General features: G+C 38.4%; 61 protein-coding genes, 6 pseudogenes and 1 riboswitch (1 of these 68 running past the window's edge). Of the genes and pseudogenes, 3 read left to right on the top strand and 64 right to left on the bottom strand.

Annotated elements, in window-relative coordinates; translation table 11 throughout:
• From ACWODM_RS11180 to ACWODM_RS11075, 22 genes and pseudogenes are all read right to left on the bottom strand, one after another.
• Positions 1–1,102, bottom strand: the 5' portion of a protein-coding gene (locus tag ACWODM_RS11180) for an endonuclease MutS2 (RefSeq protein WP_455321454.1). The gene continues 788 nt to the left of window position 1, outside the view; the window shows 1,102 of its 1,890 coding nt (coding positions 1–1,102); the start codon lies at positions 1,100–1,102; its stop codon lies beyond the left edge, outside the window.
• Between the two features lie 406 nt (positions 1,103–1,508).
• Positions 1,509–2,126 carry a hypothetical protein gene (locus ACWODM_RS11175; protein ID WP_455321453.1) on the bottom strand — a complete coding sequence of 206 codons (618 nt, stop codon included), beginning with the start codon at positions 2,124–2,126 and terminating at the stop codon, positions 1,509–1,511.
• A 53-nt stretch (positions 2,127–2,179) separates the two neighbouring features.
• Positions 2,180–3,040, bottom strand: a complete 861-nt coding sequence (locus ACWODM_RS11170; RefSeq protein WP_455321452.1) for an OmpA family protein — start codon at positions 3,038–3,040, stop codon at positions 2,180–2,182.
• Between the two features lie 436 nt (positions 3,041–3,476).
• Entirely contained in the window at positions 3,477–5,159 is a 1,683-nt protein-coding gene (locus ACWODM_RS11165; protein WP_455321451.1) for an ammonium transporter, read from the bottom strand.
• 206 nt (positions 5,160–5,365) lie between these two features.
• The gene (locus tag ACWODM_RS11160) at positions 5,366–6,724 is read right to left on the bottom strand and encodes a TrkH family potassium uptake protein (RefSeq protein ID WP_455321450.1); all 1,359 of its coding nucleotides are present in this window, start codon (positions 6,722–6,724) and stop codon (positions 5,366–5,368) included.
• A 16-nt stretch (positions 6,725–6,740) separates the two neighbouring features.
• Positions 6,741–7,373, bottom strand: coding sequence for a V-type ATP synthase subunit D (locus ACWODM_RS11155; protein WP_455321449.1), 633 nt, complete (start codon positions 7,371–7,373; stop codon positions 6,741–6,743).
• 6 nt (positions 7,374–7,379) lie between these two features.
• Positions 7,380–8,756 (bottom strand): V-type ATP synthase subunit B, encoded by a 1,377-nt coding sequence (locus ACWODM_RS11150; RefSeq protein WP_455321448.1) that lies wholly within the window; start codon positions 8,754–8,756, stop codon positions 7,380–7,382.
• Between the two features lies 1 nt (position 8,757).
• Entirely contained in the window at positions 8,758–10,530 is a 1,773-nt protein-coding gene (locus tag ACWODM_RS11145; RefSeq protein WP_455321447.1) for a V-type ATP synthase subunit A, read from the bottom strand.
• 15 nt (positions 10,531–10,545) lie between these two features.
• Positions 10,546–10,857: a V-type ATP synthase subunit F gene (locus ACWODM_RS11140; RefSeq protein WP_455321446.1), complete on the bottom strand. Its 312-nt coding sequence runs from the start codon at positions 10,855–10,857 to the stop codon at positions 10,546–10,548.
• On the bottom strand, positions 10,847–11,836 hold the full coding sequence (locus ACWODM_RS11135) for a V-type ATPase subunit (protein ID WP_455321445.1): 990 nt from the start codon (positions 11,834–11,836) through the stop codon (positions 10,847–10,849). The genes ACWODM_RS11140 and ACWODM_RS11135 overlap by 11 nt, the downstream gene beginning before the upstream one ends.
• A gap of 1 nt (position 11,837) precedes the next feature.
• The gene (locus tag ACWODM_RS11130; protein ID WP_455321444.1) at positions 11,838–12,431 is read right to left on the bottom strand and encodes a hypothetical protein; all 594 of its coding nucleotides are present in this window, start codon (positions 12,429–12,431) and stop codon (positions 11,838–11,840) included.
• Positions 12,432–12,449: 18 nt separating this feature from the next.
• Entirely contained in the window at positions 12,450–12,920 is a 471-nt protein-coding gene (locus ACWODM_RS11125; protein ID WP_455321443.1) for a V-type ATP synthase subunit K, read from the bottom strand.
• Positions 12,921–12,923: 3 nt separating this feature from the next.
• Entirely contained in the window at positions 12,924–14,885 is a 1,962-nt protein-coding gene (locus tag ACWODM_RS11120) for a V-type ATP synthase subunit I (protein WP_455321442.1), read from the bottom strand.
• Positions 14,875–15,195, bottom strand: coding sequence for a hypothetical protein (locus tag ACWODM_RS11115; RefSeq protein WP_455321441.1), 321 nt, complete (start codon positions 15,193–15,195; stop codon positions 14,875–14,877). Before ACWODM_RS11115 ends, ACWODM_RS11120 begins: the two co-directional genes overlap by 11 nt.
• 383 nt (positions 15,196–15,578) lie before the next feature.
• The gene (locus ACWODM_RS11110) at positions 15,579–16,727 is read right to left on the bottom strand and encodes an iron-containing alcohol dehydrogenase (RefSeq protein ID WP_455321440.1); all 1,149 of its coding nucleotides are present in this window, start codon (positions 16,725–16,727) and stop codon (positions 15,579–15,581) included.
• 72 nt (positions 16,728–16,799) lie between these two features.
• Complete coding sequence (locus tag ACWODM_RS11105) at positions 16,800–17,366, bottom strand: TSUP family transporter (protein ID WP_455321439.1); 567 nt, start codon at positions 17,364–17,366, stop codon at positions 16,800–16,802.
• Between the two features lie 26 nt (positions 17,367–17,392).
• Complete coding sequence (locus ACWODM_RS11100) at positions 17,393–17,584, bottom strand: hypothetical protein (protein WP_455321438.1); 192 nt, start codon at positions 17,582–17,584, stop codon at positions 17,393–17,395.
• Positions 17,585–17,678: 94 nt separating this feature from the next.
• Positions 17,679–18,593 carry a succinate--CoA ligase subunit alpha gene (sucD, locus tag ACWODM_RS11095; RefSeq protein ID WP_455321437.1) on the bottom strand — a complete coding sequence of 305 codons (915 nt, stop codon included), beginning with the start codon at positions 18,591–18,593 and terminating at the stop codon, positions 17,679–17,681.
• Positions 18,594–18,676: 83 nt separating this feature from the next.
• Positions 18,677–19,477 (bottom strand): pyruvate formate lyase family protein, encoded by an 801-nt coding sequence (locus tag ACWODM_RS11090; RefSeq protein ID WP_455321436.1) that lies wholly within the window; start codon positions 19,475–19,477, stop codon positions 18,677–18,679.
• Positions 19,478–19,519: 42 nt separating this feature from the next.
• On the bottom strand, positions 19,520–19,753 hold the full coding sequence (locus ACWODM_RS11085) for a hypothetical protein (RefSeq protein ID WP_455321435.1): 234 nt from the start codon (positions 19,751–19,753) through the stop codon (positions 19,520–19,522).
• A 33-nt stretch (positions 19,754–19,786) separates the two neighbouring features.
• A pseudogene (gene hpfH, locus ACWODM_RS11080) lies at positions 19,787–20,736 on the bottom strand ((2S)-3-sulfopropanediol dehydratase activating enzyme).
• A 236-nt stretch (positions 20,737–20,972) separates the two neighbouring features.
• Positions 20,973–21,296, bottom strand: a complete 324-nt coding sequence (locus tag ACWODM_RS11075) for a response regulator transcription factor (RefSeq protein ID WP_455321466.1) — start codon at positions 21,294–21,296, stop codon at positions 20,973–20,975.
• Positions 21,297–21,430: 134 nt separating this feature from the next.
• Between ACWODM_RS11075 and ACWODM_RS11070 the strand changes: the two are divergent.
• Together ACWODM_RS11070 and ACWODM_RS11065 are read left to right on the top strand one after the other, a co-directional pair.
• Positions 21,431–22,001, top strand: a pseudogene (locus ACWODM_RS11070) (chromate transporter).
• Entirely contained in the window at positions 21,998–22,561 is a 564-nt protein-coding gene (locus ACWODM_RS11065; protein WP_455321434.1) for a chromate transporter, read from the top strand. The pseudogene ACWODM_RS11070 and the gene ACWODM_RS11065 overlap by 4 nt, the downstream one beginning before the upstream one ends.
• Before the next feature lie 24 nt (positions 22,562–22,585).
• Here ACWODM_RS11065 and ACWODM_RS11060 read toward each other — a convergent pair whose 3' ends face one another.
• The 27 genes and pseudogenes from ACWODM_RS11060 to ACWODM_RS10930 all read right to left on the bottom strand — a co-directional run.
• Positions 22,586–23,353, bottom strand: coding sequence for a YibE/F family protein (locus ACWODM_RS11060; protein WP_455321433.1), 768 nt, complete (start codon positions 23,351–23,353; stop codon positions 22,586–22,588).
• Positions 23,350–24,372: a YibE/F family protein gene (locus tag ACWODM_RS11055; RefSeq protein WP_455321432.1), complete on the bottom strand. Its 1,023-nt coding sequence runs from the start codon at positions 24,370–24,372 to the stop codon at positions 23,350–23,352. The genes ACWODM_RS11060 and ACWODM_RS11055 overlap by 4 nt, the downstream gene beginning before the upstream one ends.
• A gap of 130 nt (positions 24,373–24,502) precedes the next feature.
• Positions 24,503–26,035: an alkyl hydroperoxide reductase subunit F gene (ahpF, locus tag ACWODM_RS11050; RefSeq protein ID WP_455321431.1), complete on the bottom strand. Its 1,533-nt coding sequence runs from the start codon at positions 26,033–26,035 to the stop codon at positions 24,503–24,505.
• A gap of 11 nt (positions 26,036–26,046) precedes the next feature.
• On the bottom strand, positions 26,047–26,607 hold the full coding sequence (gene ahpC / locus ACWODM_RS11045) for an alkyl hydroperoxide reductase subunit C (protein ID WP_455321430.1): 561 nt from the start codon (positions 26,605–26,607) through the stop codon (positions 26,047–26,049).
• A 320-nt stretch (positions 26,608–26,927) separates the two neighbouring features.
• A complete protein-coding gene (locus tag ACWODM_RS11040) occupies positions 26,928–27,911 on the bottom strand; it encodes a permease prefix domain 1-containing protein (protein WP_455321429.1) in 984 nt (327 codons plus the stop codon).
• Positions 27,898–28,242: a PadR family transcriptional regulator gene (locus ACWODM_RS11035; RefSeq protein ID WP_455321428.1), complete on the bottom strand. Its 345-nt coding sequence runs from the start codon at positions 28,240–28,242 to the stop codon at positions 27,898–27,900. The genes ACWODM_RS11040 and ACWODM_RS11035 overlap by 14 nt, the downstream gene beginning before the upstream one ends.
• A gap of 202 nt (positions 28,243–28,444) precedes the next feature.
• The gene (locus ACWODM_RS11030; RefSeq protein WP_455321427.1) at positions 28,445–28,645 is read right to left on the bottom strand and encodes a cold-shock protein; all 201 of its coding nucleotides are present in this window, start codon (positions 28,643–28,645) and stop codon (positions 28,445–28,447) included.
• 173 nt (positions 28,646–28,818) lie between these two features.
• On the bottom strand, positions 28,819–29,478 hold the full coding sequence (locus tag ACWODM_RS11025) for a DNA alkylation repair protein (RefSeq protein WP_455321426.1): 660 nt from the start codon (positions 29,476–29,478) through the stop codon (positions 28,819–28,821).
• A gap of 135 nt (positions 29,479–29,613) precedes the next feature.
• The gene (locus ACWODM_RS11020; protein WP_455321425.1) at positions 29,614–30,366 is read right to left on the bottom strand and encodes an iron ABC transporter ATP-binding protein; all 753 of its coding nucleotides are present in this window, start codon (positions 30,364–30,366) and stop codon (positions 29,614–29,616) included.
• Entirely contained in the window at positions 30,363–31,412 is a 1,050-nt protein-coding gene (locus tag ACWODM_RS11015) for an iron chelate uptake ABC transporter family permease subunit (RefSeq protein WP_455321424.1), read from the bottom strand. The genes ACWODM_RS11020 and ACWODM_RS11015 overlap by 4 nt, the downstream gene beginning before the upstream one ends.
• Complete coding sequence (locus ACWODM_RS11010) at positions 31,409–32,425, bottom strand: ABC transporter permease (RefSeq protein ID WP_455321423.1); 1,017 nt, start codon at positions 32,423–32,425, stop codon at positions 31,409–31,411. Before ACWODM_RS11010 ends, ACWODM_RS11015 begins: the two co-directional genes overlap by 4 nt.
• Before the next feature lie 79 nt (positions 32,426–32,504).
• On the bottom strand, positions 32,505–33,521 hold the full coding sequence (locus tag ACWODM_RS11005; RefSeq protein WP_455321422.1) for a siderophore ABC transporter substrate-binding protein: 1,017 nt from the start codon (positions 33,519–33,521) through the stop codon (positions 32,505–32,507).
• Positions 33,522–34,073: 552 nt separating this feature from the next.
• Positions 34,074–35,432 carry an FAD-dependent oxidoreductase gene (locus ACWODM_RS11000; RefSeq protein WP_455321421.1) on the bottom strand — a complete coding sequence of 453 codons (1,359 nt, stop codon included), beginning with the start codon at positions 35,430–35,432 and terminating at the stop codon, positions 34,074–34,076.
• Between the two features lie 14 nt (positions 35,433–35,446).
• Entirely contained in the window at positions 35,447–36,868 is a 1,422-nt protein-coding gene (locus ACWODM_RS10995; protein ID WP_455321420.1) for a helix-turn-helix domain-containing protein, read from the bottom strand.
• Between the two features lie 15 nt (positions 36,869–36,883).
• Positions 36,884–37,504: a thermonuclease family protein gene (locus ACWODM_RS10990; RefSeq protein WP_455321419.1), complete on the bottom strand. Its 621-nt coding sequence runs from the start codon at positions 37,502–37,504 to the stop codon at positions 36,884–36,886.
• 13 nt (positions 37,505–37,517) lie between these two features.
• Positions 37,518–38,240: a class I SAM-dependent methyltransferase gene (locus ACWODM_RS10985; RefSeq protein ID WP_455321418.1), complete on the bottom strand. Its 723-nt coding sequence runs from the start codon at positions 38,238–38,240 to the stop codon at positions 37,518–37,520.
• A gap of 49 nt (positions 38,241–38,289) precedes the next feature.
• Positions 38,290–39,120, bottom strand: coding sequence for a hypothetical protein (locus tag ACWODM_RS10980; RefSeq protein ID WP_455321417.1), 831 nt, complete (start codon positions 39,118–39,120; stop codon positions 38,290–38,292).
• 79 nt (positions 39,121–39,199) lie between these two features.
• Positions 39,200–40,075, bottom strand: coding sequence for a viral A-type inclusion protein (locus tag ACWODM_RS10975; protein WP_455321416.1), 876 nt, complete (start codon positions 40,073–40,075; stop codon positions 39,200–39,202).
• A gap of 184 nt (positions 40,076–40,259) precedes the next feature.
• The gene (locus tag ACWODM_RS10970; protein ID WP_455321415.1) at positions 40,260–41,024 is read right to left on the bottom strand and encodes an SDR family oxidoreductase; all 765 of its coding nucleotides are present in this window, start codon (positions 41,022–41,024) and stop codon (positions 40,260–40,262) included.
• A gap of 5 nt (positions 41,025–41,029) precedes the next feature.
• Positions 41,030–41,986 (bottom strand): ABC transporter substrate-binding protein, encoded by a 957-nt coding sequence (locus tag ACWODM_RS10965; protein WP_455321414.1) that lies wholly within the window; start codon positions 41,984–41,986, stop codon positions 41,030–41,032.
• Positions 41,973–42,734: an ABC transporter permease gene (locus tag ACWODM_RS10960; protein ID WP_455321413.1), complete on the bottom strand. Its 762-nt coding sequence runs from the start codon at positions 42,732–42,734 to the stop codon at positions 41,973–41,975. Before ACWODM_RS10960 ends, ACWODM_RS10965 begins: the two co-directional genes overlap by 14 nt.
• Positions 42,727–43,470 carry an ABC transporter ATP-binding protein gene (locus ACWODM_RS10955; protein ID WP_455321412.1) on the bottom strand — a complete coding sequence of 248 codons (744 nt, stop codon included), beginning with the start codon at positions 43,468–43,470 and terminating at the stop codon, positions 42,727–42,729. Before ACWODM_RS10955 ends, ACWODM_RS10960 begins: the two co-directional genes overlap by 8 nt.
• Positions 43,471–43,482: 12 nt before the next feature.
• A complete protein-coding gene (locus tag ACWODM_RS10950; RefSeq protein WP_455321411.1) occupies positions 43,483–44,229 on the bottom strand; it encodes an acyl-CoA reductase in 747 nt (248 codons plus the stop codon).
• Positions 44,230–44,287: 58 nt separating this feature from the next.
• Positions 44,288–44,764, bottom strand: a pseudogene (locus tag ACWODM_RS10945) (acyl-CoA reductase); the annotation flags it as partial.
• A 127-nt stretch (positions 44,765–44,891) separates the two neighbouring features.
• Positions 44,892–45,941, bottom strand: coding sequence for a LuxE/PaaK family acyltransferase (locus tag ACWODM_RS10940; RefSeq protein WP_455321410.1), 1,050 nt, complete (start codon positions 45,939–45,941; stop codon positions 44,892–44,894).
• An 80-nt stretch (positions 45,942–46,021) separates the two neighbouring features.
• Positions 46,022–46,131, bottom strand: a riboswitch (TPP riboswitch).
• A 130-nt stretch (positions 46,132–46,261) separates the two neighbouring features.
• The gene (locus ACWODM_RS10935) at positions 46,262–46,660 is read right to left on the bottom strand and encodes a pyridoxal-phosphate dependent enzyme (RefSeq protein ID WP_455321465.1); all 399 of its coding nucleotides are present in this window, start codon (positions 46,658–46,660) and stop codon (positions 46,262–46,264) included.
• Between the two features lie 50 nt (positions 46,661–46,710).
• Positions 46,711–46,947 (bottom strand): annotated as a pseudogene (locus ACWODM_RS10930) (transposase); the annotation flags it as partial.
• Between the two features lie 399 nt (positions 46,948–47,346).
• Here ACWODM_RS10930 and ACWODM_RS10925 point away from each other — a divergent pair.
• Positions 47,347–47,634 (top strand): hypothetical protein, encoded by a 288-nt coding sequence (locus ACWODM_RS10925; RefSeq protein WP_455321409.1) that lies wholly within the window; start codon positions 47,347–47,349, stop codon positions 47,632–47,634.
• A gap of 170 nt (positions 47,635–47,804) precedes the next feature.
• Here ACWODM_RS10925 and ACWODM_RS10920 read toward each other — a convergent pair whose 3' ends face one another.
• From ACWODM_RS10920 to ACWODM_RS10850, 15 genes and pseudogenes are all read right to left on the bottom strand, one after another.
• The gene (locus ACWODM_RS10920; RefSeq protein ID WP_455321408.1) at positions 47,805–48,038 is read right to left on the bottom strand and encodes a heavy-metal-associated domain-containing protein; all 234 of its coding nucleotides are present in this window, start codon (positions 48,036–48,038) and stop codon (positions 47,805–47,807) included.
• A gap of 62 nt (positions 48,039–48,100) precedes the next feature.
• Positions 48,101–49,948 carry a heavy metal translocating P-type ATPase gene (locus ACWODM_RS10915; protein WP_455321464.1) on the bottom strand — a complete coding sequence of 616 codons (1,848 nt, stop codon included), beginning with the start codon at positions 49,946–49,948 and terminating at the stop codon, positions 48,101–48,103.
• 51 nt (positions 49,949–49,999) lie between these two features.
• Positions 50,000–50,302 (bottom strand): iron-sulfur cluster repair di-iron protein, ric, encoded by a 303-nt coding sequence (locus ACWODM_RS10910; protein ID WP_455321407.1) that lies wholly within the window; start codon positions 50,300–50,302, stop codon positions 50,000–50,002.
• Positions 50,303–50,488: 186 nt separating this feature from the next.
• On the bottom strand, positions 50,489–51,238 hold the full coding sequence (locus tag ACWODM_RS10905; RefSeq protein ID WP_455321406.1) for a Crp/Fnr family transcriptional regulator: 750 nt from the start codon (positions 51,236–51,238) through the stop codon (positions 50,489–50,491).
• A gap of 220 nt (positions 51,239–51,458) precedes the next feature.
• Positions 51,459–51,671 carry an AAA family ATPase gene (locus tag ACWODM_RS10900; protein WP_016174968.1) on the bottom strand — a complete coding sequence of 71 codons (213 nt, stop codon included), beginning with the start codon at positions 51,669–51,671 and terminating at the stop codon, positions 51,459–51,461.
• The gene (gene pezT, locus ACWODM_RS10895) at positions 51,661–52,449 is read right to left on the bottom strand and encodes a type II toxin-antitoxin system toxin PezT (protein ID WP_455321405.1); all 789 of its coding nucleotides are present in this window, start codon (positions 52,447–52,449) and stop codon (positions 51,661–51,663) included. The genes ACWODM_RS10900 and pezT overlap by 11 nt, the downstream gene beginning before the upstream one ends.
• The gene (pezA, locus tag ACWODM_RS10890) at positions 52,449–52,925 is read right to left on the bottom strand and encodes a type II toxin-antitoxin system antitoxin PezA (RefSeq protein ID WP_455321404.1); all 477 of its coding nucleotides are present in this window, start codon (positions 52,923–52,925) and stop codon (positions 52,449–52,451) included. The genes pezT and pezA overlap by 1 nt, the downstream gene beginning before the upstream one ends.
• A gap of 69 nt (positions 52,926–52,994) precedes the next feature.
• Positions 52,995–53,225, bottom strand: a complete 231-nt coding sequence (locus ACWODM_RS10885; protein WP_455321403.1) for a hypothetical protein — start codon at positions 53,223–53,225, stop codon at positions 52,995–52,997.
• Between the two features lie 120 nt (positions 53,226–53,345).
• On the bottom strand, positions 53,346–54,512 hold the full coding sequence (locus ACWODM_RS10880) for a PDDEXK-like family protein (RefSeq protein WP_455321402.1): 1,167 nt from the start codon (positions 54,510–54,512) through the stop codon (positions 53,346–53,348).
• Between the two features lie 247 nt (positions 54,513–54,759).
• Positions 54,760–55,740 carry a hypothetical protein gene (locus ACWODM_RS10875; RefSeq protein WP_455321401.1) on the bottom strand — a complete coding sequence of 327 codons (981 nt, stop codon included), beginning with the start codon at positions 55,738–55,740 and terminating at the stop codon, positions 54,760–54,762.
• A gap of 13 nt (positions 55,741–55,753) precedes the next feature.
• On the bottom strand, positions 55,754–56,164 hold the full coding sequence (locus tag ACWODM_RS10870; RefSeq protein WP_455321400.1) for a DUF6508 domain-containing protein: 411 nt from the start codon (positions 56,162–56,164) through the stop codon (positions 55,754–55,756).
• A gap of 1 nt (position 56,165) precedes the next feature.
• On the bottom strand, positions 56,166–56,834 hold the full coding sequence (locus tag ACWODM_RS10865) for a hypothetical protein (RefSeq protein ID WP_455321399.1): 669 nt from the start codon (positions 56,832–56,834) through the stop codon (positions 56,166–56,168).
• 15 nt (positions 56,835–56,849) lie between these two features.
• Positions 56,850–57,074, bottom strand: a pseudogene (locus ACWODM_RS10860) (helix-turn-helix domain-containing protein).
• Positions 57,075–57,127: 53 nt separating this feature from the next.
• On the bottom strand, positions 57,128–57,388 hold the full coding sequence (locus ACWODM_RS10855) for a hypothetical protein (RefSeq protein WP_455321398.1): 261 nt from the start codon (positions 57,386–57,388) through the stop codon (positions 57,128–57,130).
• A 162-nt stretch (positions 57,389–57,550) separates the two neighbouring features.
• A pseudogene (locus ACWODM_RS10850) lies at positions 57,551–57,671 on the bottom strand (IS3 family transposase); the annotation flags it as partial.

Genomic DNA, 57,671 nt, shown 5'->3' with positions numbered 1-57,671 from the left:
TTTTGAAGACACCAATGGAAGAGTTGCCCCCATGCTTCACACACAAACCAAAACTTGTCATTAAGCAAACCAAAGCGATTGTCTTCAAAACAACGGTCTTTCCACCAGCATTGGGACCAGTGATGATCAGACCGTGATTGTCTTGGCCTAAACTCAAATTCAAAGGGACTGGTTCCTTTAGTAACGGATGCTGTACTTGGTCAAAAATCAATCGCTCATCCTCATTGACTTCGATCATTTTTCCGCCAATACTTTGACTGTATTTTCCTCTAGCAAAAATAGCATCCAGCTCCACAATAATTTCTGTACAGTAGGAAATAGCAACAGCCTCTTCAGCGATACTACCAGTCAGAGAAGCAAGAATCTGATAGATGACCGAGATTTCTTCACTTTTTGCTAAAATCAGTTGGTCGTTCAATTTACGAATACCTTCTGGTTCAATAAAAACTGTCGTTCCACGATTTGATCGTTCAATGATCTCTCCTTTGATCTTTGATTGGAAGGTTGTTTTGATCGGTAAAGTATAACGTTCATCCTTTTTCACAAAAAGGCGATCTTGTACCCAACCGTTTGCGGTCGCTTTCTTCAATAATTTCGCACAATTTTTTTCAATATCTGCTTCTAATTTAGTGATACGTCCGCGAATTTTTCGAAGCTCTCTGGAAGCCTCTGATTTCACCAGATTTCCTGAAATACTGTTCTGAATTGCTTCGATGATTTGGCCAAAGTCGGTCAAATTTTTTGTGTAGCTATATAGAATCGGTGTTTGATAACGATTTTTCTCGAAAAACTTCGCGATCAAACGGAAAGAACGCAAAAAATCACCATATTCTGTTAGCTCACTTGCTTCCAAGACGATTCCCTTTTCGATTTTAAGAGTTAAATGTTTGATTTGACTCAAGCCCATAAAAGGTACATGCTGACCAGAAGCTAAGATGAGCATCGCTTCATTTGTTTCTGTCAGACGCTTCTGGACCGTAGCATAATCTGAAGCAGGTTCTCTGTCTTCGACCAATTCCTTCGTGTAATCACTGATGCAACGGTCAATGACCATTTTTTTGATTGTTATAAATTCTGTTGCTTGTAATAAATTAGTATTCATCTCTGTATCCTTTCTGTCCTTAAAAAGATACCCAACTGTCCTTAAATAGACTCGTTTTCAATGTACAATGAGTTTAAACTGCTCATTGCCAAAAATAAAAAAAGGCGATAGTTTCCCTATCACCTGCCAACTTACTGGATCGATTGTTAGGTATCTATAGGCATAACAAATAAACCTTCGTAAATTTGGTTTACTTGTATTCAATTGCTTGATTAGATACCTAGGACACTCACAAAAAGCCTTCTTTCTTTTGAAAACGAGTTTTTCTTCAAAATTTATTATATAAGAGAAAACAGACCGATTGCAAGCGGAAAAGCAGACAATCAAATGAAAAAGCCAGTATCCCCTTATTTGGTAGATACTAGCTTTGTTGAAACTGATTTCCTTGCATTACTCGATTCGGTTGCTAATTTTCTGTCGTGGTAGCCGCTGGATTTGTTGATGATTTTTCTATTTGAACGTTGGTAATTCTCCAAGGATCAACTGCTTCGGCATTTGCTTCTTCCCCTCCAGATTGGATAGGAATTTTGGGAACACCTAATTCAATGGCTACTTCCTCAGCATCTACTGCCGGCCAAATAACCGTAGCTGTAAAGTAACTTTCTTCTGGCGTATCATACAATTCTCCTGAATCAGGCAAGAATCGTTCTGCTAGAGGAACAATGTAATCCGTTTCCGGTTCTTCTGACAATTGCGATTCTGCTTCGCTATTAGGCAGTGGTGTAAGATAATAATCAATGGGGTAATAACGTTGGCTATCATGTAAGAGCGTCACATTATAGAGTGTTGACCCTCGGTAACCATAGGATTCATCTAGACTCCAATCTCTTGCGCCGACGGTATTGGTATGACCAAGTTTGTACACTCGAATGGCCTCTTTTGATAATTCCTCTCCATTTGGACTAACACGAATACGTCCAATCAGTAAATCATCGACTTGTTTTAAGGATTCAATGACTACTTTCCCATGTTCCACAACGGCTGCGTCAGGATATTCTGCGACTTCGCCTAAAGCCTCTGGCAAATCTGCCTCTTCTTCTACAATCACTTGTTCAACGGGTGGGGTGAAATGAATCTCTACACGTCTATTTTGTGCCCGTCCTCGGTCTGTTTCATTCGTAGCAATTGGTTCTCGGAATGATTCTCCAAACGATTGTGCACCGATTGTGCACGTTCTTCAGATAATTTTTGATTGTACTCTTCTGAGGCTTTGTTGTCTGTGTGACCAACCATTTCTAGTTTACCAGCCTCGACTCCAGCCAATTCTCGAATAGCAGATTCTAATTCACCATCTGCTGTAGCTGTTAAATCTGATTTGTCAAACTCGAACAAAACGTCACTAGAAAGCACTAAGGTCGACCGTTCAACCTCGTCAATTTGACTAATCGTAGTTTCCGCGTTCTCACGATAACTTTCTAGAGGCATCACTCGCGTAGTAATGTGATTTTCCAAATCATCTTGTAAACTCTCGAAACGATTCGAAGGAAGTTCACTTTCAGCAATTTCTTTTAAGGTTGGTACACCTAAAGGATAGCGACTGTCATCAGCTCGCCTTTCCTCCATTTCTGAAACATCTGAGACTGTTGGGTAATCAGTCTCTGCCAAATCAATAAAAGGACTACGTGTCATGTCATTTCCAGCAATTGACTCGTAATTAACAACAGCCATATGCGAAACCGTTCGATTGTTTGCATCAATTAAGCGAATATCATGCCCCGACCTAGCATCTTCCGCAACGAATCCCTCGTTATAGATGGCTCGATCCAATTGAATTTCTTCGCTGCCCGCACTGTCAAAAACAATTGGCAAAATCGCATAGTCGCCGTCTCGTAAAATCGGACCAAATTCGGCTGTGAATTCAACTAGACCATCATTGTCAAAGGACCACATCTCTTCTTGCAAAACAACAGGCTCTGTAGCTATTTTTTTCTCTTTCAAACTTTCTTCTTTTACATTTTCTGGTTCCTCTTCAACGTCTTCAGACTATTCAACCAGCGAAGTCGGATTCGCACTTTCTTCACTAACAGCTTGATCAACTGCTTCGTTTCTACAAGCTCCTAAAAGAAGTAATGCTAGACTGGCAATGAAAATCTTTTTCATCAAACCCCTCCAAGAATACATTGGTTACCTTCAATATAGCATAATAGATAAAAAATCTTCAACTATAGTACCTTAATTGACATTTTGGTCTATTCCTATTTATTGACTAAATCTAATCATCTACTCTATTCAATATCTTTCACTTCTATGCAAAAATCAGAGTCGGATTTTTGAACGAAAAAAAACGAGAAGGCATGACTCCTTCTCGTTTCACCAAGGGTGGCAATGAACTTCACTACCTATATTTTCACTTCAAAAGAAGAGAAAAGCAAATTTATTTTTCGTAACCTTGCAATGCGGCATCACCTTCATCGCTGTTACTGATACGAATCACATTTTCAACATCAGTGACAAATATCTTCCCGTCACCCACTTGTCCAGTATACAACACAGCTTTCATCGTATCGATTACTTTAGCAACTGGTACACGGCTAACAGTGACATCTACTTTTAGTTTTGGCAGTAACTTCGCTGGAACCGCCACACCTCTGTAGTACTCTGTCTGACCTTTCTGGATACCATGTCCCATCACAGAAGTAACTGTGATTCCTTCAATACCAATATTGACTAGTGCTTTTTTCAGTTTTTCAAGTTTTGCTTCATTGATGATCACTGAAATAGTTGTTAACTTGTCTTCAGAAGGCTGCGCATAGCTTGCTGGATCCCGTTTCACAGTTACTTCTGTATAAGCAGTTCCTGTTTCAGCTCCTTCATCTTCTGGCAAAGTAGTATCTGGCAGTATGCTGAAACCTGAGTAAGCAGTGACTAAGCCATGCTCTTCGATATCCAAACCTTTAAGTTCTACTTCTTCCGGTGCACGCAAACCAACTGTTTTCTTAATGGCTAAGAATAAGATAGTAGAAGTAGCACCAACCCATAGAGCAGTCACAAGAACACCGATGATCTGTACACCTAACAATGACGCTCCACCACCGTAGAATAGTCCACCTTCTAGGGCAAATAGTCCTACCATGAAAGTACCGAAAGCGCCACAGACACCATGGACAGCTACAGCACCAACTGGATCATCTACTTTTAGTTTTTGATCAATGAATTCTACAGCAAAAATCATTAAAATACCTGATAACACACCAATGATCACTGCACCGATCGGGCTAACGATATCACAACCTGCAGTAATACCAACTAATCCAGCCAAAGTTCCGTTTAGAGTTAATGAAACATCAGGTTTACCATACTTAAGCCAAGAAATAATTAATGCAGCTAAAGTTCCTGTTGCTGCAGCAAGGTTTGTGTTAACCAATACATTTGATGCTGTAAGCAATGTCTCGTCACCTGTCATAGATGTTGTTGAACCACCGTTAAAGCCAAACCAGCAGAACCAAAGGATGAATACACCCAAAGCAGCAAAAGTTAAATTATGTCCAGGAATCGCACGACTTTTGCCTTCTTTTGTGTATTTTCCAATACGTGGACCTAAAATTGCTGCTCCAACAAACGCAGCTACCCCACCAACCATGTGAACTGCAGTCGATCCGGCAAAGTCATGGAAGCCCATTTCTGCGATGAAGCCATCTCCCCAAATCCAATGACCTGATACTGGATAAATAAACATTGAAATAATAGCACTGTAGATACAATATGCTTTGAAGTCAGTTCTTTCTGCCATTGCTCCCGAAACAATTGTAGCAGCAGTTGCACAGAAAACCGTTTGGAAAAACAGAAATGCTGGTGTTGGCAAATCAAATTGCAATGAATTAGCTGCAAAAAAATGAATCCCACCAAAGAAAGCACTCTGCGTGCCGAACATAATACCAAAACCAACCAACCAGTATAAAACCGATCCGAAACAGAAATCAATCAAATTTTTCATGATAATGTTCCCAGCATTTTTTGCACGAGTAAAACCTGACTCTACTAAAGTAAATCCTGCTTGCATGAAAAATACTAAAAATGCAGCAATCAGAGTCCAAACAACATCAATTGATAAATACATACACATCACTCCTTCACTTTTTTATAATCTAACACTAATAAAAGAGGAAATCAATAGCTTATGTAACAAAACATCACATAAAACTCAAATAATTATGTAAAATCGCTTCACTTATGTTAGGAATAGTGACATACACATGTTCTGAATACAAAAAAATCAGGAGAAATGTCAAACAATCTAACATTTCTCCTGATTTTGATCAATACCTATCCAATGATTACTGTTTCCTCTGGATATTTAAATTTAGACTCACTTTTATTCGAACGCAACGCGATAGAAAAGAACACAGTCATTACACCGACCCGTCCAATAAACATCAGCGATAAAATAATGACTTTGCCTACCTCAGTTAGATCGGGTGTCAGTCCCATCGTTAGTCCAACCGTTCCCAAAGCAGAAATAACCTCAAAAACGATATACTCTAATCCTAGTTGATTGATATCTGGAATAGTTTCTGTAACCGACAAAATAGACGTACTGACAATAATCACCATCAGAAAAACAAAAAATATCGTAAAAGCTCGAGCAATCGTGTCTTCTTTGATGGTTCGACCTCTAAACTCAGCCCGACTCCGTCCTTTGAAAATACTGCGCATTTTTATGAGTAGCACACCCAATGTTGTTGTTTTGAAGCCCCCTGCTGTAGAACCAGAAGTTCCTCCGACAAACATTAAAACCATTGTCAAGACTAATCCTGCATGAGACATAGAAGAATAATCTATTGAAAAAAAGCCTGCTGTTCTAGGTGTAACTGCCATAAAGATCGTATGAACGATCCGTTGTATACCGCTTTCCGAAACTGACACCGGATTATTTTGTTCTGTAAAAAAGAATCCTATGAATCCTAATATCAATAAGAATCCGGTAACCAGTAGAGCAATTTGACTATGCAAACTCAAATGCTTCTTTTCTTTTTTAAAGTTTAAAATATCAGACCAGACAAAAAAACCTAATCCACCAGAAATAATCAATAAGCTAATGATCATCAGCACCCAAGGATCATTTTGAAATCCCATCAAGCTATCTCCAAAAAGATCAAAGCCTGCATTACAAAAGCTCGAAACGGCATGGAATAAGCTGAACCACATTCCTTTTTCAATACCAAATAATGGTACAAATCTGAAAGCAAGTAACACCGTTCCTATCAATTGAATAAAAACGGTGATTTTTAGCATATACAGAAGTAAACTTATTTCTCCAGACATTTGCTGGGAATTAAGCGCTTCTCTTAAAATCATTCTCGTGCTCAAGGTCACTTTTCTCTTCATTACAACAAAGAAAAGGACAGGGATTGACATAAAGCCAATCCCGCCTATTTCGATCAACAACAAAATAATCACTTGACCAAAGAAACTCCAATGATCACTTGTTACTAATGTAGTAAGGCCGGTCACACAAATAGCTGAAGTAGATGTGAATAGGGCATCCAAAAAATTAGTTGCTTCTCCACTTCTTGAAGCAAAAGGTGTCATCAATAAAAATGCACCTGCAAGAATCAATCCTCCAAAACCAAATGTGATCAATTGGAAGACGGACAAACGAAAAAATTGTTTCTTTCGTTTCATATCTTTCGGATCTCCTTTAATTTGTACGCATATTTTTAACTTTGATCATCCTCGTAACACCCGCACGTTCATCTTCTTCCATCTTCATTTTAATGAAATAAATTGTTTCTTCCAATTCTGGGATGGTCATATACTCCAGAGCATTGACCCGTCGTCGAGTCTTTTCGATCTCATCGGCCATTAGCTGGCAAGTCTTCTCAATTTCAGTTAATTCGAGAAGCAAAGGAAGAACATCGGTAAAGCCATCAATTGATTGGTCCAGCGGGACATTGGAATTCAAAAAGCCATATTCAAGCGGCGTATTCAACGTCTCCTCGTCATATTGGAAATGCATGACTGGAACGGCAACGCTCATAATATTTTTTGTCCCGACATCCAAATTGACTTTGGTCGATGGTAAAATAAATAATTCTTCAATGAACTGTTCATTGAGCGTGGCATTTGCTAAACGAATAGCTTTCATTGCTTGCTGCATGCGCTCTTCCATTTCATTACGTAACTGATTATTCTTGCGAATCAACAAGATAAATCGTCTCATCAATTCATCTTGCTTATCTTTTAACAGCTTATGACCTCTTTTTGCCGTTGACAATTGCTTCGACAAACGAGTCATTTCCATACGGGTAGACTGGACATCTAATTTCGCCATGTTCATCTACTCCTTTTCTGGTAAAAATTCATCGATCATTTCATCTTTGATCCGTTTAAGTTCGGTACGAGGTAGCATATCTAGCAGCTCCCAGCCCATATCCAACGTTTCTTCAATGGAACGATTCGTCGCATACCCTTGGTTCACGTATTCCTCTTCAAATTTTTCCGCAAATTGCGCATAAATCTTATCCACGTCAGATAAGGCCGCTTCGCCCAGAACAACTGCTAATTCCTTAGCTTGCTTTCCTTGTGCATAGGCTGAAAATAACTGATTCATGGTTGCAGCATGGTCATGCCGGGTTTTACCTTCACCGGTCCCTTTGTCTTTCAATCTTGACAACGAAGGTAAAACATCAATCGGCGGTTCGATCCCATTTTTATACAAATCACGGGAAAGAATAATTTGCCCCTCTGTAATATACCCAGTTAAATCGGGGATCGGATGAGTCTTGTCTTCTTCAGGCATTGTTAAAATAGGAATCTGTGTCACAGAGCCTTTCAATCCTTTGATTCTACCTGCACGTTCATACAAGGTAGCCAAATTGGTATACAAATACCCAGGGTAGCCACGGCGACCTGGAACTTCTCGTCGTGCAGCTGAGATTTCGCGCAAGGCTTCACAGTAATTGGTCATATCAGTCATGATGACTAGCACGTGCATCCCTTTTTCATAGGCCAAGTATTCGGCTGCAGTTAAGGCCATTCTAGGAGTTGCAATTCGTTCGATTGCCGGATCATTGGCTAAATTCATGAAGATCACGGAACGATCAATCGCCCCTGTTTGTCGAAAATCTTCCATGAAATACTCCGCCTCTTCAAAGGTGATACCGATTCCTGCAAAAACTACTGCGAAATCATCGTCTTTATTTAGTACAGCCGCTTGTCTGGCAATTTGAGCAGCCAGCTCTTTATGAGGAAGTCCAGAAGCTGAGAATACTGGCAACTTTTGTCCCCTAACCAAGGTGTTTAAATGATCAATAGAAGAAATTCCTGTTTGAATAAATTCATCTGGATAATCCCGTGAAACAGGATTGATTACTTCTCCATTGATATCCATATTTTTTTCAGCAAAAATTTCTGAGCCACCATCTTTCGGACGGCCTAAACCATCAAAGACGCGTCCGACCATATCTTCAGAGACACCTAGTTCTAAAGGATGTCCTAAAAAACGAACAGAAGAATCTTTCAAATTAATCCCTGCTGTCCCTTCAAAGATCTGAACAAGGGCTTTGTCTTCCTGTATTTCCAAGACTTGACCTTGGCGGATTTCTCCAGTTTGCAAGCGAACTTCAATCAACTCTTCGTACTTAACACCTTCGACATTGTCTACTGCCATTAGAGGTCCAACAACTTCACCAATTGTTTTGTATTCTTTGATCATTTTACATACCTCCTTCTTGCAGAATAGAACGTAGCGTTTCTTTTATTTCTTGCTGAATAGCAATGATCTTATCCAACTGATCCTCAGGTACATATTTCATTCGAGCAATTTTATCTCGAAGCTTCACAGTTCCCTTCATCAATTCAGTCAGATAGGCTCCTAGCTCCAAGCCTTGCAAGCCTTCACGATGTAACAGCATAATATTATTCAGCATCTGATACTGCTTCTCTCTTGAAGTAAATGTATCCGTATCATCAAAGGCATTTTGTTGCAAATAATCTTCTCTAATTTCTTTAGCGATTTCAAGCGTAAACTGATCTTTCTCAGAAAGTGAATCGATCCCTACAAGACGAACAATCTCATTCAATTCTGATTCTTTTTGTAAGATCCGCATACCTTCTCTGACTAAGGCCGACCATTCTACTTGCAGTTCCTGATCTAAATAGTTCCCTACCTCACTAGAATAAAGGGAATAGCTTTTCAACCAATCAACAGATGGAAAATGTCTTTGTTGAGCAAGTGTGGCATCCAATCCCCAGAAAACTTTGACGACACGTAAGGTATTTTGAGTCACGGGTTCTGAAATATCGCCCCCCGAAGGTGAAACCGCACTGATTGCTGTAATACTGCCTTCACGATCTTCTGTTCCTAAAATAGTGACACGTCCAGCACGTTCATAATATTCGGCCAAACGGCTACCCAAATAAGCAGGATATCCTTCATCCCCAGGCATTTCTTCTAAACGCCCAGACATTTCACGCAAGGCCTCTGCCCATCGAGAAGTGGAATCTGCCATGATCGCTACAGAATATCCCATATCTCTAAAATATTCAGCAATCGTAATTCCAGTATAAATACTCGCTTCACGCGCCGCAACCGGCATATTTGAAGTGTTTGCAATCAAAATTGTCCGTTCCATCAAAGATTCTCCAGTTAATGGATCAATCAATTCAGGGAATTCGTTCATCACATCGGTCATTTCATTTCCGCGTTCACCACAGCCTACGTAAACTACTAAATCAACATCCGCCCATTTAGCAATTTGATGCTGTACCACAGTTTTTCCAGCACCAAACGGACCTGGAACTGCTGCCGCTCCCCCTTTAGTCACTGGGAAAAAGGTATCAATCACTCGCTGTCCTGTAATCATTGGTATGTCTGGGTTATGTTTTTCTTTTACGGGTCTTGAACGACGAACTGGCCATTTTTGAAGCATTTTCAATGCTACTTCGTCTTTTTCAGTTTCAAGCAAGCAGACGACTTCATCGATCGTATACTCACCCTCTTTGATTTCTTTGATCGTTCCTGTTAAGCCCACAGGTACCATTATTTTATGGGTAATCAGCTTGGTTTCTTGAACAGTTCCGATCACGTCTCCCGCAATCACAGTATCTCCAACGGCTAGTTTCGGTTCAAACAACCATTTCTTTTGATGATCTAGCGCATCGATCTTCACGCCACGGCTTAAAAAATTACTGTCTGTCTGTTTTGCAAAGACATCTAAAGGTCTTTGAATACCATCAAACATCTGAGAGACGATACCTGGAGCTAACTCAACGGACAACGCCTCTCCTGTAGAATGTACAGGTTCTCCTGGCCCAATACCGGAAGTTTCTTCGTATACCTGAATCGAAGCGACATCTCCTCGCATCTCAATAATTTCTCCAACTACACCGACATCACCGACATAGCATATATCCTGAATACTCGCGTGAGCCATATTTTCTGCCATTACTAATGGTCCTGAAACTTTTACTATTTTGCCAACTTCCACAGTGTCAGCTCCTTCCTAAAGAATATTCTGTCCAACAGCTTTTTCCATATTTTTCTGTATTGCTTGACGTCCAATTCCTTTAGAACCTTCATAGGTAGGAATCAGCACGATCGCAGGTGAAAGCTGATCATTAAATTTTTCGATCTTTTCCATGATTTGTTGGGCACAATCTTCGGTGATATAGATCACACTATACTTTGCTTCGATCATTTCATCAAAAGCACTTGTCGTCGTAGCGACATCATTTCCATATCGAACAGTGAACCCAAATAATTTGAAAGGAAGAATGGACTCTTTGTCTCCGATAACACCAATTTTATAACTCATTGACTTCTCGCATCCTTTCTCTAATTTGTTCCTTTGTAAAGCCACTTCTTTTTCCAACAATAATCAGCCTTAAATTGGTTGCTTCCATATCCTTAGCATTTAAAAAAGCTAACAATGGCAATGGTCCAAAAGCTGTGGTTCTTGATCGTTCAAAAAAAGAAGTCAGATAGTTGTCTTTGATCAGATCCAGTTGTAGAAAATCGATCTCCTCGTTTAAAGCTGGCGCTAATAAATCGCCATATTCCGATAAAAGCAGAAACGCTTTAAATTCTTCCATTGGTTTGCCAACATATTCCAAAAAAGTATCCTTCGCTATCGAACCTGCACTTGATAAAACAGCAGACATAAAACCATAGCTTCTTTTTTGTAAAATACAACGAGCAGTGATCACAATATTGGTTAAATCAATGAAATGAATCGTTTTTTCCAAAAGTTCTGGAGAACCGATCAGTTCTGCTAAACGACGCTGTTCCTTCAAAAATCTACGATCATAAATAACGTCGATTCCTTGTAGAATCGTTGATTCTTGGAAATACGATTCTACGTCATGAATCGCTTGTAGTACTTTTTCCGGTAATTGAGAGGAATGCCCCGTTTCTATGGCTCTTTTCAACTCTTCCATTGAATAAAAACCATCTGGCAAAAACAAATAATCGTAATTTTCATTGATTCTTGCTGCTTTTGTTAAAGTTTTTAAATTATGGAAGGTATTACGCATCGTGTACATCCAAACAATTTCAGAATCAGGTGTTAGTTCAATCATTTCCTGGTAAGTGGCTAGCAATTCTTCATTTAGTATCTCTTCAAACTCAAATTGAAAATCTGAGCTTAAGTGTTTCCCGTATACTGTCGGTCGCAAAATCTCAGCCACTCGGTCAAAAGAGTCCGCTTCGATCAATTGCTGAAAAATTTCTTTGGATAGTAGCTCACTTTCTTTGATCCGAATGATAGGATTGACTGTATGATACAAATCTTTCACTTTATCCCTCCTCATTGAAAAGAGCATGCATGATCTCACTGCCATTTGTTTTCTTCATTTCAGATAGTAATTCATGATAAAAGAAATTATACTGAATACCTTTTTGCTCAATCAAAAAGCCATGTTCTTTTTCTCGGCTCTTTGTTCCTAAAACAAATTGTGTTTGGAGCTGTTCATTCACCTTGTCTAACCAAGCTGAAGTGAAGGTAGTATCAGACATTAAGTTCCCTGGAATAAACATTCCGTCTTTAAATCCTGATTTTTCCAGCGACTGTTCCGCAAATTCTCTTGCCTGCTCCTCATCCCAATTAGCCATTGTTTGATAGGCAGCCTCAAAAATACGTTCCAAGTATTTTTGCTTTTCCTTTAGTCTTGTTTGTCGTCCCTTGACAATCAGGCGATTTTTTTCTTGTTGAAATTTACGCTCTAATTGATCTTTTTGGCGAGCAAGAAGTTGTTGATGCTCATTTTCTTTGCTTCTTTTCTCAACTAAAAAATGAGTATCTATTTCCTCTAGACGATTTTTTTCTAAGATATCTCTTTCTTCTTCGGTTTGTCGATTAATCTCTAGAATGATGTTTTCAATCGCATCCATGGATACTCCTCCTATTCTTTAAATGCTTCCCAATAATAAGAAAGAAATTACAAATCCTAGGATCGCGTACATTTCAACCATGACAGAGTACATAACACCTTTAAAGAAATGTTCTGGTTTTTTTGCAAGAATTTGAATACCTGCAGCAGAAACTTTCCCCTGAGGAATCGCTGAGCTCAATCCTGTAAAAGCAACTGGAAGTGAAGCACCTAGATAAGAAACCCCCGCAACAACTGTCATATCTGAAGAAAGACTTGTAAAAATCATCGCTGCAATCGCAAAACCATACAATCCTTGGGTTGCTGGTAACAGTTGTAAGATCAATGACTGACCAAATTTTTCTGGCTGACTAGTCATCAAAGCTGCCGAAGCCTCACCTGTTTTTCCTACACCGATCGCTGATCCGATACCAGGGAAAATCGTTGCCATCCCCATCGCTAAAATTGCAAAAATAATACCTGAGTTGTTTTCTAATAAGTAGTTGATCATTCTTTATTCCTCCGTTTTCTTTTGAATATTCATATATTTTTCTTCTGCTTTGAATGGATGGAAGGATCTTCCACCACCTTGATAAAATTTGCCAAAAAATTCAACATATTGTAATCGTGCTGCATGAACATAAGCGCCTAATACAGACAAAAAGATATTCAAGCCTTGCAAAATCACGATCAGGATAATCCCAATGCTAAATCTAGCTGCAGGAGGCATCGTTCCCACCAGCATATTAAACGCCATGGCGATACTTCCACCTGAGATTCCCAATGCCATCAATCGACTATAGCTGACAAAGTCACCAATGTAACCAGTAATCCCATATAATTCATAAACACCGCTAAAAAAGCCGCCAATTTTAGATTTCGATTGAATCGTTGGAATCAATAAGATCAATACGGCACTGATCACTGCAATAATGGTACCGGCACGTTGTAGAGATTCAGAGTCAAGCAACAGAGCTCCTGCCGCTGCTATGAAAATCCCTCCTAACAGTGCCTGCCAGGCAAAACCATCACCGATTGCAGACAAATAATATTTTTTCTTGATATTCTCTTTTGCTGCCAAGAATAAACCAGTAAATATTTGAATGCCTCCGAAAATCAAAGAAATCATAAAAATCGTCATGAAGTCATTCGTAGGAGAAAGTAGTTGGAATGGCAGAGTTACACCAAACGCGCTACCGTAGATAATTCCCCAGAAAATAACTGAAAGAGAAAGTAACTGGAAGAGTTGAACAAATTTTTTCGTTCCAGTTGGCAAAGTCAAGAGTTTCAGACCGATCGTCGTTCCCAAAAGCATCAAGATACCATAGCCTAAATCAGCGACCATCATACCGAAAAACACAAGATAGAAAGGCGCCATCCAAGGCGTAGGATCAATCTCTTCATACTTTGGCAAAGCATACATTCCTGTCAGACTTTCAAAAGGCTGTATCAACTTGCTGTTTTTTAACTTCGTGGGCACATCGTTGTCGATGATTTGTTTTCGAGTTGGTCCTTCAACAGAAAAGTACAATTCCTCTTGAGAAAAATTCTCCAAAAGATTCTTTTTGATGATTTCGATCTCATCATCAGCAACCCATCCTCTAATAACAACCAAATAATCTGAACATGCGGAAGTCTCTTTGATTTTTTCTCTTGAAATTTTCGCCAATAAAATTTCTTCATTTAATTGTAGGTAAGCAACTTGTCTTTTGTAGAAGCCAATGTCTATCGAATCATTTTTTTGATTTTTCGCAATTTCTGCCAGATTTTTTTTTGCAGTAGCAAGTAATTCCCTTGGCGATTGATCATAGGGATTGACTTCAAATTCAACTCCTAAAGGTTTTAATTGTTCTAAAATATTTTCTTGTACCTTTAAATACAAGCCACTGAAAGAAACATCGGTTTTTGTTGTTTCATGAACCTCAAAATGAATATTGTTTGCAACTAAAAATTCACGGACTTCTTCCCAACGATTTTCAGAAACATTTGCTAAAAAATAGGAAACATATTCCAACTCTTCTTCCGGTCGCAAATCAATCGTCTGCCATTTTGTTGCCCAGGATTCTGCATTTAACCAATAATCGTAATCTTTTTGATTCGTTTCCCAATTGTCTTTTAAAGTGTTGATGTTTTCTAGCATTTCCCGTAATGCCTCTTCATTATATTCTTGCTCTAATTGCGAGATATCCATTTCAGCACGTTTTAACGTATGCACACGTTGTTTTGAAGAGCCATAATTACGAATAAAAACAATGGCTTCTCTGATTTGTGTTAGTAAATAGTTATAAGAGGTCTGGTTGGTTCCATCAAATTCTTCCATTTCAGGAAAATAGTTGGTCAACCAGTCTTGGTTTGCTTCATCATGCAAAATATCCTCTACTTCTATTTTTTGCATACCTTGTAATAAAGTTAAAAGGGTATCTTGAAACTTTTTTTCCGCAAGAATAGACATTTTACTTAATTTGCTAACTGCCATTGACTTGCTTCACTCCTTCAATAATTTGGGCAAGAATCTCAGCTTGTTTGTCTTGATAAATTTTTTCATTCAATTCGTCTTCTACTTTGAGTGATTCTGTCAGTTCTTGTTTTTGTCTTGACAATACTTCTTGATGTGAATGTTGTATTTCCTCTAGTAATTGATTCCGCTCTTTTTGTTGAAGACGATTGATTTCTTCCAGTTGTTCTTCTTTTTCTTGTTTATATAAGAACAGCTTTTGGAGCAACTCTTGTTTTTTACGTTGATTCTCTTCCTCGGTTTGACGTACTCGTTCTAAAGCTTCTTTCAATATTCTATTCACTCCTTTCAAAATAAAAAAGGATCCACTTCGAAAAGTAGATCCTCAATTGGGCACAATTCAAAGAATGCTCTTCTCACCCCTTGAAGAACGCGATCCTTGAAGCAAGTTTGCTCAACCATTGTTTTTATTTAATTATTTAGTTCGTTATTTAGTATAGCAAATCCGCTTTAGAAATGCCAATAAACTTTTGAAAAAACTTTCGAAAAATTTTCAAAAGTTTTGATCAAAAAATATGTACACGTTTATTTTCTCTGTCCTTTCAAAATCTTTTGACGACATCACTCAGACATCAGAAACAAGACCACAGTTGATTAGGTAGCCCTTATTTGACTAAGGACTACCTAATCTTGAAGCCTTAAACAGTATCGGTTCTACAGTGCTTTTTTATAAAGCTCAATGATATCCTGAACATTCGATTGTCTTGGATTCGCTGGAATATTTCCACTCTTCATAGCATCCTCTGCCATTTGAGGAATCAGATCTTCCGTCACTCCCACTTCAGACAAACTATTCGGAATTCCTAAATTTTCGTTTAGCTTAATCAATTCCTCTACAAGCAATCGAGGTTCGAAGCCTTGATGATCAATATTTCCACTACGAATATAATTGTAGATTTTTTCGTACTTACCATTGTCTGCAATAGCATTGTATTCGACAATCGTCGGCAACAATACAGAATTTGCTACTCCATGAGCGACATGGAAGTAGGCACTGACTGGATGACTCATCGCATGCACATTTCCTAACCTAGCCCAAGCAAAAGAAATACCCGCAAAATTAGAACCCGCCATCATGGCACAAGCTGCTTCTTTGTCTTGTCTGTTTGCAACAAAACGACGGAGATTTGGACCGATCAGCTCCATAGCCTTTTCTGCCATTGCATCCGAAAAAGGTGTGGAGAGAGTGGAAACATAGGCTTCCATTGCATGGATCAGTGCATCCACTCCACAGGCGGCAGCAATTGAAGCTGGTGTAGTCATGATCAATTCAGGATCTAAGATCGCATATTTCGGCAACATTTCATAGCTAATCACAGAAAATTTATAATTTCTCTCCTCATCTGTAATAACAGCTGAAGCAGTAACTTCACTGCCTGTTCCAGCAGTAGTTGGAATAGCGATCATTGGTGCGATTGGCCATGGAACTTTATGAAGACCTTCATAATCAATGATCAATCCACCATGTGTGATCAAGACACCCACTGCTTTTGCTACATCGATGGAACTTCCCCCTCCCAATGCAATAATACTTGATGCACCAGATTCTTTGTATAAGGCTTCCGCATCATTTACGATTTGAACAGTAGGGTTAGGCTGAACATCCAGATAGCTAGTACATTTCACTCCGCCACTCTCAATTATTTCCTGAACTTTCTTAACCAGACCAATACTTTCCAGACCTCTATCTGAGATCAAAAAAACATGGTCTAAATCATTTTCATCAAGAATCGTTGAGAGCTTTTTTAAACTTCCCATTCCAAACTCGATATTTTGAGGTATTTTGAAATTAAAATCTTGCATGACTTTTGCTTCCTTTCTATCTTGAAATATTATTTTTGTTTAAATAACTAACTGACTTGAGTTGCCTGCTACTTAAAACAACACTAGTAAATTTCTGATAAACATATCAGCTCCGACAAACAGCAAAACAACATAAATAAATCTTAGAAATTGTTGCTTGTTGATTCTGTTCAAGAATCTGACACCAAAGAAAAATCCTAAAGCTGCCATTGGAAATGCAATTAAGTACGCATTCCACATTCTCGGAGTCCAAACACCATTACTAAATTGACTGATTGAGTTCATCGTATTCAATATCAACCAGACCCAAGTCATGGTATTACGAAACTTTTCTTTGTCCTCAACAGCATTTAACGTATAGACAGTAATCAACGGCCCTCCTATGTTGAGAGCCCCATGTACGACCCCTCCTAGTATCAGACAGCCATAGCGGAGAATCTTTTTAAACAAGGTATCTGGAGCATCTACTACCACTTCTTTTTTTAGAACAAAGGGCTTGAAAATATGATTGTAGACATTGATCAAGGCAATCAATGTAACCATCGCTCCTATCGATACTCTTGCGATCTCCGGACTGATACGAAGAAAAAGATATTGTCCAAAAAATAGTCCTGGTGCACATAGTACAACAATCTTCAACAAATCTTTCCATGAAACTTTATTTACTACTCGAACACCAAAAAAACCATAAAAGTCAGTGATAAAACCGTCCCTAGTGGCACACCAACTGCCGTACCTAAAAGTCCGTTAGTAACCGGTGCAGCAAGAACGATACTTCCAAATCCTGTCGTTCCTTGAACAAAAAAGGTAAAAATAAACATGAAACCAACTAGAAAGAAATCTAATTCGAATGTCATAGTGTTCTCCATTCAGTGCCGCAATCCGCCTTTGCGGCACGAATACTATTTAGGTTTACTCAGCGGAATAACCTATGTGTGGAATCTCATACAATCAATTGACTTTTGCTGCGATTGATTGTAATCTGCTATTTTCAGCACTATTTTTCTCAACAAAATCGACAATCTTACCCAGAGTAGGACATACAGTCACTCCTGCACTTTCCAATGCGTTGACTTTCGACTTGACAGTCCCCATATTTCCACTGACAATTGCTCCTGCATGACCCATCCTTTTATTTTCTGGTGCTGACATACCCGCGATATAGGCACACACCGGTTTCTTCAAATTCAATTCTTTGATTTTTTCAGCAGCAAGCTCTTCGCTGGTTCCCCCGATTTCACCAATGAGAACGATCAGATCTGTGTCATCATCTTCTGCAAAGTATTCAATTACTTCAGCATGATTCATACCTACAATTGCATCCCCGCCAATTCCGACACAAGTAGAGAGGCCATATCCTTTGAAGGTTAGATTAGAAGCCGTCTCATGGGTCAACGTACCACTTCTAGAAATCAAACCAATATGTCCCTGACCATAGATGTAGTCTGGCATAATACCCAATTTTGACTGTCCAGACGAGATCACACCAATCGTATTTGGTCCAATCACTTGAGTTCCATATAATTTTGCTTCTTTAACTATTTCCAGCGTATCTAAGACTGGAACGAACTCGGTAATGATGACGAGTAACTCGATTCTTTCTCTAACAACAGACAAAGCAGCATCCTTCACAAATTGTTTAGGTACCAGTAGCATGGCAGCTTTTATTTCTGGATAAGAAACCAACGCATCCTTTACCGAATCGAAAACAGGAACTCCTTCCACTAATTCTCCGGTTTTCCCTGGTGAGACACCAGCTAGCAATTTTGAACCTGCCTCCAAAGTTCTTTTACAGTGGATTCTTCCTTGCTTTCCTGTGATACCAATAATCAGCATGGGAGTCTCTTCGTTAATTAGAATACTCATGCATTTGCTCCTCCTTCAGCGTTAATAATAGTTGAACGGCTTCGTCTGTCGTACCGAATTTGATTTGAGAAAATCCGTGCTCTTCATAAAGTTGCCAACCTTCTTCCTGATTGAAGCCTCTTGACGTATTCTACTTCAAGCAGCTCCAAGACGAATTCCTTTGTAATTTTGCCCTGTTGGATATCTGCTTCGTAATAAGGCTGTAGCCACTGATCCATTCGTCCATAAGAGATCGAGTGACCATTGCTTTCAACTTGAATCAGTGCTGTGGCAATGTTGAACAGTTGCAGTGCCTGCCAAAAGTTTTCTGGCGCTCCTTTAGCAATCTGATAGCAGTTCGCAGCCATCTCTTCTAATTCTTGCTTCCGTTGTTCATTTTTTTCGATAGCGGCTTTTTCTTCAGCCAATTTTGCATAACGTTCCGTATATTTCATTGCAGCTTCATGCATGATGATCATTGCTTGGTATTGATCTCTTTTATCACCATAATCGGGGTCTCTTTTACTTAGAGTTTCCAAGTGTTTTTTTGCTTCTCTAACTAAACCAGCAAATCCAACTTCCATCAATTTTGGATAGTTGATCGCTAAATGACCAGTTCCTGCATAGTGATACAGATTGGTCTGGAAAATTCTTTCCCCTACTTCCGATCCTTTTACTTGATCTTCATCCAGTCTCACATTGACCAAATCATCGATTGTTTTTCCTTTCCACCAAGCACAAAGTTCCAAAATCTCTTGTCTCTCTTCATCATTTCTGATATAAAACTGGTCGTTCGGACGTTCTTCAAATGGAGAGTGCAAGATTTCATCAATGATCCAGTTAACTGAAAACTCTGGATAAATTGGGGATGCTTTCGCCGGAGCGGCAATCTTACCAACGATCAAATCATCCTCATAAATTTCCAGTCCAACATTGAGCAAAATGTTTTAGAAGGCTCTGGCACAAACAAGTTTGCGAGGATAACCTTCATACTTTTGGTATGCTTCTGTAATTAATCTTAGCCTTTCAACATCAACATCATACGGACGGTCTAAAAAGGTTTGTCTCAGTTTGTTAACACGGGGAAATGGTGACCAGTCCGCATGATTCACCTGATAACCAATACCATAGGTTTGATCAAAAGGTTCTGTTCCACGTGCTTCTGTAAGCGTGATACTCATTTCAAAAATCCTCCTCTATTTATAAAAAAATATTTAATGTTTTTCCTTTGTCCCTACTAAACAATGAGTGCCTCGACTCTTAAAATATTCGGCAATTTTCCGAACACGTTTTTGAAAAGATTCCCTGTCAACGTGGACCCCTTCGATTCCATAAGGGATACCTAGTGCTTCGTATTTTTCAACACCCAGACGCATGAAGCTCAATAGCTGCAGCGTTCTTACTCGCCCGCTCATTTCATTCAGAATAAAGTCAGCGGTTGCCTCAATATTTACCATGTCATCGTTGACATCTGGGACCACCGGGATTCTTAGTATCAATTCTCGATTGTCCTCTACTATTTTTTTTAGATTTTCCAAGATTTTGTTGTTATGCACCCCAGTATGTTCTCGGTGGATTTCCGAATCCATGTGTTTGATATCTGAGATCCATAAATCTGTATAAGGAATCAACTTTTCTACTTCTTTCCATCTGCCATGAAAAGTTGTCTCAAAACAAGTCTGAATTCCTTCTTCCTTGCATGCCTTGAACAAATCTGCTACAAAATCACTTTGCATCAGAGCTTCTCCACCGGAAACTGTCACTCCACCACCAGAACGGTCATAATAGCCTTTGTCTTTTCGAATCACTTCCATACATTCTTCAACAGACATCATCTCTCCCCATTGCTTGATCGCATCTGATGGACATGCCTCTGCATATTCTTCAAAATTTTTAATTTTTTGGAATCTATGGCGTTCAATTTATTGTTTTCAAAGTGCAGCACTTCACTTGAAGAGCAAATACTTTCACAAAGTCCACATTTTTCGCGAGAAATACACTTGGACGTATACGCACCTAATTCTGTACGTACTGACCAGCTCTCAGGGTTGCTGCACCAGGAACATCTCAACGGACAGCCCTTTAAAAATAATTCAGTTCTCAATCCAGGACCATCATGCAAAGTATATCTTTGAATATTGAATACATTTCCTTTACGTGACACTTGTCTCTCTCCTTTCACTTTTTTTGATCTTCCTTCATGTTAAAAGTGTAACAAAGAAAACGCTTAATAAATATTAGCCAATTGTACTATTTTATATAGGGAATGTTCCTTATATTTGAAATTGACCTCTCTATGAACAAAAATACTTTGTGTCTCATCCTTAAAAAATTCAACAAAAAAAGCACATTCCTTCCCAGGAAATGTACTTTTTAAATTCCTTTAAAATACTAGCGCATCTAGTAATATTTTCTGTTATCTATCCATTTAGACAATTCATATCGACTACTAACACCGCATTTCATATAAATATTTTGCACATGCTTCTTTAGTGTATGATAGCTGATGACCATCTTTTCTGCAATTGCCCGATATGTAAGACCATTATATAAATGCTCTGTTACTCTCAATTCAGTAGGAGTTAAGGGTGCCTCTTTTCTCAAAAAGTCCAATCCGTTTTCTTCATGTTGCTTACTGATAGTTATCCAATAATACCTGTCGATAATACCATTAGAATAACGTTGATTGTACCCATGAATGTTAAAAGCATAGTCTTTTATCACACGTACTTGAACAATGTCAGAAGAAGATTCTTCGTCCTCTCCATTTAAAAGTATTGACAACCAATTACACGGGATAGAACTCTATCAACGTATATAATAAAGATTACGAAACAATTCAGAAAAAGGAGCTCTTTATGAAGATGTTCAAATCATTCAAAATTTTATTTTTACTTTTTCGAATCACATTCTCCATCAGTGCATTCACATTTGGTGGAGGTTACATCATCGCTATCCCCATGATGCGAAAATCCTTTGTTGAAAAGTTGGAATTACTGAGTGAGAAAGAATTGATGGATATGTCAGCGATCGCTCAATCCACACCAGGGGCCATTGCTGTAATTATAGCCGTGTTGGTTGGCTATCGAATAGCTGGAATTAAAGGAGCTGTCATCAGCCGTCCTTCCTCCCTTAGTGATCATCTCACTGCTCTCTGTCTTTTATCAGGCTTTTCGTGACAACTCGATCGTTTCAGCGATTCTTAAGGGAATGGAAGCTGGAGTCGCTGCCATCATTGTTGACTTGTTGATCGATATGAGTCGTGTGATCCTAAAAGAGAACAATGCTTTGATGACCTTTCTGCCAATCGCTGTCTTTACTGCTAGCTTTATTTTTAACATCAATGTTTTACTACTGATCCTTCTTAGCGCAGTTTTATGTCTGATCCAAACGTATTTAACGAAGAAAAAAAGGAGTGGTTTTCGTTGAACAAAGCAACTATGACACTTTTTTTAGTGTTCCTACAAATCGGAACTTTTAGCATTGGCGGTGGCTACGCAATCATTCCTCTAATTCATGGACAGGTAGTCCATGCGTATCAATGGTTGACCCTTCAAGAATATACCGACATCATTACGATTTCTCAAATGACACCCGGTCCATTAGTGGTAAACACCGCTTCTTTTGTTGGTATAAGAATTGGTGGTATCACTGGTTCCATCGCCGCCACCTTTGGCAATATTCTACCAGGAACTCTCAGCTCGATCTTCCTGTACAGATTTTTTACCAAGCACCAAAATATCGACTTTGTGGCAAATGTTTTAAAAGGCTTGCAAGCTAGTTCTATAGGATTGATCGCTTCAGCAGCTGCAACAATTATTTTATTGTCTTTTTTCGGAGTATCTTCTTTGGATTTTGAACAGATGGATGGCAATATCGTCGCAGTCATTCTATTTGCCGCCTCATTATTTGTTTTGAGAAAATATAAAATCAATCCAATCGTGTTGCTACTAATCACAGGGGTGATCGGATTGCTCCTCTATGCATAATAGTATTTGTGAAAGTTAGACCCTCTAAGAATCAAAAGTATTGTTTTTTAACAGATACCAGCTAGTAACCAAACTGGTAAAGGGTAACAACAAAGCAACCCCCAAACCTGAAAGTAAAATAATCATCAGTTCTGAGACAAAATCTTTGGAATTCAACATCATTTGCCAAGGAATACTCAAGTCCTGATACCAAAAAATCAGTGCAATTCCACTACTGATAAAGGCAAACAACAAGGTATTGACTGTAGAATTCAAGATACTTTTAACAACCGTCATACTTGAACGAAAGAGCTGCTGAAAAGTTAGCTCTTTTTCTTTGTGACGGAACAATTCACAAGTAGCACTTGCGATCGACATACTTCCATCGACCAAAGCCCCCGAGACTCCGATCAGCAACACTGAGACACTTAATTCTGAAAAACGGATCGGCAAATTTAAGTCCATCACAGACAATTCCTCAAATTCTTGTGTAGGAAACCCATGAATAGCCAAGGCCTGTAACAAGGGGATAAATATAATTGTCAGTAGGAATAAAAACAAGACCATACTGTAAAAAGCAATTTTGGTCTTCTCTGTCCATCCGTTCACATAAGCCAAGGTCACTAAGCTGTTTGCCAATATATACAACAAACTGACTAGATACACTGAAAACTGAAGATGCAACAAAAAAATGAACAATAAAAACAACGCTGTATTGATAAATAAGCCACTTAGCACATAAAAGGCGCTTTTTCCTAGAATCAAGCTAGTCGATAAGACAAATAGCAACAATAGTAAGGTAAGAACATTCATTTATCTGTCCTCCCTAAATAGAAAAATCCCAGTGCAACGGGGATTGAAAACAGAATTCCGAATCCACCACATAAAATACGAACCATTTCCAATGATAACAAGGTATTGATCGTTTGAAAAAAGGACCAACCATTAAAAAGATACAATAGAATCATCGGTATACTGCTACTAAGGTAGGAACACACTAAAACATTGATCATTGTCCCACTGATATCTTTGCCGACGACTCTTCCAGACTGAATCAATCGGCTCATCGATACCCGTGAATTTTGCTTCTCAATCTCCTCCAGAGTAGAGATGACTGTAACCACTGTGTCCAAAGAAGCACCAATTGCTCCGATCAACAGACTGGTTAAAAAAATGGGGCGGTAGGGTCTTGTCAGTACCCCCATATCTTCAAAACGAAGACCCCGATCATTAAATAGTTCCATTGAAAAATAACAAATCGAAAAAGCGAGCAAAATTGTTACCAAAGTAGATAAAAATTTTTTCAAGCTGTTCTTTTGAATCCCATCAATCAAAAACAAGGTGACTGCTACCGCAAATACCATATAGCCAAGTGTCACCTGTACTAGAGGGAATTGTGAGTAGGTGCGGTAAAACCAGATCATAAAATACAAGGCCAGACTATTTAAAACAACGCTGAGAAAAGTTGTCAGCCCAGTTTTCCCACCGATAAACAGGAGTGTCAGTAAGAGTAAACTAATGACAAAAAAGACAAGACCATCTCTTTTCTTCTCCAGAACCTCAGAATTTCTGTAAAAAACTTGATCCCCAGGCTGTAAATGAACATATTCAATCTCGTTCTCTTGATAAGGAGCATGCAAATCAACGATTGCTCCTCGATTATCGCCATTGACTATCTTACCTTCAATGATTTGTTGTCCCTCTTCGATGGTCACCTGTTCGATCTTTACTATTGGTTCCTGATACAATCGTCCGCTGTATTTTTGGATTACCACACTGATCAAGCTACAAATGACCAATGCGAAAATCACTAGATAACGTTTCTTAAACATTTGCTTCTCCTTCAATCAACTCTTGCTTATAAGGATAATTCAATTCCTACAGAATGACAACTACTCTTAATCTTGATTTAAAAAACAAAAAAAGAGAAATCACTGTGGATTTCTCTTTTCGAAGGATCTATTATTGACGAATCATGTAATCAAATGCACCTAGAGCCGCTGTGGCACCGGCACCCATTGAAATAATGATCTGTTTGTAGGCACTGTCAGTACAGTCACCTGCAGCAAAGACACCTTCCAAACTTGTCATTCCATGACCATCGACCGCGATTTCACCGCGTTCATTTAATTTCACTTCTGAATCACGTAACCAAGCAGTATTTGGCACTAAACCAATCTGAACGAAGACACCTTCTAAAGCAATATGATGCTCCTCATTTGTTTCACGATCGACATAAGAGATACCATTGACCTGATCCGTACCAGTGATTTCTTTTGTTGCGACGTTTTTGATCACTGTCACATTAGACAATGAGTTGACACGATCTTGCAGCACTTGGTCAGCCTTCAATTCAGGCAAGAATTCCAAGACATAAACATGTTTTGCCAAACCAGCCAAATCGATCGCTGCTTCGATCCCAGAGTTTCCTCCGCCGATAACTGCAACATCTTTGCCTGTAAACAATGGACCATCACAATGTGGACAGTTCGTTACACCTTTTGTACGAAACTCTTCTTCACCAGGAACGTTGACGTTTCTCCAAGCAGCACCTACAGATAAGATCGCTGACTTGGCTTTTAAAACAGCCCCGTTTTCTAATTCCACTTCGATCAACTCGTTTTTACGAATTGATTTCGCACGTTGGTTTTTCATGATGTCTACATTGTATTGATTCACGTGTTCTTCGACTTGTGCCATCAGACGAGGACCTTCAGTGTATGGCGTACCGATCATATTTTCGATCCCCACTGTGTCCATGACCTGGCCGCCGTAAGTTTCAACGACCATTCCGGTATTGATTCCTTTACGAGCAGCATAGATCGCTGCACTGTTACCCGCAGGACCACCACCGACAACTAAAACATCAAACACATCTTTATCCGCAAATTCATCGGCACTTGTTGGACCAGCAGCTAATTCTACCAATTGTTCGATCGTCATACGACCACTTGCAAATTCTTCTTCACCCAGAAGAACCGTTGGAACTGCCATGATTTTCTTCGTTTCTACTTCTTCTTGGAACATACCGCCTTCAACCATTGTATGGGAAATCTTAGGATTTAATACAGACATGATGTTGAGTGATTGAACAACATCCGGACAGTTATGACAAGTCAGACTTACATATGTCTCAAAATGAAGCTCTTTATCAATTGCTTTGATTCTTTTAGCAATTGCTTCATCTACTTTTGGTGCACGACCAGCTACTTGCAGCAAAGCAAGAATAAAAGAAGTGAATTCATGTCCTAAAGGTAATCCAGCAAATTCAACACGTGCTTCTTGACCAGGTTGTGCCAAAGCAAAACTTGGCGTACGAGAAAGTGTCACTTCCTCGACAGAAAGTTTAGGAGACATCTCAGTGATTTCTTCCAAAAACTCTCTTACTTTTACTGAATTTTCGTCTTCAGCCAAACTTGCTTTAAAAACAATGTCAGATTCCAGTAGTTCTAAATACTGAGCTAATTGACCTTTGATTTCTGTATCTAATGCCATGATAGCCCTCCTTAAATTTTACCTACTAGATCTAGACTTGGTTTTAATGTTTCTGCCCCTTCTTTCCATTTCGCAGGACAAACTTCACCTGGATGTGTGCGAACGTATTGAGCAGCACGGATTTTGTCGATCAAGCTGCTGGCATCACGTCCGATACCGTCTGCATTGATTTCAACTGCTTGCACGATACCATCTGGATCAATGATGAATGTTCCACGTTGTGCCAAACCTTCCTCATCCAACACTTCAAAACCTTCTGAAATGACATGAGATGGGTCGCCGATCATGATGTATTCGATTTTACCGATTGCATCTGAATGATCATGCCATGCTTTATGTGTAAAGTGAGTATCTGTTGAAACAGAGTAAACTTCAACACCCAATTCTTTCAATGTAGGATACTGCTCTTGCAAGTCTTCTAATTCAGTCGGGCAAACAAAAGTAAAGTCTGCTGGATAGAAACATACGATGCTCCATTTTTCTTTGAAATCTTCTGAAGATACTTCAATAAATTCACCTTTGTGGTAAGCATTAGCTTTAAATTCTACAATTTCTTTTCCGATTAATGACATTTTACGTCCTCCAATTAGAATAATTATTTGAGAATAATCTCTATTAATTACTATATAGAAACTCAGAAATAAGGTCAATCGTTTTGCCTGAATTCTTCCAATAAATTTTGTTTGTGAAATAAAATACTGTTATATATAATTTTATCGTTGAATTATCAACGATTCATCCAATGATTTAAAAAAATAGTGTGAGAAACATTTCAATAGTTATCATTTGAATTTGATTCTATTAATACCAACACCATTCTCAATTACCTCTCTTGATTCTCAATTGAATTTAAATAAAATAAAAAGTTGTGACAAATACGCCACAACTTTTTTTATCTATGTTGTTTTAGCACGGATACAAGAAACGTATTGAGGAACGCAGCTATCGGAAAAATTAACCAGCTATAATGCCATGAATGAGTAATGCTAGACCAAAGCAGATACATAACCACGACTGCCGGCCAGTAAGCGTTTCTCAATAACATAATAAACGGTGTGGCTTCACCATACTCAGAGCGAGTAGCTCGTGGACCGGGCTCGTCCGAATCCGAAACAAAGAATTGTCCAGCTGCCATTTTCAAAAAACCATTGCGAACGACACTAGAATAAACAATTAAGAAAACGCCCACGCCTACAGTTCCGAAAAAAACACTGACAGCAAATAATTCAGCGAAAAAATATTCCACAAAAATAATCAGTAAAGGGATCGACAGCACACATAAACCAATTCCGCTGATTAAACCCACACGGAAGCTTTTTTCATAGTCTAACACTTGTTCTTTAGCTTCTTCAAGCACTTCATTACTCAAAGGACGATCCTCTAATAATTTTTTAGCAGCAACATACTTCATAGAACCCGAAACAATAAAGCCGATTCCCCCTAATACTAAGATAAAAAATGAAAGAATAGCTAAAGGGAAAAACAGCCCACCATATTCATTGTTATCCATAAACATACTCGCTGAAACGCTTAAGCAGATCAAGAATATCCCTAATGAAAGTTCAAACGCAAATTTTCTTGTTGTTCCCCAAAAATCAAAGGCTTCTTCTAAATCAATTGCATCTGCTCTCTCTTCTTCAAAAGACGGTTCCTCTGGTTTTTCTGCTTGTACATCCAATTCGGCTAAAATTTCATCAATTGAGCCAAACTCACTAATTACGGCACCAATTGCTTCGTGTTCACTCTTTCCTTCTGCAATTAATTCATGATAATGATCTTCCATAATAGCCAGCAAATCTTCTTTTGCTCGTTGTGTTTCTGGTGTAGTTGGCACAGTTAAAAATAAACTATCTAAATATTCCTTAATAATCTTCATTCTTAGCTCCCCCTTTTAAAAATTCATCGACGACGAATTTTGTCTGTTCCCACTCTTGTCTTTTTTCTTCAAGAATTTCTTTTCCTTTTTCAGTGATTCGATAATACGTTCTTTTTTTCCCATGTGTTAGTTCACCAGGATATGATTCAATCAATTTTTGCTTACCTAATCGAGTAAAAGCTGAATACAAAGTTGTTTCTTTGATAATATACAGCTCATTCGTTTTTGCTCGAATTTTTTTTGAAATTTCATAACCATAGGAGTCACCTTCTTTTAGGATGGATAAAATGATGACATCATTATATCCACGAATACCATCACTTGTGATCATGCCATTCCTCCTAAATTACTTCATCTGTCGTAATAATTATAAGACAATTACTACGACAGGTAAAGTAAAAATGGAAACGAATAGTAAAATCAGACTTAAGTCCTAGAAGAGCCCTTATTTGTTAAGGAAGGGACGCTTCATCAGTCAAAGAACACAAAAAAACCAGCTACTTTTGATAGCTGGTTCTCATTGATTCAATCAATTAAGCTTTAACGATGTTAGAAGCTTGTGGTCCACGTTGTCCTTCTTCGATATCGAAAGATACTGCTTGACCTTCTTCTAGAGTTTTGAAGCCTTCACTTTGGATAGCTGAGAAGTGTGCAAACACATCAGTTCCATCTTCAGTTGTGATAAAGCCAAAACCTTTATCTGAGTTAAACCATTTTACTGTACCGTTATTCATAACGTACCTCCAAATTACACATCAAGTGTGTTTATTTGTAATAAAAAATGAAGTGTAAATAGAAGTGCGTATCATTATTTTTGTAAGATAAACATATTTTAATCACATATCAAAAAGTATTACTTTAATAACTTAACACTTATATAGAAGGATTGCAACTAAAATCTCTTTATTTAAAGATATTTGCTCGCTTCTCGAATACTTAATGAGGAAAGACCCGTCTTATTCTCTTCAATAAACGCTCTTACCCATTCAGGATTTGTTTTCGAATAGTCCCTTAAACTCCAACCGATCGCCTTGTTAATAAAAAATTCTGTTTGATTCAAATTATTGAGTAAGATTTGCTCCAACAATTGGACATCGGTCTCGTGTTTGCGTAATAACTGGTGATCGATTGCGATTCTTCTTAACCAAAAATCCTCGTCTACACTCCAGGATACGAGAATTTTTTTCACTTCAGGGAAATTAAAGGCGATTTCTTCCATTAGCTTATCTATTCCATCGATGGTATCCCACCAAGGTTTTGTTTGTGCTAGTTGTTTGATCTTCGGTACGTCATTAGGAGTTAGCTGTTTGCGTAAAATTGTTAGATACCCAATCGCTACATATTGAAATTCTCGATAGGGACTTGCCCAGCACTGCTGGATAAAATGCCAATCCACCGTTTTGATTTGCTTTGCTGCTTGATAAAATTCTTTTATCAAATGTTTCCTAACAGGCGCAGAAATCCCTAAAAATAAAAACTGATTTCTCATATAGGTCGACATTTTTGTGGCTTTCTCCTGATCTGCATGCGAGTGAAAAAGGTCTAACAGTTCCTGGAATGTCTTCATTGTTCTTCTCCTCTACTTGAAATTTGCTTGAGAATAGCATACTTCACTTCTTTCTACAAGATTTCTCAAGTAAAAAATAGTTGTTAGATGGATAAAAAGAAACAAATCGAGAAGCAGCTCCTTCTCGATTTGTTTCTAATAAATAGCAATCGGTCCATACGGTCCTTCGATCACTTCGATATTTGTATCAAAAATATTCGTTAAAACTTTTGGTTGCATCACTTCATCTACACTACCAAAAGCAGCGATCTGCCCATTTTTCATTGCACAGATCCGGTCAGAATATTTTGCTGCAAAATTGATGTCATGCATCACTGTCAAAATCGTTCGTCCAAATTCATCTGCGGCTTTTCTTAAATGTGTCATCATTTGAACAGAGCGCGCAACATCTAAATTATTTAGTGGCTCATCTAATAGAACGTATTCCGTTTCCTGACATAAAACCATTGCTACATAAGCCATTTGTCGTTGTCCACCAGAAAGTTCATCCAAATAGCGATTTTCTAACGTCGTTAGACCAAGAAAATCGATATATTTGGAAACAATTTCTTCATCTTGTTTGGTCAGACGTCCTTTACTGTAAGGAAAACGACCAAAACCAACCAGTTGTCGAACGGTCAAGCGAGTTACAAAATGATTTTCCTGTCGCAGAATCGTCAAGACCTTCGCTAAATCCTTTGATTTGGAAGTTGAGACATCCATCCCCGCTACTTCGATGTGCCCTTCATCCATCGACAACAGCCGACCGATCATCAATAAGGTCGTTGATTTTCCGGCACCATTTGGACCGATCAAAGAAGTAAAGCCGGCTTTGGGAATCTCAATATTCAACGAGCCAATTTGAACTTCTTCAGTATATGATTTTTTTATATTGTTTAGTTTTATCATAAAATCCTCTTCCTTAGTATTGCGATCAAAAAGGTCAGACCGCCAAACAATTCAATAATAACAGAAACGACTCCTTGCGCATTGAAAACATGGTACATGAAAAAGTAAGCACTCGTCATGATCAAAAAGCCAATTGCCAAAGCCATTGGAAATACATAGCGATGATCGTAAGTCGGCGCTGCCAAGTAAGTGAGTGTCGCAACTAAAAATCCGTAAAAGGTCAACGGACCGACCAATGCTGTCGAAATAGACATCAATACGGAAACCAACACCAAAATATAGATCATGCTGCTGCGATAGTTCATGCCAAAGGACGTAGAAACATCCTTCCCAAGAGAAACAATGTTCAATTTCCTTGAATACAGCATCAATGAAAGGGCAATCAGGATCACCAAAGGAATCACGATCGGAAAATACTCTGCATCTGCATTGTTGACAGAACCAAACAAACGAGCTTGTAAAATATCAAATTCTGATGGTGAAAGCAGTCTTCGCATAAAGCTTGACAGAGAACCTAACCCTGTACCGATCACGATTCCAATCAGCAACATCAGCTGCAGATTGGCATACTTACCAGAGAGCAACCAACCGTAAAGCATCAAACTCAAAAACACCATGGCCAAGACCTGGATAAAGAACGCACTGGTTCCCTTGAAGCTGATCAGTGCATTTGCTCCAAAAAAGAAAATCGTGCTTGTCTGGATCGTTGAGTAAAGTGATTCAAATCCTAGCAGTGAGGGTGTAATAATGCGATTATTGGTGATCGATTGAAAGGCGATCGTCGACAAGCTTTGGCAGATAGCTGCGATGATCATCGCAACGACTGCGATCATTCTCCTTCTAACGACCGGAAGAAAAGAAGATGAATCCACCGGTATCGGATTGTTGTAAACCAATAATCCATATGTAGAACATGCACCTAAAACCAACAAGACTAGCAGTAAAATCCAGTAACGTCTTTCGTCTTTTTTGGAACGAAAGGCCTTTGAGGCTCTAGTTACTGTTGGTACATCTTCTTTTAACATTCTATGTTTGCTACTATTCATCGGAGTCTCCTTGTTTTTCGCTGGAACAATAGAATAGCTATAAATACAAAGGCTCCTAATGTTCCAAGTATTAAAGATACGGGAACTTCAAAAGGCATGATGATCGTCCGAGAAAGGATGTCACAAGCCATAATCACACCCGAACCAGTCACACAGATCCAAGGTAGATTACTTTTAAGATCGTCTCCTCTAAAAATCGATACAATATTAGGTATGATCAATCCCAAAAACGGCAAATTCCCGATGACTGCCGCAACGATTCCTACGGCCAGTGAGATCAAAATTGTTCCCAGTAGGACGATCTTATTGTAACTCTCTCCTAGATTCGTTACAAAATCCTCACCTAATCCTGCCAAAGTTAGCCGATCCGCATAAAGAAAAATCAGGATAGTTACGCCGATGATCAACCACAAATATTCATAACGTCCAATCTGGACCGGTGCAAATGATCCTACGTACCAGTTTTGAATATTTTGTGTCATCTGGAACAGCAGTCCAACAAAAGTCGATACTGACGAAATCACCGCTCGCAACATCATTCCGATAATAGGTACGATCAGTGAAGAGCGTAAACGAACTCTTCTTAAAAATAAGAAGAAAATAATCGTTCCAAAAAAAGAAAAAACGATAGCACCAGACATTCTCAATACCAAACTAGGTGATGGAAACAACAAATAGACAACCAGGAGGCCTAATCCCGACCATTCGATCGTTCCTGTTGTCGTAGGTTCAACAAATCGGTTTTGAGTGATCAATTGCATCACAAGACCAGCCATTGACATTGCTGAGCCTGTCAGCATCAAAGCGACTGTTCGAGGCACACGAGTGATGAAGAACATTTTCATTCCGTCTTCTTGTCCACTGAGATCATACACACCAGTAAAAAGCGAAACAATCGCAAGTCCCAAAACAATGATCGTCGCAAATATAAAAGGCTTTGTCCATAATTTCTTTTTAGTAGAAAACTGGGGTTGAGAAATTTTCTCAACCCTAGCGTTTGTCGTTTTTGGCACTTTCTTCGCTCCCGTTTCCATAATTAGTATCGGTGTTCTATCTTAAACAGATATGGAAAATAGGATAAACATTCTCATACTATTTAGATAAAGAGGTTGCTAGATTTTCAAACAATTCAATGAATGTTTCAATCGATTCATTGGTATACGTATCTGCTGGAGCATAGACAACTTGCTCTTCCGTAATAGCTGTTGTATCTGCTAAAGCAGGAGATTCATCAATTACATCTTGCGCAGGAACAGAATGTTCTTCATCCCCTGAAGTTGCTGCATCTCTATCTAGAACAAAAATCCAATCTGGATTGCTTTGAGCGATCGCTTCAACAGAAATTTCGTCTCCCTCGTGATCAGAAGTCGTATTGTCTACATCCAAAGCTGGCACCCAATCAAAAACTTCATACAAAGGACCCCATACACGTCCAGAATGAGGAGCAGAGAAACCGATATTCCCACCAGACACAACTACACTCATGACAGTGTCGGTACCATTGTAGGCTTCTTTTGCTCCAGTGATCGCTTCGTCTAATTCAGCAACCAGTGCGTCGGCCTCTGCCGTTTTATCAAAAATTTTTCCTAAACTGATCGTGGTGTTTTTCAATCCTTCAATCAGGTTTTCTCCAGGAGTCTCCGCTTCTTCTGAAACATCAAAGTTTAAATCGATTACAGCTGCATCTGGTACCAATGCTTTGATTTCTTCATAGTATCCACCAAAACGTTGACCTACGATCACTAATTCAGGATTCGCAGCTGCTAAAGCTTCAAGATTAGGTTCACGGTGATTGCCAATGTCTTCGACAGAATCGTCATTATAATAAATAGAGTCTGATGGCATGACAGCTTTAGGAACAGCTGCCAATTCAATTCCCCAGTCTGCCAGTGTCTCAAAGCTTCTGCTGTCTAAAGCAACCACATTTTTTGGATTGACTGGTACTTCTAGTGTACCATGAGCATCTGTGATTTCAACTGTCTCCGCAGCTACAGAACTTTGACTTGTATCACTTTCCGCAGATTCCTGAGTTCCGCCGTCATTCGAACAAGCAGCTAATGTCAAAACCGCTAAAATACCAAATAATTTAACAAAAAGATTTTTTTTCATCTCTCCTACACTCCCTTTTTATCCTTTAAACTTGAAGTTTTAGATCCAAACGACTGTTTTACGACAAGTGTGATCCTCATTTCAAATAGTTAAACTTAAGTTGAAGGAAGATCAGTGACCGTTTAGGTTCTTATTCCTTCTGCGCGTATGCAATGTCTATTCTAAAAGTTAGTCTCACTTTCTTACAAAAACAGTAGAAAAGTAGTACAAGTTTGTTCATTTTCTAAAAACTTCTTCGTTGTGTTATCAACACAGTTGAGAACGATTCTCATTCTCGCATTTCAGTTTATTAGAAAACAAAAAAAATTTCAATCCTTTTTTTAAGAAAATAAAAAGAATTGAAATTTTTTAGTAACTATTCACGATTATTTCATTGTAATTAGCTGTAATATACTCTAAAGTCATCGTCTTAGGCTTGCAGCAATCTCTTTTCATCACTTATGAATGGCTAACAAAAGAAAGATCCATACATAACTTGATTTCTTCGTAGTTCTTTTTCACAAAGAATATTTACTGGTAGTTCAATTATTGATACGCCCTGCTCATTTTCAATTACTTCGACTTTTTTTGAATGACCCCTTCCATTGCTAAATCATTCAAAAAGTGCAAGGGCATAGATAGTTTAGGATTGAAATAGAAATCCATCGTCACCAATTGATCTAAAGTAGTCTCCATCGTCACCAGTGCAGAAAGGGTATTGATGATTTCCAGTGTTTTCTTAGAACTGGTCATCAGTTGTCCTCCCATCAATTGCTTGGTCTGCCTATCAAAGACGATTTTTATCGTCAATTCAAAGTCTTCCTTTGTGTCAAACAAGGCTTCTTTTGTGTAGCTTTTTGTAACAGAAGCTACATCAAAGCCATAATAAGGTGCTTCTTCTTCATTGATACCACAGCTGGACAAATAGGTGTCAAACAGTTCACTGACGATTGTTCGCTGAACTTTTGGGAAAGAGATTTTTTCTTCCAGCAAAATATTTGAAGCTGCAATCATCCCTGTTCGATAAGCATTGGTCACTAAAGGAATATAAATCGTCTCTGGTGAATGATTAAAATGAACGGAGACGAGATCACCGACCGCATAGATAAAAGGATCGGATGTCTCAAGAAAATCATTGGTTTCAACTGTCCCATCCATATTTACCTTCAATATATCTGAGACCAGTTCAACATTGGGTCTAGGATTGATTGCATAAACAATATCATTAATCTGCAATTTTTGGCCGTTTGCCAAAGTGATTTCCTTCTTCGACTGATTCGAATCAATTTCTCGAACATTGCTATTCAACAAAATATGCACATTGCTAGGGATTTTCTTTAATAATTTTGACGTGAGCTCTTCATCAAAATATCGAAATAGAATACTGTTCATTCGATCGATCAGAAAAACTTCTTTTTCAAATTTGCTCAAAGATTCTGCCAATTCAAAGCCAATCAGTCCCGCTCCAATGATGGCGACTTTTTTGGCATCCATCAAAGATTCTACCGCAACTTTAGATTGTGTCAGCGTTTTGAAATTGGTGATCGATTTTTCTGGCATAGAGACGAATCCTGTGTCGTATTGACTGGATCCCATTGCCAAGATCAGATAATCGTAAGAAACCTGTTCTTCCAAATCATCTTCTGTATTTTGAGTCTTGAATACGATTTTTTTCGTTTGATTATCGATTGAAAGAACCGTACTGTTTAGCAGCACATTGATTTTTTCAGACAACAACTGACTGGCAGTTACTGTTCGGGCATCTTCCAACTTCTCAATAAATCCTTCTAGGTAGAGATTCAAACTACTTCCCATGTACCCAAGTACGTTGGAACGTTCGATAATGATCACTTCAACTGCTTCATCGATCTTTTTTAGGTGTCTCGCCGCTGCAATACCTGCGTGAGAGCCACCAATAATTACAACTCGCAAATTCTCTCCACCTCCTAATTGTTTGACAATAATGCTTGCACCGCTTTTTTTAACCGATTGGCTTCAAATAGCGATGTTTGACCACTGAAGAAATAAACTTCTTGATACGAATACTGCTTCAACTCCGTATATTCTGAAGCAATCAGTAGAGAACAATCTCGTTTTTTTGCTCTTTTGACCGAAACGTAGGGCAAGACCGATAAATGCTGCTGAATAAATTGATAGATTTCCTCTGACTGTAAAGACTCTTCCAGCGCAACACCAATGATCAGTTTTTTTTGTTGTCTACGCTTATAGATATCTGCGACCAGACCGTATGCTTGGTCCAGCATTCGCCACTGAGAATCAGAATTGTCTTTTGCTAATTCTTTTTCAATAATCGTCATACAGGACGACATCTTTTCAGGGGTACTATCGGATAATAAAATCATGTCATTGACTCCCGCTTCGATCCATCCTTTCGAAAAAGCAATTTTAACATGTAATTTTAATAAAAATGAAGCAAAAGATTCCGAACCTACTTCTGACTCCACGATCGTTCGATAAATTTGTTGATTAATTTCAATGAAGTTTGAAACAAACAAGGACTGCGACAACCATTTTTCATCCACTTTGATCAAAGCTTCTGAAAGGAAAAATAAATACAAATAAATCGCTTCTTCCTCGGACCATTGAAAGGCAAAACGACTCAAGTAGCGCGCCAAAATGTTCTTCAGCTCCTGATAAAAAGGATCCATCTCAATTTCATGTATCGTTTCTGGCTGCAGACGATGCTGTCTTTTCCCTCGATAATCCAAGCGATTTTGCATGATTTCCAACCATAAAGCCAGTTTCCAATACTGTTCTTTTGAGAAATCTAAACCAAAATGCTTCTCTATGACTCGGATCAAGTTACCGATCACCGGTTGAGCCGTTCTTTTCTCTAGTATATCTAAAGGCAGACTTTGCCAAAAAAACTGAAAAAAGAAGGAACGAATTTGAATCTCTTCGCCAGTGAGCCGCTTGTTGCGAAACTGGATCTCAAATTCGGACAACAACTGATTGATCACTTTTAATCGCCTAAAAATAGATGCCTCACTGATTTGAAGATCCAGTACCATTTTGGTGATCGATACTTCCTTCTGTTCAAAAATAAAGGTCACTATTTGATAGTCCAGAGCTTGTTCCAAATAAGAATAGACGAATCTTTTGATCGAAAATGTGTTGGCCAATCGCAACGAGAGAATGTCATTGTCTACTTTGATCAATTGGGATGTTGGCTCAAAATACTCAACGGCCAATTGCAAAGATCGGATCTCTTTTTGCAAAGTCGGCAGCGAGATTTCCATCTCCTGAGCCAAGCTTTTGGTACTGACTGTTCCCTCACTTTTTAAGATCGACTGAAAGACAGTTAGTTGGATCTGCTGATGCTTGTCCATCCATTCTGCTAGCTTCATGAAATCACCTCAGTTCTATTCTTGAATCTCATTGTAGCGATAATAGCCATTTTTCATTTGAACGACATAGCCTTCTTCTTGCCACACACCGATTTTTTCAGACTGTGCAGTTGCCTGTGCTTGTAGAAATTCTTCTACATAGCTGTCGCCACCTTCATTGACATAACGAACAATTCCTAGACCGTTTTGCAATAACAGCTCCTGCAAGGAAACATCATCGATATAGACATAGGCTAACAAACGACCATATCTATCCGCAACCTCTCCCTGATCAAAAACTAACGAAATACTGTGATTCGCCAGTTGCTCCTTGGTGAATTCACTTGCCTCTTTGCCAAAAGGCTGCACAGGCGTCTCTTTTTTGACGCTTTCCGGTGTATCCACCATTAATAAGCGTACTTTGTACTCTTGGTGGTCAATATAAAAAGCGAAGGTATCGCCATCAACACTGCGTAAAGAAGACACTAATAATTTCTCAAATCTCGGTGGATCGGACAAGTCAACGTTTTCTACTGTTTGTTGCTTTTGCCTGACCTCTGTCGGTGATTCGGCTGATTCTGTAGATTCGATCCATTGCCAGCCACCAAAACCAAGAATCAACAGTGCTGTTAAAAAACTGGTGATTTTTTTACCCATTTCTGTACTTCCTTTATCTCTTAATGATCAATAACTCAAACTCAATCTGAATGCGACTGACTGTTTCTTTCTCCTTTTGAAAAATTCTCTCCGTCCATTCAGCTAATACTTCTGAAGAAAGCTCTTCTGCAAAATACTCTTCAAAAAAACTTCTAGAAATCTTTTCCTGTCTTTCATAGCGGAAGACTTTGCTTTGATAAGAGCCCTTCAACCATTGCTTATATTCATCCATCCAAGATTTTTGTTCCTCTGATATCCCAAGTGATCTTTCTATACTTGAAAACACCGTGTCCTCATCTTTGATCATCCGTAGAATACACACATACTTGTCTGCGACTCGAATAAGATCTGCTAGTAGTTTTTGATTCGTCAAGGCTGGATTCATTGCTGTAAACACGACTTCAAAAGCCCTATTAGGCATCTGCTGTAAAAAGGCCTCTTGTTCTGCTTCGATAAGCAAAAGATTTTTAAAAGGGTTTTTCTTTTTCGCCAAACGGATCATTTCTCTCGAAAAGTCTACTAAAAAGTAGGTTTTGGTCTGAGCGATCATAGACGACACGTATTTGCCTGTACCACCAGCTATATCTAAAAATGTTTTAGCCGGAAAAATCTGTCCTTCCATCAAAAACTTTTTAACGTCTTCTTGGATTGGGATTTGTGATTCTTCCTGTATCTCTGCGTACTCTTCTGCAAAGTCATTCCAGTATGCTCTCTCCGATTCTATTTCTGAATGCACTGTTTTCTCCTTTAAAAAAGTCTGGAATAAACTACTCCAGACTTCTTTTTTAATTACGTACGATCAATGGAACCAAGAAAGGATAATGTGTGAAGAAGTCTAAGATCGAACGTCTTCTTTCATTCGAATCTATAAAGAGATGCGTGATCCCACTTTCTGAACGAATATACACATTTTGTTCTTGGTTCAATTTTACCTGGTAATGATCCTTATTCAATTTCTCTAAATCATACTCATCCGATTCCATTGCAGTGACAAAAATACTATCTAAGACATGCGTTTCTAATGGTAATTCACTTTCGAGATCAACAGAAAGCGCTCGAGTGTTGTCCAATAAACTTGGGGCAACTTCAAAATCTAATTCTTTGAACCATGACAGCAATTGATTTAAATCATAGTTGATCAAAGATAGCTGACCGCGAGAAAAGATTTTTTCAGTGTGCCATAAGTGGATCAGTTCCAATACTTGCTTTTCATCAACCTCGACTGTCATATCGACGGGACGAACAACGATCAGTGGCATATAAGAAGCATCGAAGCGGGAATCAATCACGTCCATTCGAAAACTTAGTGCCAGATTTTTTTCATCATCCAATTGATAAGCAACGAGGAAGTGTTTGCTTTCCCAAGTATTGTAGGCTTCTGCCTGCTGCAATCCGATCGATTTCAATGGCTTCAACAATTCATAGGAGAAGTACTCTAAAAGATTGCTTTTGGCGATCGTTGAAATCGGGGCATTCGTAGTGATCAATCTACGATATTCACTCAATAATTCTTCAAAATCTGCTTCTAACAAAGACTTGCGCAGACGTAGATCTGCTAGCTCTGCTTCTGCCGAAGCGATCCAGTCGATGATTTCTTGATGATCTTGACTCTTCATTTCATAATAAAGATCCTGCTCTACAGTATCGATATTTTCAGATGTTTCCTAAAATTCTTCTACTGTATTTTTTTCTTCCTCATTCATCCGCAGTCTCTCCTTTCGTTGGATACAAGTACCCATTTAGAAAGTCTTGTATTTGTTCGCTCATTTGAGTTGCACCGCCAAAATAACGATCGATCAAACGATATTCCTTGGTCACGACTGCACGTTTTAAACGTGTTTCCTCGTACCTTTGCATCAGCTCATCTTTTTTTCGGTTGGTAGATTCCTTGCTCTCAACAAACGGCAACCATGTTTGTTTTTTCTCCTGTAAGAGCTTCTCGCGGCGCTCAAGTTCTTCCATCTCTTCATCCGCTTTTCCTCGATTGAAAAATCCTTTGTTGTTTTGAATCGCTGTTTTTTGATTCTCCACTTCTTTTAACTGTCGAGAAATCGTCTCTAGCTCTGTTTTTGCAGCGATAAACTTAGCGTCCAACTGATCGATCTCTTGTTCGATGTTTTCTAAAATCTCTCGATTGTCAGGATGATAATATTGCCATTCCTTATCGATGTATGGGAGTACAAAAATTTCCGGAATACTAGCATCGAAGCCAATCGTAGGTCTCTCGCGATAGTAACTACCTATTTTATAGTGATGAATGGTCGGCGAAATTTTTTCCACATGTTCCATAAAAGGAAACCTTGCCACAAAATTATCATGAAGTTTTCTCGACAGCAAATCATCAATCTCATGATTTTGATTCGATGTTTGTTTTAGCTCTTTGTGTAGTCTTCCTTTGTAAATTCGATAAATTTCAGGAATATTTTCCATCTCGATGGCATCTTCAAAATCCTGAAGGTCTTTTAACATGGAAGTGATATTCTTCGAAGCAACTTCTTTGATCTCATCAAAATCTATAGCCAAATTAGAAGTTTCTTCATGCAGTTTTTCTTGCTCTAATTCCTCTGACATAACAATCCCCCTCTAACTTTCTCTTCTATAGTTTATCATCTTTAACAAAAAAAAGTAGCTTTGACCTCTCTATTTTTATGACTTTTGAAAAATTGTTTAATTTTTTCGAAAGATATCATTAAAAGCCTTTGTAACAAGCTGATGTAACTTAGCAAGTCAAAGGCTTCAAGCATTCTTTTTTCTTTTATTTCATAACCAAGCCACCATCGACATATAGTGTTTGTCCTGTCATAAAACGACTCCAGTTAGAGGCTAAAAATAAAACTGGTCCCACGATATCTTCCGGGACAGCGATCCGCCCTAGAGGGGTAGCATCACTCAGGGTCTCTTTTAAAGCTTCTTTTGTGTGCTTGGTAGCTTCAGTTGGATAAACCAGTCCAGGGGCTACAGCATTCATTCGGATACCAAGACTACCTAAATCTTTAGCCATACTGCGGGTGTATCCTATAATTGCTGCTTTAGCAGTTGTATAATCTTGATAAGGTACCACCGGATGCGCGACTAGGTTAGAGCTGATATTGATGATACTTCCTGAACCAAATGCTGTCATCGAAGGCAAAACCTGTTGTACCAATAGATGAGCTGCCTTCAATCCGCCATTCAATTGTCTTTCATAGTCTTCCCAATCCATCTCCCAAGCTTTTTTGCGATTTTCAGCATCGAAAAGATAGGGAGCAAAGACGTTATTGACGAGAATATCCACGCGACCAAAAGCTAGCAATGTTTCCTCGACCAAATGTTTGACACCTTCTTTAGTTGTTACATCTGCTTGAATCATGATTGCTTGGCCACCTAATTTTTCACAGTCGCTTATCACCTCTTGGGCTGACTGCTCGCTTTGATGGTAATTGACAACTACAAACGCTCCTTGAGCAGCGAAACCTTTTGCTAGAGCAGCACCTATTCCGCGACTTGAGCCACTAACGATGACGACTTTTCCTTCTAGCATCCTTTTCACTCCTTGATATCCTCGATATAGTTTGTCATTTCTAGTCGTTCAGGTATCAATCCTAGCTCGAAATACGCATCAGCACCTGCTTGGATCATTTCAATATCCATGACACCCAATTCTCCATTTTGGTCTAAACTTGCTGCATTTCTCAAATCAATGATTTCACGATTGATCTCCGTTTCACGTCCATCGATCGCCAGATTTCCTGCTAGTTCAGCCGCCTGTTCCGGATCATCCAGCATCCATTGCGCACTTTTCTCATAGGCAGCGACAAAATCACGTAAGACTTCTGCATTTTCTTCAAATGTCGAACGCTTTACAACAAAGAAATCACTGGGGATATTCAATGAATCGCGGACTTCAAAAATACGTGCGTCCGTCAAGCCAGCTCTTCTGGCAGGTACCAAAGCGGTATCTGTTGCCGCTGTTGCATCGACCTCTCCCTGCAATAAGGGAGCAAAATTAGAGATTCCAACTTCCAACAGTTGGACATCCTCTTCAGACAATCCTGCCTGATACAATAAAACCAATAAATTTTGATAGGTTCCACTTGCCCGGCTGTAAATACCAATCGTTTTTTCCTTTAGATCAGCTGGCGTCTGGATATCAGGATCTGTTGTCACCACGTTAAAGACGTTCTGAGGATAAACAGTATATAAAATGACCAGATCTTCCCCTTGGGCAAGGGCACTATAGACGGCTCCAGGATCCGTGAAGGCAATGTCTGCTTGTCCCGTTAGCATATTTTTTAACGCGTCCTGTCCGCCATTTCCAGGGATGACGGTTAGATCGATCCCTTGTTCGTTAAAAAAGCCATGCTCTTCTTCTGCCAAGATACTTGTCTGTTCAACGATCAGCTGACTCCAGTTCGCGAGTGTAAATGAAGTCGTTTTTTCTTCACTGCAGGCACTCAAGAAAACCATTCCTAAAAAAAGCAATACCATTTTAATTTTTCTCATCTTTTTTCTCCTTACTGTACCATAATCTTTGTTCCAACAAATTTACTAAAGCATAAAAAATCAGTCCTATAATTGCTAAGAGAACGAGGACGACGAACATCAGGGTCGTATCCATCATGCCTTGGGAGGCAATGATCAATGCCCCCAGTCCTTTGTGAGCCCCGATAAATTCACCAACTAGCGCTCCTACAAGCGACATGACGACCGCTACTCGAAAGCCTTGGATGATCGTAGGCAATCCAGCAGGCAGCTTCAAGTACCACAAGGTTTGCCAACGACTCGCTTGCATCAGACGAAACAAAGTCAATTGCTCTGTACTGACCTGCTGAATCGCGCTGGCAGTTGCTTCAAGTAGTGGAAAGAAACAAATCAAGGTCGTTATAACAACTTTTGAAGTGATCCCATAACCAAACCACAGCATAAACAAAGGAGCTAAAGCAATTTTCGGAATCGCTTGAGAAATCACGATATACAAGGAAAACACTTGTCTTAGAAAAGCCGATTCACCAATCACGATCCCCAGTAAGCCACCTAGAACTACACCAATCAGTAATCCTAACAGAATTTCAGTCAGCGTCGTCAACAAATGTGGAAGAAAATAACCACTGATGATTCCTTGCCACAACAAAGAAAAAACAGCTGTGGGTTGCGGTAAAATCAGATCCGATACTTGACGTGCGCTCCATTCCCAGCCAATCAATAGCACCACACCAATCAAAAGAGAAAGAAACCAGGCTTTTTTACGCATCTCCCACCTCCAAAGACTGTCGAATACTCATACAGAAATCTCTATATTCCTGTGAGTCCCGACGATTAGTCGTCGACTTTTTCCAAGAAGGAGTCGCTTTTTTCGAAACAAATTGGCCTTGACTCATGACACCTATCTGATCTGCCAAAAAAGCAGCTTCATTCACATCATGAGTAACAAAAAGCATAGCGATCTTTTTTCTTTGATTCAATTTCAATAATTCGTTTTGCAGCTCCTCTCTTGTCATAAAATCCAATGCTGCAAAGGGTTCATCTAAAAAAAGCAAGGTTGGCTTTGTGATCAATGCTCTAGCGATCGCGACTCGGCTTTTTTGTCCACCTGACAGCGTAGCCGGCAAGCGATCATCAAAATCAGCTATTTGAAGCAGCTCCAATAATGAATCAGCATAGTCATGATCGGCCTGTGTCACCGATCTTTTCAGACGAATCGGCAGTAACACATTTTCTCGTACCGTTTTCCAGGGAAGCAACGTTGCCTCTTGAAAAACAAAACCGATCTCATTTGAAGGTTCTGTGACAGACTTTCCTCGATGATAAACCGTTCCCTGTGTGGCTTTCTTCAAACCAGCTGCCAGCTGCAACAAAGTTGTTTTGCCACTACCACTTCGACCTAGCCAGCAGTGAATCTCTCCTGCTGGAAGTTGCCAGTCGATCGCTTTTAGCGCAAATTGCTCTTTATCATATTGATAAAAAATTTCTTCTAACTTCAATTCCAATTTTTTGCACCTCTAATCTGTATACGTATTGAAGAATTCAGAGGACTCAATGACGGACGGATCAATATCAACCATCCTCACTAACTCTCGTAAAAGTGAATAGCCATCTTGGTGCCAGCCTGCATGGAGCTGCATCATCTTATCTAGACTGGTGATTCTTGTGATTCCCAGTTCTCCCCATTTTTCAGCGATCGCAAACAACTCCTTTGTCGGCGCAGCCAAGCCCACTGTCTGAAGGATTTCATATTTTTCTCGAATGACCTCCGTCAGTCTCTCCCAGTTCTCGATAGCAATGACCTGTACGACTCGTGATAAGGGTGTTGGTTCTAACGACATATTTTTACTGTAAGCTACCAGCCATGAATGATCCTCTGCGGAAAACAAGTCCCAGCTTTCGTCCCATATTTTGGATTCGTACCAGCTAGAACGAGCATGCGCTTCTTCTAATGATAGATTTTTAAGTGGATATCTCTCCTGATAGACCTGTAATTTTCTAGCCAATAGAACCGCCCATTCACGAGGAGACGTTTTGCCACCTTTTTCTACAAAAAAGATCTGTGGCGAGAAGCAACCTTGCTGATCATAATAAATCACCGATTTTGCCGCTTGTTTTGCCAACTGCTCATCCTTTTCTCGATCCAATACTTGATGATGAAGATAACCAAAACTCAATTTGTTGCCAAAACCGATAAAATGCGTGTTTGCTCCGATCTGTTGTTGCAGTTTCGAAAGTGTCCGATTGTTGCCATAACCTATCACTGCTTCCGCTTCTGATAGCAATGCTTGTTCGCGAGCTGTATCTCCCCCCCGTCCATGAAACGATCATCATTTGATTTGCTAGTCTAGGTTCAACTTCAGCGAGCAACTGACAAAACAGACCAATAAAAAATGGTTCACTGCTGGATACTTTACCGATCATCTTTCCTTTAACCAGTAAGCTACCGATCAAACTCCAAAGTGGCAAAGCCGGAACATTGCCTGCCCAAATATGCGCAGAAAGTCTCGGTCCGACAGCTTTTGTATAGCCTCCATGAGCACTTGCTGAAAATGAATCCAATATCTGTGGATTTTCGAAATTGACGGTCAACCAACGCCACAACTCATGTTCACGAAAGGTCTTCAAAGAATGAGATAATCCTAAGCGGATGACCTCTTTATCATAGTCAGTAATTTGGGGTAATACTCTTTCCAGTCTAGAGCGCAACGGATGACTGCGCTCTAGCAATAAATCGATCGTTTTAGAGATCGCTGACACAATCTCTGAAAGTGTTAGCTCATTCTCGATCCTCTTCATTCGTTGAGCAAGCATTTTTAGTTGCTTTTCATCAGGACTTGGCAAAGAGACTGACAATTCTTCAAAATTGATTCTTCGCATTTTAATGTCCAGATCTTTTGCAAAAGGCGGTAAATAGCCGCCATACTCAATTCGTGTCATTTTGATATTCCTCCAACCATTGTTGCGCAGACAATGAGCATCCTTTCGGTTCAGCACTGGTTTGTCGGCCTAGCAGTTCAAAACCATTATCTCTTTCGATTGCTAGGTCTCCTGTTTGTACAGCTGGAACCGAGTTGATATTTGCCAGATCAATATGTACCAACAGACCGGCTTCACCTTTAGGAACCTCTTGTCCAGTCACTGGATCAATAATCTTGAAACGGACCCAATGCGGTGCACGCTTGATACTATTTTCCTGTAGATCAACAACTGTATAATATTGTGAGGAAAGCTCCGTCATGCCGTACATATTTACGGGTTTAGTTTTTATTTTAAAAATGTCGATTACTTTCTCATAAAACTCTTTTTCAGAATACGCTCTTGAAAAATTTTTAAATCCACCTGTATCAAAAATCAAACTTTCTTCGTGAAGCTCCAGTGATTGGCCGGTTTCTTCCAAAGCTTCAAACAAATGAACGTAATTGTAACTTGCTCCTAAAATCATGACAGGTGTTCCTTGATGTGTTTTGACCCAGTGAATGAATTTTTCTAATTCTAAGCCTTTTTTTGAAACAAAATGTGCTGATTCACTGTGAGCTTCTTCTTTCAGCAATGTTAAATAATGTGCCAACGAGGAATTAGGCATCTCTAATTCATGAGGAAACAAGATTGCCATGGGCAACTTTTGTTTGCTGACAAATTGTTCAAACCCTCGTATTACCGAAAGATCGTACGTCTCTAAGTTTTGATGGTAGTGTTTCCCTTTATTTCCGGTAGTTGTTCCGCTGGTCATAAAAACATGCCGACATTCCTTTTCCGGAGCAACGCTCAAAAAAGCTGTTTTAAACGCTTCGGTAGAAACACTTGGTATCTCCTTCCAATGCTGGATCTGTCTTACACCAATTCCCTTTCGTCGACAAAATTGCTGGTAGGCCGGATTGTTTCGGTAAAGATATTCGAACAGCTGTAGCGCCAAATCATTGAAACCTTTTTCATTTTCCGATTGACTAATAAATTTTTGAATTTCTTTTTCCATTTTCTCCTCCTTGAATAAAACAACAAAAAACACCCTAGGACTCAGCCTAGGGTGCATATACGCAGATTATTCATCATCGTTCACAGTCGTTATATGTTCCCTACGCTAGTATCAACTAGATCAGGTTCTAAGGGTCTACATCTTACGGATGATATCTCAACCAGCGCTACTGGTCCCCCTACAATAATTGCTATTTAGTTTTAGTGATTGCTTACCGAAAGAATAAGTTACTTTGTTTTAATTGTCAAGAACAAGTTCAAAAGAAAGAAATGATTGAGTCCTCTTCCCAATACACTCAGCCAATTCTTCATAGCCATTCCTTAAAATAAATCTGTGCTTAAATATTTTAGACCACTATCATTTAATGTTAAAACAATATTTTTCCCTTTTTCTTTTCCTCTCAATAGTTGAATGGCCGCTGCTACATTTGCACCTGAAGAAAAACCAACAAAGGTTCCTTCCAATCTTGCCAAATCACGTGTTGTTTGAATGACTTCTTCATCAGTTACTTGTAAATAACCATCTACTAATTCTGGCTGAATGTTCGTCAAATCCATCGCATAACCACATCCTTGAACTTTGTGACGACCATTTTTAGCTAACGGCTTTTTAGCATAGACTGCTGCTGTTTCAGGTTCCACTAAATAGCAAGTAATTTCCGGATCATGTGCTTTGAATGTTTCTGCACACCCTCTAAATGTACCGCCACTTCCGACAATATCAACAAAACAATCAAACTGACCCTCTGTCTGTTCAATAATCTCAACTGCTCAAGTTGTTGGTTTCGTTTGCGTAAGGCTATAAGCTCTTTTTCCGCTGGAGTAAGATTATCGGCTTCTTTGAATGAACCTGTCTTTTTTGCCTGACGGACCCATTTGTCAAAGGACGATGGTGTTAGTTCATATTCTCTGATGATGTCGGCTCTTGGTTTCCCCGAATTTAATAAGTCGACCATTTGTTGTTTAAATTCTTGCGTGTAGGTTCTGCGTTCTCTTCTTTGCGACATGAAATGATTCCTCCAGTGTGTTTTCTTATAGTTTACACACCTTATCTTTTCTGTCTAGTTTATTGTAGCCTATCCACAGAAACCCTGTAGTAATCTTTTACCACTTTATTCCTTATTTTGTCACCTTCTGAATCAAAGTAACCATACTTGTAAAACAGCTTGAAATTAAGGAATTCTAAGAGTTTTTCTTTTGTAGCAATGTAACAGTCTCGACATGTGTTGAGAAACCCACATAGCTGTCAAAAATTAGAAGGCTGAATATTTTTATTAGACATTCCCTTTGAGGAAACAAATCCAAGATTGAACCTTGTATGTAGGAACATATCAGTCAATGTATGTATTCATTACATAATACCTTTGATCAACTGCTTAAGTGATGAAAAGCATGGGAGCGAATGGATGTTAAAAGCCAAAAATAGCATTACAAAGAAGGATATCAAAATTCTTTGGCGTATGTATGGTCGAACAATTGAGTTCCTTGGCGTGCGTGCTGAACGGCGCTTTAGTATCAACTTCACTTTGATTTTCTTGGCAATATTTAAAGGCCGCCCTTTTGTAAGTTTAGGCATTTTATGCCCAAACTTATCTTACAAAAGTTTGGCCGTAACTAGATCTATACGGATATTCACAGACTTTTACAAAACTAAATCTCAATTGCATTTCATAGAAGCTGTAAGTAGTATATAATCATTTCGTAAAAAATAACACAGAAAACATTGTTTGCGCACGTACCTTCGTCCTAATTTACTCTGCTCTAAATGGCGAAATGGAACTAAGTATTAAAGTACATTATCAACAAAATTATAAAGATGACCATTCAACGACTTCTACTATACAGACTTAACTGATTCACCACTTTAAATTTTTTTTACTTGGGATTTTAGTACTTCATATCCTAATTTATCAATAGCATTTTCAATATCCTCTATAGATACTTTTTCATCGTCAAATTCTGCTCTTACCTTGCTTGAATTAAATAGTACCTTTACGCTCTCTTTATTTACCCCTTCTAAGGATTTCACACCGTTTTCTATTTTTTGCATACAAGATGGACAAGTTAATGTTTCTAATTGAATCGTTGCTTTTTGCATATTTCATTTCTCCTTTGATATATTTATCTATTTTAAATTGATTTAGATTAAGAATTTTATTTTCATAATTTATAGCGAAGAAGTCTCATAGCATTTAGAATGACTACTAATATACTCGCTTCGTGTACTAACATACCGATTGACATGTTCATCCACTCACTAAAGAATACGCTGGCAAGCAGGACTAGTACAACTCCTACTGCAATAATTATATTTTGAAGCATGTTATTAGCTGTTGCTTTTGTTAAACCTAGTGCATGTGGCAAGCGGCTGAAATCCGAGTTCATTAAGACAACATCTGAAGTTTCAATGGCTACATCTGTTCCACTTCCCATAGCAATTCCTATTTGTGCTAGAGCTAGTGAAGGACTATCATTTACGCCGTCCCCGACAAATGCAACAATTTGACCTTTTTCTTGCAGTGTTTTAATATATGCTGATTTATCTTCCGGCAACATATGCCCGTGGGCCTCTGTAAGTCCTAGTTCATGTGCCACTAAATCAACTGTTCCTTGGTTATCACCTGAAAGAACAACTAGATTATTAACACCAAGTTTTTTTAGCTTTTGAAGATCTTCTTTTACACCTGAACGGATTTGGTCACGAATACCCATCAATGCTTTTAATTCACCATCAACGGATGTTAAAACAAGTGAATTTCCATTCTTCTCAAATCTAGTAATATCTCCACGAGCTTTTTCACTTAAAGTAACATTTTCTTGCTCCATCAATGCGACATTCCCGACAGCAACTCTATGACCTTCTATATGAGCTACAATTCCTCCGCCTTTTACAACCTCCGTTTTTTCAACTGTATATGCTTTTATATCTCCAATATATTCCACAACTGCTTTTGCTAATGGATGATCGGATTCCTTTTCAACACTTGACAGATAAGCTAACACTTCCTCTACATTATCTGCATAAATTTCTTTATCAGCTACTTTAGGATTTCCTATTGTTAATGTTCCAGTTTTGTCAAATACCATGGTATCTAGTCTGCTAAAGTCACTAATTACCTCGCTACCTTTTAGAAGAACACCATGACGTGCTCCATTACCAATACCTGCAACATTTGAAACGGGGACACCGATTACCAATGCTCCTGGGCATCCTAAAACTAATATCGTAATTGCCAATTGAATATCCCTTGAAATGAGCCATACAATAAAAGAGAGAACTAAAACAGCCGGTGTATAGTATTTAGAGAATCTATCAATAAAGCGTTCTGCCTCTGATTTTGAATCCTGTGCTTCTTCCACTAACTCAATGATTTTACCAAAAGTAGAGTCTTCACCTACACGGTCAGCAGTGATTTGCAGTGTTCCATTTTCTAAAATTGTTCCGGCATATACTCCTGAATCTTTCTTTTTGCTTACTGGAACTGCTTCACCTGTAATACTTGCTTCATTAATGTGCCCTTCTCCTGTTAACACTGTACCATCAACTGGAATTTTTGCACCCGTTTTAACAAGTAAAATATCACCGACATCAACCTCTTCTATTTCGACTTCTTCAAATTCACCATTTTTCAGTTTCTTTAGAGCAACTTCTGGCGCCATTTCAGTTAATTCTTTTATTGCAGAACGTGTTTTATTCAGTGTTCTTTGTTCTAAATAAGCTCCAAACAGAAATAAGAACGTAACAATTGCCGATTCCTCAAAGTTTTTAATTATAAACGCTCCGATAACTGCAATAGTAACTAAAACATCGATACTGACAACTTTGACCTTCAATGCTTGATACGCTTGGATAGCAATCGGTATAACGCCTAAAACGGAGGCAATGATTAGTGACAATATAGCTATAGGTTCGTTTTGAAATCCTAATTTACTAACATATGCAATTATTATTAAAATTGCACTTACTATGGTAATATGATTCTTTTTTCTTAAAATGAATTTTTGCATATACATACTCCTTCCTATTATGATTTTTATTAATTGTATCACTTGTTTCTTTTATGATTCATATGCTTTATCTAATTCTGCCAACAGGTTATATACTGCTTCATAACTTTCACAAACATCATCTGGAACTGTATAATTGTCTGTAATTTTACGTAACTTTGCAAATTCATCTACTAAATCAGGTTTTCCACTTCCTGTATCTTTTAATTTTTTTTCAAGCTTATCATATACTTCACGAACTTGGTGAAATTCTGGATGATTGCCGCCATGAACTCTTGCTACAATTGGTACATACTGTGCCAATGTTTTTAAATGTGTTTCCTTGACTTGATTAAAATCTAATTTTTTCGACATGCTTTTTCCTTCTTTCTTTTTTCTTTGGGTTGATTACATTATATAAGGGATTAAAAGATATTAAATTGACCTAAATCAAGTTTATGCATTTTTGCGTAAATATTTGCGTTTTTTGCCTAAAAATATAAAACAGTTGAAGTTTTGAAGTGACTCCAACTGTTTTATATTTCATTTTATGACTATCATTTATACTAACAACAAACCATCTAAATCCAAAATCTCAATCTTTCTAATTGCTTTTTGTTTTATATAACCTTCATTCTCAAAATCAGCCAACTTTCTACTTACCGTTTCAGGTGTAGTTCCTAAGTAAGAAGCTAAATCCTTTCTATTCATTGGCAATTCAATTTCCATTGAACCCTCACCATCATCCATACATTCTGCAAGAAACAGCGCTAATCTAGCATCCACCTTTTCTGTAGTGAATCTGGTTGTTTGTTTTTCTGATGTTTCCAATCGGTTAGAAAATTCTGATAAGAACTTCAAAGATATCGTAGGGTACTTTAATAAAAATTCTTGTAAATCATTTTTACTAATCATACACACATCGGTATTGCTCATTGCTTCTGCATACGCTTCATGGATTGATTCACGAAACAAAGCTAGTTCTCCAGTAAAATCTCCAGGATTTAAAATTCTCAATAATTGTTCTTTTCCAGACTCAGATAAACGGTAGATTCTAATTTTACCCTTACTTACAACATATAAGGCATTGGATGTATCTCCCTCCCGATAAACCACTTGACCCTTTTTATATGAAATTGACTTCATCACTTTCATAATTTCATCCATCTGCTCTTCTTCTAAATGATTAAAGATTGGAACGACACTGATACATGAAGCTTGTGAATCTGATTTATCTCTGTGATGATGAGTGTGAGAGGAAGTATTACACCCATTTTTTCTTATATCTTGTTTGGAATCCTTTTTCGACATTTAGATACTCCTTTCATAACTTCTTGTGGACTTGTTTATTTATTTCCAAGTATATAATCAAAACAAGTCGTAGAATAATCAAGTGTACGAAACTTACCGTTCTTCTTTAATAAACTTTCTATTAAATTTGCTATCTCTGCAAGTTTTTCATCTGTACTCATATTATTGAATGATGCTTGTCGGTTTGATATCTCAATAAACTTTTGATTGATTGAATCATCTATATCAACAGTTTACTAATATCATGTTTATGATAATCTGATTTAATAAAACCTTTATTTCTGATACTTCTATCTAACAAATATCTTATTGCAAATAAAAGATTTGTTTTTCCCGAATCGTTCATCCCGAATATCACATTTTTATTTGATAAGTCAATTTCAATAGAACTAAAATTACGAAAGTTTTCAATTACTAACTTTTTAAATTCCATAGTTACTCTCCAGCAAATTCTTATTATTCAGTTTAACTAACCGTTCCCGACCTAACTTCAACATCTCCTCCTCGACCTTACTCCATTCTCCGAAGAGGCAGTCTTGAAGAACTTCTGCTGCGGAATCTTTATCAGTTTCAGAATCATAGATACAAGCCCTATCTCTTTGGTAAATTTGAATTTGTTCAAAGAGTTTCTCACTTTCTAACTCCCTCAAGTTATCAACCAAGTTCTCAACAATCCCATCGTGGTGTTCTTTTGGTGTTGCTCTGGCCTGATTGGGATCGATGGCATAAAGTTCTTCGTAACGAATCAAGGTGCTGAGATAAGAAAGCTCTGGTTTGGTACCAATTACAGCTAAAGAAACTTGGTAACCTTTAGAAGCTAATAATTGAGCAGTCTGACGAGGAACTTGAGTGGTACGCAAAGTCCCTTCAATCAGCAAATGATAGCCTTGCGTGCTGAGTTCATCAACCAACTGTTCTACCATTTTTCCTGCAAATCCCTTGGTATAGTCCACGCTGTCCTTGCCATACTTTTCTTGCAGGGCTAAGTAATTGGGATGCTGAGAACGGTAGCTGTCACCATCGATGATAATGATATTACCTTGAAATTCCTTCTGCTTGATACGATGTATCGTTGTCTTATCTGCCCCGCTTTGTCCACCAAGCAAGATAGCTTTCGGTTGACCTGGAATCGTCTTTCCTCGGGTTAAGGCCCGAATGGTTCGCTGCAAGGCCTTCTGAAACTCTTCCTCACTAAATTCTTCCAATCTCATTAAGCCACCACCCGATGATGCACCATGTCTAACATTCGCTCTATACCGTCTAAATAGCCATTGTAACGCTCAATTTCATCTAAGGTGTCAACTAAATAAATTTGCGTATTGATTAATTCAGCCAAATCATCACTCATGAGAATCCAAGGGTTGGCTTCATCATCAAAAGCAATATCCTGACTATCTTGATATCGATAGAGCTGCGATAAAATGGCTGCTCCACGTTCTTTTATCACTTCTACTTTTAAAGTCAATTGATAATCTTCAACAGGTGTTAACATCTTGTCCTCCCCTACAATATCGATATAAGAGACATTAAATTTCTGACAAATACGGTCGATAAGCTCTGTTGAAACCGTACTGGTCCCATTTTCATAACGACTCAGGCTATTGCGTGAAATCCCGACCATTTTCGCAAATTCTGGTTGTGTTAAATCGTGTGTATGGCGTAGTGATTTGATATTGTCTCCAATCATAGATAAAGACCTCCTCATATTTAATTTCATTATACCATAAAAAACGGATAACGCACCAAATATGGTGCGTTATCCGTTTTTAGGTTTCTTCGATTGCTTAAACTGCTCTATTCGCTTCTCAAACTGCTCAGTATTCAGTTTATTTTTCGCTTCCTGGATTGACTTATCAAGACTTTGTTCCTCATCGGTTATAACGCTTTGAGATATTTCAACTCTCCTATCAGGCTTGAAATCTGGATCAAAAAACACATCTAGGAGTTTCTCTACTTTAGTTAGTTCAATATCTGACATCTCCTTCAACTAAGGCAATAATTCATCTTTACAAGCATAATCTCCCATAGATACCATATCAATCAACAGCTTTTTGAATTGTTGTTCATTCAAATCATATTCCTCCGTTTCCTACCCTCAAACATATTTTTATGACTCAGAATCTATTTCCTTAACCGCAGAAAGCAATTTCTTCTCGTTTTCAAGAGCACTCTTTATTAAGGATTTCGTAGCATTTTTTAAGCTTTCTTCGTAATCATCCTGGGTAAGTTTTGCAGATTTATAGTAAAGTCTTTTATACCGATATTCATCTACCTTCTTTTTGGAGGCTTCAATTAATAGATTGCTCCTCTTAGTTAATTCATCAGTAAGGTTCCACCCACCAAGTTCAAAATGGATGATCAACTTATCCTCATACTTTTCAAACCAATAATAGTAAACCCAGTTTGTACCCCATGAACTATTTGTAGTTTCTAATGCCGGAAGATATTCGTCCATTGCTTTTGTGAAAAACTGCCACTTATTCTCATCCTTAAAAATAATCTGCCCATTATCATTAAGTTCTCTAAGTGTCTCACAGATAATTTCATGCTCTATAGAGTTATTAATATTAACATTTTCAAAAATTAACCGTAGTGCTGTTCTGTGCTTGTTATAAATCTCATTACAAATTCCAATTAACTTCTCATCTTTTTCTTTCATAATGTTCTTCCCCACTATATCAATATAATTCTGTATCACTAGCGAAACCTCATCACGAAGATTTATCCCTTTTATAGAATTTTTTAAGGATTCGATTATTTCCCCATATGAGAATGCTATCCAATTATCTGGGTCACTTGCTTCTCTCCCATAAGGAGTAAGAAATACATACAAAATATTATAATCTTTATACTCTGTTTTACTTTTCTCTAAATAATCATTTAACTGATGAGACGATTCGCTCGACCAAATCTTGTTCTCGATAATAACTGCTGTCTTTTCTTCGCGAGATACAAGAACAATATCCATGTGATTTGATTCCCTATATACTTGATAAGAATAAAAATCCTGCAGTAGCAAATCAAATGCATTATGTTTATTATGGTCACACTTACTAACAACCTTAGTGACAAAAGACTTGATAAAAGAATCCCCCAAACCATGATTCTCATTTGGATCGAAAATCCATGCCAAAATATTACTATGGCGAATTTCCATATTGGTAATTCTTAATACATCAAATAGGTTAAAATCATCAGTCCATTCATCTAATTGTTTTAGACATTCAATGTCTAATAAGAAATCCTTCAATGCCTTCTCTTCATTATTTGTCATTTTATTCCTCCAAATATATCTTTTGCATTATAAAGAAATCGTGCAGCATTGCTTGGTCTTAGATTCCAATATTTAGAAAGCAAATCTTTGATTTTATCTTCTTTTATCTTTGCCTCGAACAAAGCTGCTGCAGCCTTAACAATATTTTCTTCCTATACAATAGTAACCTCTTCATCTATCATTTCCTGTCTTACTGCGCGATTATGAGCCTGAAACTCTTCCAAAAAATTAGCCATGATATCTTCTCCTATATTTTCGTTTGTTTTTTCTTTCCGTAGTTCTTTGGGAAGTAATCCTTTCCAAGCTGCCAGACATACTGGTCGATTTGCTTCAAGTTATATTTATCTAAGCCATAGAAGGCACGGAAATCTATCAGTATACCTTTGAATTTAACATAGTCTTTCAAATCGCCATCTTGAAAATCTGAGAAGTTATCACGATTTCTAAAATACCGAAGTACCTCATCGACGTAACTATCATAAATCGGATAATCTAGTGGATTGTGATGGCTACAATACTTTGAGGCAAAGGAGTAAAAATTCTTCTCTGTATCACCGATAGTTACATATTGGATATCTCTAACCAGGGTAACATCACCGGCCATAAGCCTCACATCAATATCCAGACCGCATATATGCTTGGCCACTGGATAGATTGAGAAAATGTTAGTACTATAAAAATCATTAAGCGTTGAAGCCTTTAATAAAACATCGATAACGTCTGTATTCTTCGGGCATAGCTCAAAGAACAGTTTATTAAGTGCATCCTCTTGCAGGTGGTAGTTCTCAAGGCCGTCCCACTTTGTAAGATAAATCTCAACCTGGTCGACTGATGGATTAGGAACGTCAATGTCCATTTTCTTTTTACGAGTATATGCACGGTAAGCATACTTTTCCTGCGTAGGCGCAGATGGCTCGACAATTCCATCAGAAGCTAAGAATAGGCGGAACCTTCTTAGATGAGACAAGTAACTATTAACAAGTGATTTAGCGTTACCAGTCGAGTTCTCAGAAAGAGCCTTTATTAACTTGTCTTTTGCTGAATTCTCAAAATCATTATTAGTCACTGCATTCCAGAAAATGTCTTTGCTTCTTTTCCTCCAAAGGTAGAAGGTATCCGTGTAAGCAGTATTAATTGTTAATTGTGAAATGTTTTGGCTATGTAGAAAGTTCTTATATAATGCACGCAGCTCATCATACGGTAGAGCTTTCATTTTATTAATATCCAAAGTCAAACCTCCTTTACTCAATACTGTTTAATCTTTCAAGCCACTTCAATATGCAACCACTTTTGAAGAAATCTAATAATGCACCATCGCAAAAGCGTTCTGCTCTAACAGCACCCATAATAAGCGCAAGCACACACTGTGCATTCAAACTTGAAATATCAGCATTCTTCATAGATTCTGAATCCCATTCAAGACCATTTTCTTTGAGAATATCCCCATAGCGGGTAAGCTCCATATCTTTATTGCTTTCTTCAAAGGTATAAACATCGTCAATAAAGTTGCTCACCATTTCGGAATACCGCACACAAGGCATCTGTATTGGATGTTCTGGTGTTCCATCGTTTTCTTTATCAATAACCCATTCTCCAAAACTGTCTGTCTGAATCATAGGTATGTATTTTGTCAAAATATCGAATTTACTCATCCTAATCCTCCTCAGTAACATCAATGCCAAATAGTCTCTGGAACTTATCAAAGTTATAAGGGTAAGAGTTATCGCCATCAAATCTTACCGGTTTATGGCCATTGTTATATTCGAATTCCAACTCCCACTGTGTACCATCAAGTACCATGTATCCGAAACGTTTAGTTGTATAATGTCTTCGCCACTCACCGATATGAAGTTCCTTAAGTGCCCCAATGAAAGTATCCTTTATAAAGGGCTCTTTATTATCATCCAACAATACAAGTGGTTCTACATCTTCCCATAACTTTGTATAGGCTTTAAATTCTTCGGATAGCTCTACAATATAGGTGCTATAACCACCAAAGTAACCACCAATGTTAAAGGTGATCTTGCAGATAGCATTTATGTTCGCATCAAAATCGGCTGCCTTTTCTTCAGACTTTGATAAAGTATATGTTCCGCCAGCCTCAACATAGGCTTGCTTGGCTATATCCAAATATTCACGGCTCCAATAAATGCAGGTATCTTCACTTGGATGAATAATAGTTTTCATGCCATCATACGGTTTTTCCATAGAATTTTTGAGGTGACCTATTTCTTGCTTAAGTCCTCGGATGGCGGTCATTATTTCTTCTTTTGTTTTTCCTTTGAGATACTCTTCATAGTAACTTTTCGGACTAATCATCATATTAGATCCCCTCCTTTATTCGTTAGATATTTTTATTTCATCTCCATCAGGTAAAATAAATACCTGCACAAACTTGACACCTAGCACATTAGCGATGGCTTTCAACTCATCCAAGGTTACCGTTTCTCATTGGAATTTCTTATTGAAATTCTGTGGAGTCTGGCCAATACGTCTAGCAAGTTCCGCAACGCTTATATTCATTTGCTCACATAGTTCTTTAATCATTTCTGCCGTAGTCATACAGCACCTCCAAGTTTACACTAAGAATATTATAAACCATTTCTTCACTATCTCTAATTTCTCTCTTGCTGTTGCTTTTCATGTTTTAGAAATTCTTTAGCTTCACTCAATCTCAAATCCCAGTACTTTTGTAGTAAGGATTTGATTCTCTCTTCATCAACTTCAGCTTCGTAAAGAGCTGCAACAGCCTTCTCAATTCCTATCATTCTTTCTTCAAATGCTGCTTCGTCTAGTCTTGCGTAGTTATCCTCTCTGATATGTTCCAGAATTTCTCTACCAAATCCTGAAAAAGAATCTTTAAATGAACGTACCATGTGAACTCCTCCTATAATCTGAACCCACAACACCTTGAAATGGCAACACTTATTTTGACAAATTTTATAAGGTGTATATAGAATTCTTGCACTTTGTTCCGATTGCCCTTGACAACGAGCCTCCATGGTCATGAATTTCAACGGCAGAAGCTCAACTGGGAATTACGCTGCCTCGCTTTCGCTATCATGACCATGCTCATTGTCAAGGGTTTGCTGCGCCAATCTCTGATAACGGATATGAATGGGTGTCTCGTAGCCAAGTGTACCGTGCAAACGAAGATGA

This window comes from Enterococcus olivae (assembly GCF_053760925.1).
This window is presented reverse-complemented; position numbering and strand designations above follow the sequence as displayed.

Coding starts and splice junctions, on each gene's coding strand:
- ACWODM_RS11030 (WP_455321427.1), bottom strand. CDS start 28,645: ATGAATAACGGTACAGTAAAATGGTTTAACTCAGATAAAGGTTTTGGC.
- sucD (WP_455321437.1), bottom strand. CDS start 18,593: ATGAGTATTCTAATTAACGAAGAGACTCCCATGCTGATTATTGGTATC.
- ACWODM_RS10905 (WP_455321406.1), bottom strand. CDS start 51,238: ATGTCGAAAAAGGATTCCAAACAAGATATAAGAAAAAATGGGTGTAAT.
- ahpF (WP_455321431.1), bottom strand. CDS start 26,035: ATGGCATTAGATACAGAAATCAAAGGTCAATTAGCTCAGTATTTAGAA.
- ACWODM_RS10995 (WP_455321420.1), bottom strand. CDS start 36,868: ATGAAGCTAGCAGAATGGATGGACAAGCATCAGCAGATCCAACTAACT.
- ACWODM_RS10925 (WP_455321409.1), top strand. CDS start 47,347: ATGTTAAAAGCCAAAAATAGCATTACAAAGAAGGATATCAAAATTCTT.
- ACWODM_RS10880 (WP_455321402.1), bottom strand. CDS start 54,512: ATGACAAATAATGAAGAGAAGGCATTGAAGGATTTCTTATTAGACATT.
- ACWODM_RS10870 (WP_455321400.1), bottom strand. CDS start 56,164: ATGAGTAAATTCGATATTTTGACAAAATACATACCTATGATTCAGACA.
- ACWODM_RS11040 (WP_455321429.1), bottom strand. CDS start 27,911: ATGAAGATTATTAAGGAATATTTAGATAGTTTATTTTTAACTGTGCCA.
- ACWODM_RS11130 (WP_455321444.1), bottom strand. CDS start 12,431: ATGGATGCGATTGAAAACATCATTCTAGAGATTAATCGACAAACCGAA.
- ACWODM_RS10990 (WP_455321419.1), bottom strand. CDS start 37,504: ATGGGTAAAAAAATCACCAGTTTTTTAACAGCACTGTTGATTCTTGGT.
- ACWODM_RS11165 (WP_455321451.1), bottom strand. CDS start 5,159: ATGTATTTATCAATTGATGTTGTTTGGACTCTGATTGCTGCATTTTTA.
- ACWODM_RS11020 (WP_455321425.1), bottom strand. CDS start 30,366: ATGATAAAACTAAACAATATAAAAAAATCATATACTGAAGAAGTTCAA.
- ACWODM_RS11125 (WP_455321443.1), bottom strand. CDS start 12,920: ATGATCAACTACTTATTAGAAAACAACTCAGGTATTATTTTTGCAATT.
- ACWODM_RS10915 (WP_455321464.1), bottom strand. CDS start 49,948: ATGCAAAAATTCATTTTAAGAAAAAAGAATCATATTACCATAGTAAGT.
- ACWODM_RS11015 (WP_455321424.1), bottom strand. CDS start 31,412: ATGAATAGTAGCAAACATAGAATGTTAAAAGAAGATGTACCAACAGTA.
- ACWODM_RS11055 (WP_455321432.1), bottom strand. CDS start 24,372: ATGTTTAAGAAACGTTATCTAGTGATTTTCGCATTGGTCATTTGTAGC.
- ACWODM_RS10965 (WP_455321414.1), bottom strand. CDS start 41,986: ATGAGAAAAATTAAAATGGTATTGCTTTTTTTAGGAATGGTTTTCTTG.
- ACWODM_RS11150 (WP_455321448.1), bottom strand. CDS start 8,756: ATGATCAAAGAATACAAAACAATTGGTGAAGTTGTTGGACCTCTAATG.
- ACWODM_RS11025 (WP_455321426.1), bottom strand. CDS start 29,478: ATGAAGACATTCCAGGAACTGTTAGACCTTTTTCACTCGCATGCAGAT.
- ACWODM_RS11155 (WP_455321449.1), bottom strand. CDS start 7,373: ATGGCGAAATTAGATGTCCAGTCTACCCGTATGGAAATGACTCGTTTG.
- ACWODM_RS10975 (WP_455321416.1), bottom strand. CDS start 40,075: ATGTCAGAGGAATTAGAGCAAGAAAAACTGCATGAAGAAACTTCTAAT.
- ACWODM_RS11085 (WP_455321435.1), bottom strand. CDS start 19,753: ATGAGTATCACGCTTACAGAAGCACGTGGAACAGAACCTTTTGATCAA.
- ACWODM_RS11035 (WP_455321428.1), bottom strand. CDS start 28,242: ATGATCACAAGTGATGGTATTCGTGGATATAATGATGTCATCATTTTA.
- ACWODM_RS10910 (WP_455321407.1), bottom strand. CDS start 50,302: ATGTCGAAAAAATTAGATTTTAATCAAGTCAAGGAAACACATTTAAAA.
- ACWODM_RS11110 (WP_455321440.1), bottom strand. CDS start 16,727: ATGCAAGATTTTAATTTCAAAATACCTCAAAATATCGAGTTTGGAATG.
- ACWODM_RS10920 (WP_455321408.1), bottom strand. CDS start 48,038: ATGCAAAAAGCAACGATTCAATTAGAAACATTAACTTGTCCATCTTGT.
- ACWODM_RS10865 (WP_455321399.1), bottom strand. CDS start 56,834: ATGATGATTAGTCCGAAAAGTTACTATGAAGAGTATCTCAAAGGAAAA.
- pezT (WP_455321405.1), bottom strand. CDS start 52,449: ATGAGATTGGAAGAATTTAGTGAGGAAGAGTTTCAGAAGGCCTTGCAG.
- ACWODM_RS11005 (WP_455321422.1), bottom strand. CDS start 33,521: ATGAAAAAAAATCTTTTTGTTAAATTATTTGGTATTTTAGCGGTTTTG.
- ACWODM_RS11100 (WP_455321438.1), bottom strand. CDS start 17,584: ATGACATTCGAATTAGATTTCTTTCTAGTTGGTTTCATGTTTATTTTT.
- ACWODM_RS10940 (WP_455321410.1), bottom strand. CDS start 45,941: ATGGAAAAAGAAATTCAAAAATTTATTAGTCAATCGGAAAATGAAAAA.
- ACWODM_RS11120 (WP_455321442.1), bottom strand. CDS start 14,885: ATGGCAGTTAGCAAATTAAGTAAAATGTCTATTCTTGCGGAAAAAAAG.
- ACWODM_RS10855 (WP_455321398.1), bottom strand. CDS start 57,388: ATGGTACGTTCATTTAAAGATTCTTTTTCAGGATTTGGTAGAGAAATT.
- ACWODM_RS11140 (WP_455321446.1), bottom strand. CDS start 10,857: ATGAGTTATAAAATTGGTGTTATCGGAGACAAAGAGTCCATTCTTCCT.
- pezA (WP_455321404.1), bottom strand. CDS start 52,925: ATGATTGGAGACAATATCAAATCACTACGCCATACACACGATTTAACA.
- ACWODM_RS11160 (WP_455321450.1), bottom strand. CDS start 6,724: ATGAAACGAAAGAAACAATTTTTTCGTTTGTCCGTCTTCCAATTGATC.
- ACWODM_RS10980 (WP_455321417.1), bottom strand. CDS start 39,120: ATGAAGAGTCAAGATCATCAAGAAATCATCGACTGGATCGCTTCGGCA.
- ACWODM_RS10900 (WP_016174968.1), bottom strand. CDS start 51,671: ATGGAATTTAAAAAGTTAGTAATTGAAAACTTTCGTAATTTTAGTTCT.
- ACWODM_RS10960 (WP_455321413.1), bottom strand. CDS start 42,734: ATGCGTAAAAAAGCCTGGTTTCTTTCTCTTTTGATTGGTGTGGTGCTA.
- ACWODM_RS10970 (WP_455321415.1), bottom strand. CDS start 41,024: ATGCTAGAAGGAAAAGTCGTCATCGTTAGTGGCTCAAGTCGCGGAATA.
- ACWODM_RS11060 (WP_455321433.1), bottom strand. CDS start 23,353: ATGAATGTTCTTACCTTACTATTGTTGCTATTTGTCTTATCGACTAGC.
- ahpC (WP_455321430.1), bottom strand. CDS start 26,607: ATGTCATTAATCGGAAAAGAAATTGTAGAATTTAAAGCTAATGCTTAC.